Genomic DNA, 57,316 nt, shown 5'->3' with positions numbered 1-57,316 from the left:
AAAGCGGGCTATACTGCGTTAATCGCCTTCGCCGCCCGCCATGAACCAAGCACGCCTGTCACAATTTGCCGCCGCATCGCTCCTGAGCGCAGGTGGCGTGTGCACGTGCGTGGCATCGCGCCGAGCGGCGCACCTTTCCAGCCTCGACCTCGCCCGGCTTTCCCGGGCTCGGTGAGGAAACACGGCAGGCCAGCGCCTGCCCATCCTCCCGGGCCGCCTCCATTCACTGAAGCGCCGCATCGACCATGCTGCGCCGTCATCAATCTCGACCTTATCCGGTCATTTTGTGGAGTACACATGAAACCATCCATCGTCGTATCCTGGCTCGACCTCGAGCGTCTCGAACGCATCCTCGACCGCCTTCCCGCCGCGCAAGCCAATGCGCGCGACGCCCTGTTGAGTGAGCTCGAGCGTGCTGAAATGGTCGAACCATGGGACATGCCGCCCGACGTCGTCACCATGAATTCGCGCGTGCGCTTCCGCTTCGCGGGCTCGGACGAAGACGTGACCATGACCCTGAGCTACCCCAAGGACATGAAGGACAGCGGCGAGCAGCTCTCCGTGCTGACGCCGGTCGGCACCGCCTTGCTGGGCCTGCGCGTCGGCGCCAGCATCACCTGGCAACGCCCGGGCGGCGGCACCTTCGAAGCCACCGTGCTCGACATCGACTACCAGCCGGAACGGGCAGGTGAGCTGCACCGATAGCAGGGTGGGAGCGTGGTTCGATACATTTCCATGTGTACAATAACCGCGCTCAACAACTCCAACGAAGGGACATTCCGTGAAACGCTTCCTGACCGCCTGCTTCCTGTGCCTGGGCTTGATTGGCGCTGCCAACGCCGCCACCGATGCCGAACTGACGAAGCAGGTCAACGCCTTCGTCGACGGATGGCACGACGACGCGGCCAATACGCGGATGGCCTATTTCGACAAGATCGCCAAGGACGGTGTCTACATCGGCACCGACCGCAGCGAGCTGTGGACGCGCGACGAATTCAAGGCCTGGTCGAAGAAGTATTTCGACGCCAAATCGGCCTGGACTTTCAAGGCGACCCGCCGTAACGTCTACGCTTCCGCCGACAAGTCGCTGATCTGGTTCGACGAATTGCTCGACACCAAGAACATGGGCCATGCGATGGCCAGCGGCGTAATCCGCAAGACGGCGAAGGGGTTCGAGATCGTCCATTACCAGCTCTCGCTGGCGGTGCCGAACGAGGTGATCGACCAGGTCACCGGCATCATCGCCGAGCACGAAAAGAAGGCCAAGAAGTAAGCCAGTGAGCCAACCGTATATCGGCCGTTTCGCCCCATCGCCCTCCGGCCCGCTGCACGCTGGCTCGCTGGTGGCGGCGCTGGCCAGCTACCTCGACGCGCGCTGGCACCAGGGCGCCTGGCTGGTGCGCATCGAAGACATCGACGAAGGCCGCAGCGTGCCTGGCGCGGCCGAGGGCATCCTGGCGCTGCTCGATGCGCTGGGCATGCATGCCGACGGCGAGATCGTCTGGCAGAGCCGGCGCAAGGACCTGTACCAGGCGGCGGCGGACCGCATCCGGCAAGACACCTATCCCTGCGGCTGCAACCGGCGCGAGATCGCCGATTCGCGCCTGGGCTTCGCGCCCGACGGCGCGGCGATCTATGCCGGCACCTGCCGCCACGGCCTCGGGCCGGGCCGCACCATGCGCAGCCTGCGCGTGCGCGTGCCCGAGGCCGGCGCGGACGAAATCACCTTCATCGACCGTTTCGCGGGCCAGGTCACCCAGCACCTGGCGCACGACTCGGGCGACTTCCTGCTAAAACGCGCCGACGGCTTCTGGGCCTATCAACTGGCGGTGGTGGTGGACGATGCGGAACAAGGCGTGACCGACGTCGTGCGCGGCGCCGACCTGCTCGATTCCACGCCGCGCCAGATCTACCTGCAGCGCCTGCTGGGCGTGCCGACGCCGCGCTACCTGCACGTGCCGGTGGTGCGCAACGAAAACGGTGAGAAATTGTCTAAGCAGACTGGTGCGCTGGCGGTGACGGCGGGGGATGAAGCCGCCGCCGTCGCCGCGCTGGTGCAGGCGGCGCGATTCCTCGACCTGGACCTCGACTTCGCGCTGGCGCCCCCGCGCTCGCGCCAGGCCTTCTGGCAGGTGGCGATTCCCGCCTGGGGCCGCCTGCTGGCGCGCCGCGCCGCCGCGGCAATTACTTCGCCAGGCGCGGCCGGGGAGTAAAACGGCGCTGCGCCAGCAGCGCCAGCATACCGAGTCCCAGCCCCATCATCGCCCAGGTGGCCGGTTCCGGAATCGGGGCCGCCACCGCGAAGCCGCGGATTTCGCCGCCTGGATAAGCGGTGCTGTGGATGTTGACGTAGGCCTGGTTGCCGTTGAACGCATTGATGAGCGCGCCGCTGGCCAGCTGCGGCGTGCCGCCGTTGGCCGCCAGGAAGTCCGGATCGTAGACGGCCGGGTCGCCCAGGTCGAAGGCGGCCGAATACATGCCGGCAGTGACCTGCAAGGGGAAGTCCAGGAAGGGAATCGCCACCGGCGCGACGCCGCGGAAGGCATCCACCGTGCAGCAATGGATGTGGGCGCTGATGGTCGGGCTGGACAGGTCGCGGAACGGCACCTCGGCGCGCAGGGTGAGGTCGTCGATCTCGAAGGCCGCGACGCTCGACCCGGGCGAACCGTTGGGAATGTCTTCGGCGGGGCCGCTGGCAACCGCGCGGTAGTAGACCGGCGCGGCCTGGCTGGTGGCGGCGACCAGGGTCGACGCGGCCAGCGCGAATACGGTGAGGGCTCGTTTCATGGTAGACCTCCTGATCAGGAAAGAAACCAATCGCGCCGCCGGATTGGCGGCGGTGCCCAAAAAATTAGCACAGGAAGAGTAGCCCGCCCACACCGTACGGGTGGTCAAAGGCTGCTGAGAAATCTCGGCAGTTGAGACAAGAGCGGCGCGGCAAATCGCCGCCCGTTCACTGGGGATTGCGCATGATGCTGATCCGGCCGTCGGCTTCGAGGAAGGCGCATTTCATCTCGGGCCGCGGGCAATCGGCCTCGCGCAAAGCTTCCTCGATATCGCTTTGCGACAGGCGGCAGCCTTTCATCACGTTCTCGAAGAATACCCCATCGCGTCCGATCAGCACCGGGCTGCCTTCGATCAGCCGTTCGATCTTCTTGCTGCGCGAGGTGAGGAAGGCGAACAGCACGGTCAGGGCCACCAGCGTGGCTGCGATGATCAGGCCGCCGAACAGCGAATCGTCGCCGCCCGTCAGCGAGTTCGAGACTGCCTCGGACAGCAGCATCACGACCAGCAGGTCGAAGGGCGTGAATTGGCCGACCGTGCGCCGGCCGGACAGGCGCATCATCAGGAGCAGCGCGCAGTAGACGATCGCGCCGCGCGCGACTAGTTCCCACCAATCAAGATCGAGCTCGAACATATGGCCTCCGCAAGCATGAGTCTGTTCAGTCAATTGTAAGCACTTTGCTAACAATTTTCTGGTCAAGCGTGCGCGTCTCTCCGGCCAGCGGTTCTTGCTAAGGTATGATGTTCCTTTCAGTCAGCTCCGGCGCGCACTGTTTCGCCCATGGACTTCCGTCAGATTCATTATTTCATTTCCCTGTACGAGGAAGGCACGGTCACCCGCGCGGCGCACCGTCTTCACATCGTTCAGCCGGCGTTGAGCATGCAGATCGGCCGGCTCGAAGAGCATCTCGGCCAGAAGCTGTTCGAGCGCACCAAGCATGGCATGGTGCCCACCGACGCGGCGCGCCAGATGTACCGCCTGTTCCTGCCGATCATGCGCGACTTCTCGAATGCCGAGGCGCAGATGCTGAGCAGCGAAGGAGAGATCCGCGGGCACGTCAATATCGGCCTGATCGCCTCCATCACGCAAGGCGTGCTGGTCGAGACGCTCGGCGCGTTTTCACGCCAGTATCCCGGGGTCGACGTGTCGGTCAGCGACGGCTACACCAGCGTGCTGGCGGACCGGGTCGCGGAAGGACGCCTCGATGCCGCGATCGTCAACAAGCCGCGTCGTCCGCTGGCGCTCGACGTCGAACACATCATCGATGAAGAAATGGTGCTGATCGTCGGCCACAGATTCGAAGGCAGCCTCGCGCCCAGCATGACGCTGCGCCAGATGGCGGGGATCGGGCTCGACCTGGTGCTGCCCACCCGCGGCCACGGCCTGCGGGCGAATATCGACAGCTTTTTCGAGAGCGAGAACATCGAGCTGGCGCCCAAGTTCGAGATCGATTCGCTGGTCGCGACGATCAAGCTGGTGGAGCAAACCCGGATGGCGACCATCGTGCCGCGCGTGGCGGTGCACCGGCAACTGTATGACGGCAGCCTGCGCGCCCACGGCATCGTGTCGCCGCGCCTGGTGCGGCGCGTGGTGAGCGTGTCGAATCCACGGCGGCCGCTCAGTCCGGCCACGAAACTGTTCATTTCGATGCTGGCGGCGAACCTGCGCCTGCGCGCCCCGGGCGCCGCCACCGAGACGCCCGAAGCCGCGGACTAGCCGACGCCTTGCTCAGAAGTGGTGACGCAGGCCCATCATGACGCCGTTCTGCGCCATGCCGACGCCTACCGTGCCGCCCGCATCCAGGGGGACCGCCGAGGCGCCGTCGTTGTCCATGCGGCCTGCCGCGGCGTAGACGTGGCTGCGCTTGGACAAGGAATAGGTCAGCCGCGCCACCAGCATCGTCACGTCGGACGGCGAATCCTTGAGGTCGCGCCTGGCCCACTGGGCGTCGAGCGTGAACGGTCCCATGGGGTGGCTTGCGCCGACGTACCACAGGTTCGACTGCGCCTGGCCGGTCGCGGCCTCGGTGTCGCGGTGGATGACGCCGGCGCCGAGGCGGGTCGGTCCCAGCATCAGGTAACCGTTCAGGGTGGTGCGCACATCGGTATGCGCGCTGCTGGTCAAGCCGAAGGCGGCGCCGTCGTTGCCATGCAGTTTGTCGTACGAGCCGATCACGCCCCATCGCTTGGTTTCCCAGCCCACCAGGGCCGTGTACTGGCGGCAGGCCTTCGCGTCGCCCGCCACTTCACCGGCGCAGTTCGTGGCGGCCGGCCCGCCGGCGCTGGAGGCGTCGCGTCCGACACTCCAGGTGGCGCCCACCACGAGGCTGCCAAAGTTGCCCATGTAGCCGATCGCATTGTCCGAGCGCGCGTTCGGCAGGTAGCCGTCGATGCTGCTGATCGCGAACAGGTTCGGCCCCATCACGTCGGTCTTGATGGTCGCGATATACGTCATGTTCACCTGGCGCCCGACCGTCAGCGTGCCCCAGTCGCCTTTCAGGCCGACATGGGCGGCGCGGCCGAACAGGCGGTTGCCCTGGCCGAGCGCGCCGCTGTCCATGGCGATGCCGCTTTCCAGCACGAAGAACGCCTGCAGGCCGCCGCCCAGGTCTTCGGCGCCGCGAAACCCGATGCGCGACGGGAAGGAGCCGGTCAGCGACGGCACCTTGGTGATCGAGTCGCCCTCGGCGTCGGCATTGGTGGTGTGGACCACGCCGCTGTCGACGATGCCGTAGATCTGGACCGAGGATTGCGCGCTGGCGCTGGACGCGGCGCTGGACGTGGCAATGCCGCAGGCGAGCGCGAGCGCGCCTCTGGTGAGGTGGTTCATGGTGTCTCCAGTCGTTGTAGTTTTTTACGGGGCGCTGATCAGAGCAGGCCCGCGTCGCGGAAGATGTGCTTGGTCTCCAGGAAGTCCGCCAGTCCCTCGTAGCCATGCAGGCGGCCGATGCCGCTGCGCCGGTATCCTCCGGTTTCGGCTTCCGCGAACAGGCGGTTGTGGTCGTTGATCCAGACCGTGCCGTTGCGCAGCGCGCGGGCCAGGCGCATTCCGCGGTCGCCGTCGGCGGTCCAGACGCTGGCCGACAGGCCGAACACCGTGTCGTTGGCGCGCGCCACGGCTTGCCGTTCGTCCTCGAAGCGTTCCAGCACCACGAACGGGCCGAAGATCTCTTCCTGCGTGAAGAAGGCCGAGGCGTCGGCATGCGCCACCAGCGTCGGCGTCATGAAATGCCCGCCCGGCGGCGCGCCGTCGGGCCGGCCGCCGCGCAGTACGACCTCGTCGCACAGGTCGAGCGCGCGCGCCACGTCGGCCGACACGCGCAGGTAGGCGTCGGCGTCGATCAGCGGTCCCATGCCGGCGCCCGGGGTGGTTCCCGGCGCGACCACGATCGCCGCCAGCGCGCCCTTGAGCGCTTCCTTCATGGCGTCGTAGCAGGCCGCATGCACCAGCACGCGCCGGGCTGCGGTGCACTGCTGGCCCGAGATGATCGTCGCCGCCGTGGCCAAGCGCCGCGCGACCGCGGCGACGTCGGCATCGGGAAACACCAGGCAGCTCGACTTGCCGCCGAGTTCCAGCGACAGCTTTTTCATGGTCGGCGCGGCCGCGGCCATGATGCGCTGGCCGGTCAGGTTCGAGCCGGTGAAGCTCAGCACGTCCACGTCGGCCGACGTGGTCAGTTCCTGGGCGGCCTCGCTGCCCTGTTCCAGCACCAGGTTCAGCACGCCGCGCGGCAGGGTCTCGACGGCGGCCAGTTCGCGCAGGACGGCGGCGCTGATCTGCGCGCTCTGGTGCGCGGGCTTGACCACGACCGTGCAGCCGGCCGCCAGCGCCGGCGCCAGCGACCGGATCAGCAGCACGACCGGCGCGTTCCACGGGATGATCAGGCCCGCCACGCCGGCCGCTTCGCGCAGCGTCGCCGAATAGGCGCCCGGCTCGACTTCCATGAAATGGCCGGGAATGTGGCGCGCGAGGCCCGCGTAGTAACGGATCTCCGAGATCGCCGCCGCCATCTCGCCGTGCGCCTGGGGCAGCACCTTGCCGTTTTCCCAGGTGAGCAGGGAGGCCAGCCCGGTGCACCGCTCCAGGCGGTCGGCCCACTGCAGCAGCACCATCTGGCGCCGGCGCGCGTCGTGGGCCCAGTGCGACTCGTCGAAGGCCCGGCGCGCGCTGGCGATGGCGCGCCGGGCGTCTTCCCCGGCGCTGGCGGCGAAGCGGCCGATGGCGGCGCCGCTGGACGGATCGTGGCTGGCGCCGGTGGCGCCAGAAGCCGCCTCCTGCCACCCGCCATCGATATAGTTCTGTGCGTGCAGATCGCTCATGTCGGCGCTCTCCCTCAGGAGCCGTCGAAGACCGGGGGACGCTTGGCGTGGAACGCCTCGACGCCCTCGCGGAAATCGTTCGAGGAACGCAGGCGGCTGTAGCAGTGGCCTTCCAGCTCGATGGCGATCGACAGCGGCGAATCCTCGGTGTCGTTCAGCAGCTTCTTGGCGGTGCGCTGGGCGATCGGCGAGAATGCGCGCAGTTCGTCGACCAGGCGGTCGGTGGCCGCTTCCAGTTCGGCGTCCGGCACGCACTCGGTGGCCACGCCCCAGTCGTAGGCCTGCTGGCCGGGGATGCGGCGCGAGCGCATCACGATGTCCTTGGTGCGGGTGATGCCGACCATCTTCTGCAGGCGCGCCGAACCGCCCGAGCCGGGAATCTGGCCCAGCTTCTGTTCCGGCAGCGCATAGAAGGTGGTGTCGGTGACCAGGCGGAAGTCGCAGGCCAGCGAGATCTCGAAGCCGACGCCGAAGCAGAAGCCGCGGTTGGCGGCGATCACCGGCTTGCTGCAGCGGGTCGGGGCGGCGACGTTCCAGGCCAGCTTCGACACATGCTCGGGGCTGGCCTCCAGGAAGCCGCGGATGTCGCCGCCGCTCGAGAAGTGCTGGCCGTCGGCGCGCAGCACGATCACGCGCACGCGCTCGTCGGCGTCGAGCGACTCGAACACCAGGCGCAGCTGCTCGCGCTGGGTCATCGAGATGATGTTGAACGGGCCGTTCGACAGGACGATGTCGGCGCGCTGGCGCGCGGCGTCGATCTCGACCCGGAAGCCTTCGAGATTGGCCAGCAGGCTGTGGGCGGGGTGGTTCAGTTGGGTCATGCGGTTCTCCTGGTGTGATCGGTTTGTATGGTCAAGAATTGTCGGTTCGTTCGGCGCCTCCGGCGCCGGCCCTGCCCATGCCTTCCCAGCGCTTCACGAGGCCCTGGTGGGGCAGGTCGAACAGGTCGAGCAGGCGCCCGACGGTATGGTCGACCAGCTCGTCGAGCGAGGCTGGCCGGGTATAGAATGCCGGCACCGGCGGGAACACGATGCCGCCCATTTCGGTCACGGCCGTCATGTTGCGCAGGTGCGCGAGATTGAGCGGCGTCTCGCGCGCCACCAGCACCAGCTTGCGGCGCTCCTTCAGCACCACGTCGGCGGCGCGCGTGACCAGGTTGTCGGCCAGGCCGTGGGCGATGCCGGCCAGCGTCTTCATCGAGCACGGCGCCACCACCATGCCGGCCGAGCGGAACGAGCCGCTGGCGATGGTGGCGCCGATGTCCTTCACGTTGTGCACCACGTCGGCCAGCGCCTCGATATCGGCGCGGCGCAGGTCGAGCTCCTGCTGCGCGGTCATCACGCCGGATGCCGACATCACCAGGTGGGTCTCGGCGACGCCGGACGCGCGCAGATGCTGCAGCAGGCGCACGCCGTACACCGCGCCGCTGGCGCCGGTGATCGCGACGATCAGTCGCGGTCGATTCATGCGCGCACCGCCGCGTCGTTCCAGTCGATCGTGGCGCCGCGCACGATTTCGCGGTCGAGATCGATCTCGCGCTCGCCGGGAATGCTGACCTTGGTGAAGACGTGGCCGTGGTAGGCCACCGGCTTGGTCGCGTCCAGCCCCATCTTGGCGCTGATCCCCTGCAGGTGCGGCGGCGCGGCTTCGCCGTCCTGCATCTGGCCGACCGTGGTCGAGGGATCGAGCGCCGAACCCTGGGCGCCGGCGATGACGATCAGGTCGCGGTCGGCCTGGAAGCGCGTGGCCACCGCCCATTCGACCTGCTGCGGGTCGTGCACGTCGACGTCCTCGTCGACGATGGTGACCTGCTTGATGTCGTAATGGGCGCCGAAGGCGCCGAGGATCACGTTGCGCGGCTCGCCCTCGCGCTGCTTGCGGAACTTGACGAACAGGTGGTAGCGGCCGACGCCGCCGACCGACAGGTGCACGTCCAGCACGTTCGGGAAGCTGCGTTGCAGGTGCGCCAGCATGGTCGCCTCGCGCGGGATGGAGCCGAGCAGCAGGTGTTCCATCTCGGCCGGCACGATGGTGTGGAAGATCGGCTGGCGGCGATGGGTCACCGCGTCGACCGCGATCACTTCGCGGTTCTCGCGCGCGCTGTAGTATTTCGGGAATTCGCCGAACGGGCCTTCGGGCTCGCGCACATTCGGCAGCAGCTTGCCCTCGACGACGATCTCGGCGCCGGCCGGCACGCGGATCTCGCTGGTGCGGCACTTGACGACCGGCAGCGGCGCGCCATGCAGGGCGCCGGCGATCTCCAGTTCGTCGAAATCGATCGGCGTGATGGCCTGCGAGGCGAGCAGGGTGAGCGGATCGGCGCCGATGACCACCGCCACGTCCAGCGCCTGGCCCTGTTCCTCGGCCGCCTTGTAGAACGCCAGCAGGTGGCGCGGCAGCATCAGGATCGCCATGCGGTCGGGGCCGTGCACCTGGATGCGGTTGATCGAGACGTTCTGCACGCCGGTGACGGGATTGCGGGCGATCACCAGGCCGGCGGTGATGTAAGGGCCGTTGTCATGTTCGCTGTGGGTCGGGATCGGCAGCAGCGCATGCAGGTCGCCGGCCATCGCGCCACCGAACTCGTGCACCACCTGCTGGCACGGCGCATCGGCGGCGTCGACCTCGCGCCACGGCAGCGGATGGTCGACCGCGCGGCGGAACGCGCCGAGCAGGCCGGCCTGTTCGACACCCATGGCCTCGGCGATCCAGGCGCGGCGCGCCACGAACCCGGACACGACGGGGATGTCATGGCCGTCGGGACGCGGGAAGAAGGCAGCCTGCCTGCCGTCGAGGCGCTTGGCGATCGCCGCCAGCGTGTGCTTGAGCGGCACGCCTTCGCGGATCACGGCCAGGCGGCCGGTCGCTTCGAGGTGGGCCAGCCAATGGCGCAGGTCGCGCGCCTTGTGGTTCGGGAGCTCGGCGTTGTTCATTGTTTGGTGTCTCCATGTGCGTTGGCGCCCGGCGCCGCCATCGATTCGTATTCGCCGGCGACCAGCTTGCGGCGCAGGATCTTGCCGACCGGTGATTTCGGGATGTCGCGCACGAACACGTATTCGCGCGGGCGCTTGAAGTTGAGCAGGTCGGAATTGCGGCAGTACTCGTTCAATGCTTCGGCGCTGACTTCGCCATGCGCCTTGACGAAGGCCACCACCTTCTGGCCCCAGCGCTCGTCGCGCAGGCCCGCCACGGCGACTTCGTCGACCGATGGATGCAGCGACAGCACCGACTCGATGTCGACCGGCGAGATGTTCTCGCCGCCGCTGATGATCATGTCGTCCATGCGGCCGGTGACGAACAGGTCGCCGTCGGCGTCGAGGTAGCCGGTGTCGCCGGTGAAGTACCAGCCCGCACGGATCGACTTGGCGTCGGCGTCGGGCCGGTTCCAATAGCCGTCGAAGGATTCGTCGCCCTGGAGGTCGCAGATGATCTGGCCCTCTTCGCCGGGCGCCGCCAGGCGGTCCGGTCCCTCGGCGCTGAGCGGCACCACGCGCAGGCGCGTGTTGATGCCGGCGCGCCCGGCGCTGCCGGCCTTGCGGGTGGCGTCCTGGTCGATCGCGAAGGTGTACACCTCGGACGAGCCGTAGTGGTTGACGAACAGCTCGGGCCTGAAGGTCTCGGTCAGGCGCTTGAGCAGCCCGTCCGGCATCGGCGCGCCGGCGAAGCCCAGCTTGGTCACCGACGAGATGTCCGCGCCATGCTTCTCGCGCCAGGCCAGCATGTCGTGGTACAGCGTCGGCACCAGGTACAGGTTGCTGACGCGTTCCTGCTCGATCGAACGGAACGCGGCGGCGCAGTCGAATTTGGGAACGCACACGAAGCGGCCGTCGACCAGCGCCATCGCCAGCAGCGAACGCACGCCCATCGTGTGATAGAGCGGCATGACGCCGAGCGTGCACTCGCCGCGCCGGTACATGTTCTGCGCCACATGGCCGAGCGCGGCGGCGCGTTCGGCGCGGTGACGGCGCGGCACGCCCTTGGGCTTGCCGGTCGTGCCCGAGGTGTACAGCATCAGCGATATGTCGTCGCTGCCGGCCTGCAGGATCGGCGCGGCGGGCGCCTGGGCCAGCAGGTCGTCGAAGGCCAGCGTGCCGCCTTCGGCGCCGCCGACGGCGATGCGCGGCAGTGCGCTGGCCGACAGGCTGTCCGCCACCGCCGGCGCGCTGACGGGTTCGAACGCGACCGCCTTCGCGCCCGAATCGACGGCGCAGTACTCGACCTCGTCGGGCTTGGCGCGCCAGTTGAGCGGCGTGGCGATCACGCCCAGGAACTGGCAGGCCCAGTGCAGCGTCGCCATCTCGATGCGGTTCTGCAGCACCAGCAGCAGGTGGTCGCCGCGCCGCAGGCCGAGCGCCGACAGGCCGTGGGCGACGCGCTGTATCCGGTCATGCCATTCGGCGTAGGTGAGACGCTGCGCGCCGTCGACGACCGCCAGCGCGTGGGGGCTGCGTTCGACGCTTTGCAGGAATGTGCGTCCAAGATCGAGCACGATGTTCTCCTTGTCGTTGTTGTGATAGGGGTGTCGGCGTCAGGCGTCGACCAGGCGCGCCTGCTCGGCCGCGCCGATGGCGGCGTGGCCCGGCTCATCCGGCCGGGCGCCGGGCGCGCGCGGCTTGCCCAGCCGGTCGGCGGCGGTCTCCAGCACGGCGCGCACGATATTCGTGTAGCCGGTGCAGCGGCACAGGTGGCCCGACAGCATCGCGCGCACCTCGTCCTCGCTCGGATCGGGATTGCGGCGCAGGTAGTCGCTGCACGACATCATGATCCCGGCGGTGCAGAAGCCGCACTGCAGCGCATGATTGCGGCGGAACGCTTCCTGCAGGTCCGATAGCCCGTCTTCGCCCGCGGCCTTGCGCGCGCGGTCGAGGCCTTCCACCGTGTCGACGCTGCAGCCCTCGGCCTGCACCGCCAGCGTCATGCACGAACGACCGGCGACGCCGTCGACGGTGACCGTGCAGGCCCCGCAGACGCCGTGCTCGCAGCCGACGTGGGTGCCGGTGGCGCCCAGTTCCTGGCGCAGGAAGTCCGACAGCAGGGTGCGCGGCTCGCAGGTGCCGCTGCGCGGCTGGCCGTTGAGCACCAGCGCGATGCGCACGACGTCGTTCTTGCGGTAGGTCTTCATGTGGATGCTCTCCGGATCGCGGTGGCGCCGAGGTGGCGCACCAGTTGACGCCTGAACTTGGCCGAGGCGTGATGGTCGTCCTTCGCCTCCAGTTCCCAGGCGAAGTCGTTGATGGCGTGTTCGAGGTCGGCGCCGGCCAGCCGCGGCCAGGTCTTCACGCGCGGGCGGTCGGACACGCCGCCGACCGCCAGCCGGATGCCGTCGGGGCCGACCACCGCCGCCACCGCGCACACGGCGAAGTCGCCGTGGCGGCTAGAAAATTCCTCGAACGCGTAGCGTTCGCCGGCACGCGCGAGCGGGTAGCGCGCTTCCTCCACCAGTTCGTCGGCGGCGCGCGCCGTCATCAGCATGCCCTGGAAGAAATCGGCGGCGGCGACGACGCGCCGCCCGCGCCGGCTGCGCAGCGCCACCTCGCCCTGCAGGGCCAGCAGCGCCAGCGGCAGCTCGGCGCTCGGATCGGCATGCGCGATCGAGCCGCACACGGTGCCGCGGTTGCGGATCTGGAAGTGCGAGATGTGCGGGAATGCCTGCGCCAGCAGCGGCACCTCGGTGGCCAGTTGCGCGCGCCACTCGACCGCGCCCTGGGTGGTCGCGGCGCCGATCGCGAGATGGGTGGCGCCGGCGCGCACATAGTTCAGGTCGGGGACCCGCGAGATGTCGATCAGCATGCCCGGCTGGGCCAGGCGCAGGTTCAGCACCGCCATCAGTGACTGGCCGCCGGCCAGGATGCGGGCCTCGTCGCCGGCCTCGGCCAGCAGCGCCACCGCTTCGTCGGCGCTGTCGGGCCGTGCGTAGTCGAATGCTTGTGGTTTCATCGTGTTACTCCAAACAGGGCCAGCAGGCGCCGCCACAGGCCGCGCCCTTGATCGGCGCTCGCCTGCGGCAGTGCGCCCTGGCCGCCGGCTTCGCGGCCGAGCTGTTCGAACAGCTGGCCGAGGACGATCTTCGCCGCGCCTTCGAGCATGCGACTGCCCACCGCCGCGACCTTGCCGGACACTTCGGCCGAATAGTCGTAGCGCAGCAGGGTGCCGCCGTCGGCGGGTTCGAGCGTCACCAGGCCGCTGCCGCTGGCGCTGCCGACCGCCGACAGGCCGGAGCCGGCCAGGCGCAGGCTGCGCGGCGGGTCGAGTTCGGACAGCGCCACTTCGGCCGCGTAGCGCGCCTTGATCATGCCCACGCCGACGCTGACATCGGCGCGGTAGCGGTGTTCGCCGGCCGGTTCCAGCGCGTTGCAGCCGGGGATGACCTTGGCCAGCGCGACCGGGTCGAGCAAGACCCGGAACACGGCCTCCGGCGGCGCCGCCAGCACCACTTCGCCGCGCGCGGACAGCGCCTTGCCGCCCTTGCCGCCTGCGGCAGGCGCGGGCGCCGGCATCGCCTGGCGCACCGCCGCGGATGGCGGCGGTTCGTCGGCGCCGATCAGCGCCATGACTTTCGACGGCGTCAGCGGGAGCACGATATCGGCCACGCCGAGCGCGTCGGCGACGGCATTGCCGATGCAGGGCGGGGTGCTCATATTGTTGCCTTCGCCGAGGCCTTTCGCGCCCAGCGGCGTGAACGGCGACGGCGTCTCGAGGTGGATGATGTGCGGCTCGGGCACCTCGCAGGTGGTCGGCACCAGGTAGTCGGCGAAGGTGCCGGACTGGAAGCTGCCGTCTTCGCCGTAGCGGAATTCTTCCATCAGCGCCGCCCCCAGCCCTTGGGCGAAGGCGCCGCGAATCTGGCCGTCGGCCAGCGCCGGATTCAGGATCTTGCCGGCGTCGTGGGTGGTGACGTATTTGTCGATCGTGACGCGGCCGGTGTGGCGGTCGATCTCGACCCCGCACACGTCGAAGGCGAAGCCATACGCGGCCGAGGTGTTGACGCGGTCGTCGTCGTCGGGCGCGCCCAACTGCGGCGCGCTCCAGAACGCGGTTTCGCGCAGGCCCAGCCCGACGCCCTCGGGCAGCAGCGCCGGCGCCCAGTGCGGGCTGGCGGCCATGCGCGGGAAGGGCAGGGCGCGCGCCGGGTCGTCCTTGACGTGCACGGCGCCGCCGGCGAACACGATGTCGGCGGCGTCGGCGCCCAGCTGCGGCGCGGCGATGGCGGCCAGCTTGTCGCGGATGCGCATGGCCGCCAGGTGCACGGTGCCGGCCACCGCGCCGGCGAAGCGGCTCGAATAATTGCCGGCGGCGACCGACCAGGCATCCTTCTGGGTGTCGAATTCGACGTTCACCGCGACCTGGTCGGGATCCACGCCCAGCACGTCGGCCACCACCTGGGCGCACACCGTGCGGTGGCCCTGGCCGGCCGGCGCCGAGGCGATCGTCACGTTGACGCCGCCCAGCGGATCGATGGCCACGGTGGCCGAGGCGATCGCGCCGTTCTTCGGCCCCACCTTGGCGCGCGTTTCCTTCGGCAGCACGGTGGTGATGTAGCCCATGTTCGAGATCGACGGCTCGATGATGGCGGCGAAGCCGATGCCGTACAGCCTGCCCTCGGCGCGCGCCCGTTCGCGTTTCGCGTACAGCGCGGCCAAGCCGCCTTCGTCGGCGACCAGCTCCAGCGCCCGCTGGTAGTTGCCCGAGTCGATCAGGGCGCCGGCTGCGGCCTGGTAGGGGAAGGCGTCGGCCGGGATGAAGTTGCGGCGGTACAGGTCGACCGGGTCGATGCCCAGTTCGACCGAGATGCGCTGCATCAGGCGTTCCAGCGCGAAGTACACCTGCGGGCCGCCGAAGCCGCGCACCAGGCCGGCGGGCGTCTTGTTGGTCAGCACCACGCGGTTGCGCACCGCCAGGTTCGGGATCGCATAGGCGCCGGTCAGGCAACCGTGCATGCGGTAGAAGGTCGCCGGCTCCGGCGCGCGCAGGTAGCCGCCGACGTCGTCGAACTGGTCGTAGTCGAGCGCCGTGATGCGCCCGTCGGCCTCGACCGCGGCGCGGATGGTGGACTGGCGGCTGGTGGCCGAGGTCAGGCCGCCCAGGTGCTCGAGGCGGTCTTCGACCCATTTCACCGGCGCCCCGGCCTTGCGCGACGCCAGGCACATCAGCACCGCATACTGGAACACCGCGTGCTTGACGCCGAAGCTGCCGCCCGAATCGCGGAAGGTGCGATGGCGCAGCTTGTGGCCCGGCACCCGCAGCGCCAGCGCCATCACCGTGTGCAGCGAGAACGGACCCATGAAGTTCGAGGCGACGTCATAGCCTTCCTCGGGCGACAGGTAGTCGGCGACCACCACCGCGCACTCGATCGGGGTGCACGAGTTGCGGGGGTAGCGCACGCTCAGTTCGACCGTGTGCGCGGCGCGGGCGAACGCCGCTTCCGGGTCGCCATAGCGGAAACTGCGGTCGCTCGCGACATTGCTGCCGACGCCATCGTGCAGCACCGGCGCGTCCGGCGCGATGGCGGCGTCGATTGAGGTGACCGGATCGAGCCGGGTATAGTCGACCACCAGCAGGTCGGCCGCATCCTCGGCCAGGTAGCGGGTGTCGGCGACGACCACCGCGACCGGCTCGCCGGCATAGCGCACCCGTTCGCGCGCCAGCGCCCACATTTCCATCGACGCCTTGACGCCGACGACGAACGGTTTCGACCAGTCGGCCAGGTCGTCCCCGGTCAGCACCGCGCGCACGCCCGGCGCCTGCTCGGCCCGGGTGCTGTCGATGCCGTTGATGAGGGCGTGGGCGTGCGGCGCCCGGACGATCGCCGCGTGCAGCGTGCCGGGCTTGACGCCGACGTCGTCGCCGAACTGGCCGCGGCCGGTCAGCAGCGACACGTCTTCGATGCGTTGCAGCGAACGCCCGACGAAGGGCGCCGGCGCTTGCCGCTCGAGGGAACGAGGGCTCGTGGTGTGCATGCTGTCAGGCTCCAGGGGCGGCAGGTTCGTCGAGCTTGCCGATGGTTTCGGGAACGATCAGGGCGCCGATCAGGAAGATCACGCTGATACCCGCAAGGAACAGCGCCAGCGACATCGGCACGTCGGACGGCATGGGCGAGGCCAGCGACACGAAGGTCGGCAGCACGCCGCCGATGGCGAAGCCGATATTCCAAGACAGGCCGGTGCCGGTGGCGCGGATCTCGGTCGGGAAGCGTTCGTTCAGGAAGATCAGGATCGGCGCATAGCCCATGCTGCCGAGCATGCTGAACACGATGACGTAGACGGCCAGCGTGAAGGTGTCGGTCACGCCAGGCATCAGCAGCGCGATGGCGGGCAACATGATCAGGCGCAGCACGCCGACCCACACGAAGGTCTTCTTGCGGCCGATGAAGGTACTGATGTGGCCGGTAGCGATCGACGCGATGATGACGCCGACGCTGGCCAGCATCAGGATGAAGCCGGCGGTCTCGGAAGGCGTGCCGTTGACCACTTTCAGGAAAGTCGGCAGGAAGCCCGAGGTCAGGTAGTAGCCGGCGCCGCCGCCCAGGGTCAGCAGCAGGTTGACCAGCAGGACGTTACGGTACTTGCCGGTGAACAGGGTGCGGATCGGGTTGGCGGTCGGCGCGGCGGTGGCCTTGTTGCGCGCCTTTTCCGCCTGCAGCTTCTTGAACATCGGCGACTCTTCGAGCTTGCCGAAGATGGTGATGCCGAGCACCGCGCTGATGATGCCGGTGAAGAACATCCAGCGCCAGCCCCACTCGTCGAACTGCTCGCCCGGGAAGATCGAGGACAGGACCCAGAACGTGAACGACGCGAACAGGGCGCCCAGGCCGGCGCCGCCGCCGCCGATCAGGCCCGAAACCGCCCCGCGCCAGCGCGGCGACACCGATTCGGTGCCGATGGTGTGGGTCGATGCGACCACGCCGCCCACGAAGACGCCCTGGACCAGGCGCAGGATGATGAACAGCACCGGCGCCATGACGCCGATGCTGGCCACCGTCGGCAGCAGGCCGAAGGCGGCGGTGGACACGCCGACGCCGATCATCGAGGCGATCATGGCGGCCTTGCGGCCCTTGCGGTCGGCGTAGGAGCCGAACAGCGCCGAGCCGAGCGGGCGCATCAGCAGGGTGACGCCGAACGAGGCGTACACCGCCGCCAGCGACAGCATCGCGTGCTCGGAAGGAAAGAACAGGCGGCCGATGATCGGCGCCACGTACAGCAGGATGAACAGGTCGTACAGGTCGAGCGACCAGCCGACGCACGAGGCCACCACGGCCCTGAACGTGTTGCGGTCGTTCTCCTTTGCGGTCATTACAGTATCGGATGATGCCAGCGCCATGGTTGTCTCCTGTTGAATGGTTATGGTCCCGGCGCCTCGGGGCGCCGTGGTGGTGGTCTCGACTGCGTGCGTGCCGTCTGCTGCGGGCCTCAGTAAGCCTCCGCCAGGGCCGGTTCGCGCGGCGCGTCGCCGCTCCGGCCTCGTGCGCGAATGGCGTCGGCGATTTTCTCGGCCATCATGATCGTGGGGATATTGGTGTTCGCCGAAGGCAGGCTCGGCATCAGTGAAGCGTCGACCACGCGCAGGCCGGCCACGTCGTGCACGCGCCCTTCGGCGTCGGTCACCGCGGCCGGGTCGTCGACGGCGCCCATGCGGCAGGTGCCGCTGGCATGCCAGACGCCGAACACCGCCTTGCGGATGAAGGCATGCAGCGCCCCGTCGTCGGCCAGCAGCGCGCCCATGCGCTGGCCGCCGGTCACGAAACGCTCGATGATCCAGCGCCGCAGCGGCGCCGGAGTGTCGAGCGCCAGTCCCAGCGCCTTCGTCAGCAGCGCGTTGGCCGGCGTCACGCGGCTCAGCGCCTTGACGCGCGGCGAGAACGCGGCCGGGAAGAAGTCGCCGGCGTGGTGGTGCAGCTCGCTGCCCATGACAACCGCGGCCAGTTTGCGCACCCCGATCGCCATGCGCAGCAGGTCGCGTTCGTCGCTCAGCAGGTTGAGGTCGATCTCGGGCGGCGCGAGCGGATCGGGCGAGGCGATGCGCACCTGGCCGCGCGAGAACGGCCGGTTACACCACAGGAAGAACAGGCCGAGGCGGTTGCCGAGCGCATGCCAGGCGGCGCGGGTCGAGCTCGACATATACATGTCGGACGCGTCGCAGCCGGCCAGCCCGGAGGAGAAGCGCGCCGCCGTCATGCTGGCGCGGCGGCGCGCCAGCGGCATGCGGAATTCGGGCGCCAGGAAATGGCAGAAGGTGAGCGAAGGGTGGTCTTGCAGGTTGCGGCCGACGCCGGGTCGGTTGGCCACGACCGCGATGCCGAGCCGGCCGAGGGCGGCGGCGTCGCCGATGCCGGCGTGCAGCAGCAGGGCGGGCGACTGCAACGCTCCCGCGCACAGAATCACCTCGCGCGCGTCGATATGTAATGGATGCCCGGCGCCGTCGCGCGCCTGCACGCCACATGCCGTGCGGCCGGCCATGACGACGCGCTCGACCCTCAGGCCCGCATGGATGCGCAGGTTCGGCCGCGCCCGCGTCGCCGCGTCCAGGTAGCCGGCGGCGCTCGATACGCGGCGGTCGTCGATGTTCGAGAACGCCGCCGGAAACATCCCATCGCGAAAGTCGGCGTTCTGGTCGTCCATGTAGGCGAGGCCGTTGGCTTGCATGCCGCCGGCGAACGCGTGGCAGAAGCGCGGCCAGTCGGCGCGGGCGATGCGGCGGATCGGAATCGGACCGCGGTCGCCGTGCAGCGGCGAGGCGCCGAAATCGAGATCGCGTTCGAGCTTGCGGAAGTAAGGCAGCACCTCGTTCCAGCTCCAGCCCGCGGCGCCCTGGCTGGCCCAGCCGTCGTAGTCGCGCGGCAGGCCGCGGTTGGCCGCCTGGACATTGATGCTGGAGCCGCCGCCCATCACGCGGCCCTGCTCATAGGTCTTCAGCGGCGAGGTCGGGGTGGCGCGCGCCTTGAGGTCCGGCCAGATGAAGCGGTCGCCGCAGAACAGCGGCATCGGGTAGCTGTCGAGGATCTCGGCCGGCTCGGCGCCTGGTGGGGTGTCGCTGCCGGCCTCGATCAGCGCGACCCGCACGGCGGGGTCTTCGGACAGGCGGTTGGCCAGCACGCAACCGGCAGAGCCGCCGCCGACGATCAGGTAATCATAGTTTTCACTTGCCTTGCTCACACATGTCTCCTTGCCGTGCAACATCGCCGATGTTCGTCGTGTTGCTACTTGTATGCAAGAAGATTAACGTGGAATCTTTATCTATTCTAATAATGTTTAATGATCCGTAATATCAAACTTTATGATAGTTCCGTGTTCAAGTTCTCGGTCGTACCGGCGCCGAAAATGAATTGGCCGCCGGCAGCAATGACCTCTGCGCTGCGCTCGCGGTGGGGGGAATGCCCGCAGCCGGGCAAGACCAGCAGGCGCGTATCCGGAACGAGGCGCGCGATCGTGTAGACCTGATCGAGCGTGCCGTAGGGGTCGTCCTCGCCCTGGATCGCCATCAGCGGGGCCGTGATCGCCGCCACGTCCGCACGGATGTCCCAGTCGCGGAAGGCGGGGTCGAGCCAGATGTCGTTCCACCCGCGGAACGCCGCATCGACGTCGGCATGGTAGGGCGCCAGCCGCGCGCGCAGCGAACCGTCGCGGTAGGCGTCGCGCGCCGCCGCGATGGCTTGCAGCGCGCAATCCTCGACGTACAGATGGGGCGCGGCGACGATCAGCCCGCTCAGCTCGGCGCTGTGGCGCGCCGCGTACAGCAGGGCGATCGAGGCGCCGTCGCTGTGGCCGAAGAGCCAGGGTTTCACGATGCCCAGTTGGGCAAGCAGCGCGGGCAGGACTTCATGCGCCTGCTGGTGCAAATAGTCCGGCGTCAGGGCGGCGGTGCGGGCGCTCGAGCGGCCGTAGCCGAAGCGCGAGAACACGAGTCCGCGCAACCCGTGTGCGCGGCAAAATTCATCGGGAAAGTTCTTCCAGTGTGAGACGGATCCGAGACCTTCGTGCAGGAACACGACGGTCGGGGCCGGCGACGCGGGGGCGCCGACCCACTGCGCTTCCAGCTGGATGCGCTGATCGCGCCAGCGAAGGTCGACGAAGAACGGTTGATGGTCTGGCATGGGCTGTGTCATGGTGAACATGCTACCGCAAGCACGACATCGCCTGCGCCAGGCGCCGTTCAGTCGTCGAGGCGATAGCTGCGCAACTGAAACACCATCCTGCCGTCTTCGCGTTCGCAGACGCCGGCCATCGTTTCACCGGGGCGCAGCGTCATGCTCAGCCTGCTGCCATCGTTCTTGTCGGCACAGGCCTCGTGCATGGCGTCGGGGATCGCGGGGAGGATGAGTGCGGCCGGCGCTACGGGTGCGATCGGTGCGACTGGCGGCAGAGGCACGCTGCGCACGGCCTGCAGGCGTGCAAGCTCGGTCGATATCCGGGCGCGCCGCTCCGCGGCGGGAATGAACATCCAGTCGCCGCGCCGCCCATACTGGCGCGCGAGGGACGCCGACAACTCGTCCAGGCGGTCGAGTTCGATGGCTTGCGCATAGTCGCCGAAGTGCTGCATGACGTTTTGCCGCAGCAACAGAACACCCGCTGCTATCAAAGACGTGAGCAAATGTGCTCAGCGTCTTCTTCCTGCCCCGAACCGTCCTGCTGACCGCATTCGTACCTGACAGGCGTTACTTTCCCGCCTCCCACCGGCAACATGCCGGTGGCAGTATCTGACGTCGCCGCCAGATTCGCCACGGGTAGCGCCGATCGTGCCGCACAGGCACCGGTGGCGAGCCGCATCTCATTTGTATAGTGCAGTAGGCAAGTATGGCGTCCCATCTACGTCCCCATTTGCTGCGCTTGGTTTTCGCGCCATAGATGAGCACTCTGATAGTGATCCGCTTTGCCAGCTTACGTATCATCAGACCTCAAAACCGCGACTAGAGTTCCGCTCCCGCCACTGTCAGAATGTCCAGCAGGACGGCGCCGAACAAAGATATCCGATGCCAATGTTCATGTGTTGGCGTGGAAATTCGAGCCGACTAAAGTAGCCAATTCATGCTGTTCAAGTTCTATTTTCATAATTATTCTTCTATAAATTGATCGATCCATAATAGATTTTTCTTTCAGGATGACGGCCGATGCCGGTAGTCCGGCAAGGCCCGGTCCTACAAGCCGACTGCCGTATTTTGGTGTTCAGACCGATATTGGAGGCCTACCATGGGGTCCTTCGAGTCAGCTTACTGCTGGCATTTTCTTCATCATGTAAGGAGGCAATCATGGCAAACAAGTCGCAAAACAACAACCCGCAAGGTAACAACCAGTTCACCAAGCAAGGTAGCCAGCAGAGCGGCAACCAGGGTAATCAGGGCAACCAGGGCGGCAGCGGCAACCAGGGTTTCGCATCGATGGATCCACAGCGCCAGCGTGAAATCGCCAGCGAAGGCGGCCGCGCGGCGCACGCATCGGGCAATGCGCACGAGTTCAATTCGCAGGAAGCACGCGAGGCCGGTTCGATGAGCCACAAGAACGACGGCAACAAGCAGAGCGGCAATCAGGGTGGCGCCAACCAGGGCAGCAACCAGCAGAGCGGCCAACGCGGCGGCTCGTCCGAGCAGCATGCCCAGGCCGGCCGTCAAAGCCACAAGAACGACAACCGCTGACCGCCTTGAGGCGCCAGCTTGATCGATCCGCCGGCATTGCCGGCGGTTCTGTTTTACGTCTAGTAGACGTCGCGCCGGTAGCGGCCATCCGCTGCCATGGCGTCGACCGTGTCGAGTCCGAGCGCTGACACGAGCGCATCGTGCACGCCGCCGGCCATGCCTTGCAGGCTGCCGCAGACATAGACCGCCGCGCCATCCGCGACCCAGCGGCGCAGCTCTTCCTGGTGCGCATCCACCAGGTGCTGCACGTAGCGCGCCTTGCCCTCGTCGCGTGAAAACGCCAGGTCGAGCCGCGCCAGCATGCCGCCATCGCGCCATGCTTCCAGTTCCTCCCGGCACAGGAAATCGTGGGCCGCATTGCGTTCGCCGAACAGCAGCCAGTTGCGATGCATGCCGGTATCGATGCGCGCCTTGAGTAGCGCCCGCAGTCCCGCCAGGCCGCTGCCATTGCCGATCGCAATCAGGGGCCGCCCGGCATTCGTGCCCAGCCGGAAGCGCGCATGGGCGCGCACGCGCAGGCGGATCGTGTCGTCCTGGTCCGCGCACACGCACAGCCAGCCGGACGCCGCGCCGGGCGTGCCGTCGTCGCGCGTCTGCAGACGCACCAGCAGTTCGAGCTTCCCTTCGGCCGGCACCGAAGCGATCGAATATTCGCGCGGATGGCTTGGATCGAGCGGCGCGCTGACCTGGGCCAGGTCGCCGGCTTCCCAGGCGGGCAGCGCGCCGGCGCGCGGCGCCAGGGCGATGCGGTACAGTGGCGCGCCGGCGCTGCCGGGGTTCAGCTGGATGCGGCTGGCGATGCGCCATTCGCCATAGGCTGGCGCATCCCAGTCGGGCGCATCGCTGGTGCCGGCCAGATGGCTCAGGTGGTGCTGCCATGTGGCCAGCGCCTCGGGCGCGCCGCGGTCGACGTCGATCCGGTCGAACAGCGCGGTAGCGCCGCGCTCGCGCAGCCAGGCATCCAGTGCGCGGCCGAAGCCGCAGTAATGGGCATACGTCGCATCGCCCAGCGCCAGCACGCCGTAGTGCAGGCGCGACAGGTCAGGCGCTTCGCCCATCGTGTGGCCGGCGAAGCGCGCGGCCGTATCGGGTGCGTCACCTTCGCCATAGGTGCTGCAGATGAACAGCACGCGCGAAGCGGCGGCCAGCTGCGCGCCGTCCAGGGTCGACATGCAGACGGCGCGCGCGTCGAGGCCGCCCAGGGCCAGGGTGGCGGCGGTGCGCTCGGCCAGGAATTCGGCGCTGCCGGTCTGGCTGGCGTGGACCACGAGCCAGTCGGCCGCGCCGTCGGCAGGCCTGGTGCGCGCCAGGCGGCTGCGCCAGATGCCGAGGCACATCGCCAGATAGGCGCCGGACAGCGCGAGCGCGCCGCCCAGGCGCAGGGGGTCGATCGTCAACATCATTGCAGCAGGGCGCCCCAGTCGCTGGACGTGGTCTCGAGCAGGCCGCCAGGCGCGCGCACCAGGAAGCGCGCCGCGATGCCGCGCGCCTCGGCGAAGGCCAGGCCGTCTGCAGGGCCGAGCACGGTGAGCGCTGTGGACAGCGCATCGGCCGCCATGCAGGTGGGCGCCAGCACCGTCACCGAGGCGACGCCATTGGCGACCGGATAGCCGCTGCGCGGATCGAGGGTGTGCGCGGCGCGCCGGGCGCCGTGCTGAAAGTAGCGGCGGTAGTCGCCCGAGGTGGCGATCGCCAGGCCATGCAGGGCGACCACGGCCCCGGCGCCGGCGCCATCGGCATCCGGAACCCCTTCGATCTCCACCCACCACGGTTCGCCATTGGCCTTGGCGCCGGCGCCGCGCAGCTCGCCGCCGGCCTCGACCACGTAGTGGCGCACGCTGCGCTGCTCCAGGCAGCGCGCCATGCAGTCGACCGCATAGCCCTTGGCGACGGAAGAGAAATCGAGCAGGGCGCCGCCCGGCTGCAGCAGGCGGCGCGTGGCCCGGTCCAGCACAGGTTGACTGGCGCCGCGTTGCGCCAGCACGGCGCCGATCGCGGCCGCATCCGGCGCGTAGAAGCCGGCCTGGTCGTAGCGCCGGGTGGCGCCGAAACCCCACAGGTTCACCAGCTGCCCGCCGGCTGGGTCGTAGGCGCCGCCGCTGTCTTGATGCACCCGCAGCGCGTAGTCGGCGACGTCGAAGAATTGCGGCGGCAGATCGTGCCAGCTGCCGGCCGGCGCCGCGTTATAGCGCGACAGCAGGGAGTCGGGCTCCCAATGACTCATCTGCGCGACGATCTCGTCGAGTTCACGCTGCAGGGCGAGCGTCAAGGCAGCGCCGTCGGCGCCCGGCGGCAGCATCAGCCGCGCCGACCAGCCGGTGCCCATCGCCGTGCCTGACGTCGTGTACAGGGTGCTGCCGCCGGGCGGCAGCGCCATGTCGACTTCCAGCGGAACGAGAACCTCGCGCATCCGGCTTATTGCGGCAGGACTTCGAGCGTGGCCGCGTAGCTGTAGCGCTTGGCGCCCGGCTGCGGTTTTCCTTCGCCGAACGGGAAGCCGGCGCTGAGCCAGTACATATTCGCCGCCGGCACGGTGAACGAGGCTTCGCCCTTGGCGTCGGTGCTCAGGCGCTGCTCGCCCGAGGAGCCGCGGTATTTGACGGTGCCTTGCACGATGCTGAACGGCAGGTTGGCGACCGGCTTGCCGTCAAGGTGGAAGCGCACGCGGATCGGCTCGCCGACGCGCAGGTCGGACGGATTGGTCAGCGGGATCATTTCCAGGCCTTCGCCGGTCGGCTTCAGGGCGGTGTCGTTCAGTTTGTTGGCCGAGACGAAGGTTTCGTTGCGCGAGTGGACGGCAGTGGTCTGCACGTCGCTGGCGCCGGCGGGAATCGCCACCGCCGGGCTGCCGGCGGCGCCGCGGAAGCGCTTGGTCTCGCCGTTCAGTTTGTAGCTGCCCATCACGTTGTTGTTGACGATCGACAGGCGATAGGTGCCGTCCTTCGGCAGGCGCAGGTCGAGCGTGCTGCGGTACTTGCCGACCACGGCGCCTTCGGCCTTGGCCTGCACGCCGTCCGGATCGGTGATCACCAGGTTGTCCAGGCGCAGCGGGTGGTGGTTGAACTCGAACACCTCGTTCGAGATCGCGGCGTCGATCGTGACCCAGGCTTCCTTCGAATCGACCATGGCGGTATTCGGCAGGATCCAGGCGCGGTGGGCCTGGGCGCTCAGCGAGGCGCCGGCGAGCATCAGGCCGACGATGGCGGCTTTGTAGAATGTGTTCTGTTGCATGGGGTTCTCCTGATGATGGTTGTCGTTATTGGATCTGGAGCGACACGGCGCCCAGTTCGTCCTTGCCGGCCGCGTTCGCCGCCAGCTTGCCCTTGCCGGCCCAGGTGAACGGCACCTTGACCACTTCGCGTCCGCCCGCCTCGCGCGCCGCTTCCACCACCAGCTTGTATTCACCGGGCGGCAGCTTGTCGATGCCATACCTGGCGCCGGCGAACTTCATGGTGTGGGTGCCGGGCGCGCGGGTGGCGCCGCTGACGCCGTCGATCGGCAGGGCGGCGTCGCGCCCCGCCTTGCGCCACCAGGTGCGCAAGTCCTTGACCCATTTCTCGCCGCCCTTGTCCTTCATCTTGACGTCGTACAGCACGGCCAGGTTGGAGGCGATGCCCTGGTCGGCATTCTCGATCCAGATCGCCACATAGGGCTTGTGATATTCGGCCACGTTCAGCTGCGGCACGTCGAACTTGACGGACAGGTCGGCGCCCATGGCCCAGCTGGACGCGAGCGGGAGGGTGAGGGCGAGCGAATGGGACAGTTTCATTCTTGGTCTTCTCTCGGTAGGTGGATCAGTGGACGAACAGGAGGGCCAGCACGATCGGCAGCACGATGCCGAAACCGACCACCGGCCAGGTCGACGGCCGCTTGGCCGCGTGATACTTCAGGATCAGGAAACCGGTAATGCAGAACACCACGCAGGCCACGGCGAAGAGGTCGATGAACCAGCTCCAGACCACGCCCGTGTTGCGGCCCTTGTGCATGTCGTTGAGCCAGGAGATCCAGCCGCGGTCGGTCTTTTCGAACTCGGCGCTGCCGTCGACCGCGATGCGCAGCCAGGCGTCGCCGCCGGGACGGGGCAGGGCGACATACGCGTCTTCCTCGCTCCACTCGGCGCGCTTGCCGCGCACGTCGACCGGGAAGGCGCCATTGGTCCAGTCCGCGATCTCGCTCGGCAGCGGCACTTCGGCGTCGACGTGGTCTTCGGCAAAGGCCTGCAGCTGGACGCGCAGCGGCTCGGGCAGGGTGGCTTTCAGGCGCGTGACGACGGGCTTGGCCTCGATCAGCGTGGCGTTGTTCAGCGTCAGCCCGGTAAAACTGAACAGCAGCATGGCCATCAGGCAGATGGCCGAACTGATCCAATGCCATTGATGCAACTGCTTGAGCCACATAGCGCGGCGAGCGCCGGGCAGGGCGGTCCCAGCCGCGGCGCCGGCAGGCGCGGGCTCGGCCTTGATGGCCGGCTCGGCTTTATTCTTGAGAGGAGTTGCGGAAGAAGGCATCTTTAAATGATAACGATTATCATTTACATGGTCAACTCAGCAATGAGCGCAATGCGGGATTCGTTCCAAAAGTGCGACTCAGAAATACACATTTTGTAATAAATAATTTCTTGGAAGGGAGTCTGCCCTGGCCGAGATCATGCGTTACAATAATGTGCGCAAATTGGCAGGATTTTGCACACGTATTTTTTAGTACCGAACAGTCCTTCCCCCACAACTTGATGTCTTGAAGTGCAATCCGCTAACCGGTCAGGCCGTGTCGCGGAAGGTTTTAAACAACCCGCCCAAACCTCGCGAAGCGCGAAAAGAAAGGTGAGCAAGAATGATGCAACAATATAACGCCAACTCCTACCTGTTCGGCGGCAATGCCCCGTACGTGGAAGAGTTGTACGAGGCCTATCTGGATAATCCGACCTCGGTGCCCGAAAACTGGCGCGCCTACTTCGACCAGATGCAACACGTGCCGGCAGTCGACGGCTCGAACCGCCCCGATGTGGTGCATTCCTCGGTGGTGGCCTCGTTCGCGGAACGCGCCAAGCAGGGCCCGATCCGTACCGTCGTCGCTTCGGCCGACTCCGAACTGGGCCGCAAACGCGTCGCCGTCACCCAGATCACCGCCGCCTACCGCTACCTCGGTTCGCGCTGGGCCAACCTGGACCCGCTGCAGCGCCAGGAACGCCCACCCCTCCCAGAGCTCGACCCCGCCTTCTACGGCTTCACCGAAGCCGATCTCGACACCGTTTTCAATATCAGCAACACCTACTTCGGTCAGGAAACCGCGCCATTGCGCGACATCCTGAACATGTTGCGTGATACGTACACCCGTTCGATCGGCGCCGAGTTCATGTACATCAGCGATCCGACCGAAAAGCGCTGGCTGCAGGAGCGCCTGGAATCGATCCGCTCGACCCCGACCTTCAGCGCCGAGAAGAAAAAGCACATCCTCGAGCGCCTGACCGCGGCCGAAGGCCTGGAACGCTACCTGCACACCAAGTACGTCGGCGCCAAGCGCTTCTCGCTGGAAGGCGGCGAATCGTTCATCGCCTCGATCGACGAAGTGATCCAGCGCGCCGGTGAAAAAGGCATCCAGGAAATCGTGATCGGCATGGCCCACCGCGGCCGCCTGAACGTCCTGGTCAACACCCTGGGCAAGAGCCCGGCCGACCTGTTCGAAGAATTCGAAGGCAAGCACGCCGACGACCTGCCGGCAGGCGACGTGAAATACCACCAGGGCTTCTCGAGCGATATCTCGACCCCGGGCGGCCCGGTCCACCTGTCGCTGGCGTTCAACCCGTCCCACCTCGAGATCGTCAACCCGGTCGTCGAAGGCTCGGTCAAGGCGCGCATGATGCGTCGCGGCGACAAGAAGGGCAAGGAAGTGCTGCCGATCCTGGTGCACGGCGACGCCGCGTTCGCCGGCCAGGGCGTGGTCATGGAAACCCTGAACCTGGCGCAGACCCGCGGCTACGGCACCGGCGGCACCGTGCACATCGTCATCAACAACCAGATCGGCTTCACCACCTCGGATCCACGCGACGCGCGCTCGACCCTGTACTGCTCGGACGTCGTCAAGATGATCGAAGCGCCGGTGCTGCACGTCAATGCGGACGATCCTGAAGCTGTTGTGCTTGCAAGCCAGATCGCCCTCGACTACCGCGCCGAGTTCGGCAAGGACGTCGTGGTCGACATCATCTGCTACCGCAAACTGGGCCACAACGAGCAGGACACCCCGGCGCTGACCCAGCCGCTGATGTACAAGAAGATCGCCAAGCATCCGGGCACCCGCAAGCTGTACGCCGAGAAGCTGGCCGCGCAGGGCACCATCGAAGCCGACGGCGGCGACAAGCTGGTCGCCGCCTACCGCGACGCCATGGACGCCGGCAAGCACACGGTCGATCCGGTGCTGACCAACTTCAAGGGCAAGTACGCCGTCGACTGGGCGCCGTTCCTGAACAAGAAGTGGACCGACGCCGCCGACACCGCCGTGCCGGTCACCGAACTGAAGCGCCTGGCCGAACGCATCACCAAGGTCCCTGAAGGTTTCAAGCCACACTCGCTGGTCGAAAAAGTGCTGGCCGACCGCGCCGCCATGGGCCGCGGCGAAGTGAACCTCGACTGGGGCATGGGCGAGCACCTGGCCTTCGCCTCGCTGCTGTCGTCGGGCTATGCGATCCGCCTGTCGGGCCAGGACGCCGGCCGCGGCACCTTCGTGCACCGCCACGCCGTGCTGCACGACCAGAACCGCGAGCGCTGGGACCAGGGCATCTACCTGCCGCTGGCCAATATCTCCGACAACCAGGCCGACTTCACCGTGATCGACTCGGTGCTGTCCGAAGAAGCGGTGCTGGGCTTCGAATACGGCTTCTCGACCGCCGAACCGAACACCCTGACGATCTGGGAAGCCCAGTTCGGCGACTTCGTCAACGGCGCGCAAGTCGTCATCGACCAGTTCATCGCCTCGGGCGAAGTGAAGTGGGGCCGCGCCTCGGGCCTGGTCATGATGCTGCCGCACGGCTACGAAGGACAGGGTCCGGAGCACTCGTCGGCCCGTATCGAGCGCTTCCTGCAACTGTGCGCCGACAACAATATGCAAGTGGTGCAGCCGACCACGGCCGCCCAGATCTTCCACCTGCTGCGCCGCCAGATGGTGCGCCAGTTCCGCAAGCCGCTGGTGATCTTCACGCCGAAGTCGCTGCTGCGTAACAAGGATGCCGGCTCGCCGCTGACCGACCTGACCAAGGGCGGTTTCCAGACCGTCATCGGCGAATGCGACGACAAGATCGACGCAGGCAAGGTCAAGCGAGTGATCGTGTGCTCGGGCAAGGTCTATTACGACCTGGTCAATGCACGCAAGACGCGCAACAGCGCCGACACCGCGATCATCCGTATCGAGCAGATGTACCCGTTCCCGCACAAGTCGTTCGCCGCCGAACTGAAGAAGTTCCCGAACGCGACCGAAGTGGTGTGGGCGCAGGACGAGCCGCAGAACCAGGGTCCATGGTTCCAGATCCAGCACAACATCTTCGAAGGCATGGAAGATGGCCAGCGCCTGGCGTACGCCGGTCGCGCCGCGTCGGCATCGCCGGCCGTGGGTTATGCGGACAAGCACATCGCACAGCAAAAAGAACTGCTGGAGACCGCGTTCTCGAAACTCAAGGGTTTCATCCTGACTAAGTAATTAGTCACATCAGGTAAAAACCACGCCCCCCGCGTCCCGTGCGCGGGGGCACTTGCAAAGAATAATTACTGGAGTTTTAAAAAATGGCACAAATCGAAGTCAAGGTACCTGTTCTGTCGGAATCCGTTGCTGAAGCAACCCTGCTGTCGTGGCACAAGAAAGTCGGCGAATCCGTCTCGCGCGACGAAAACATGATCGACATCGAGACCGACAAGGTGGTCCTGGAACTGCCGGCGCCAAGCGCCGGCGTGATCGTGCAACTGCTGAAAGCCGACGGCGATACCGTCGTCGCCAACGAAGTCATCGCGATCATCGATACCGAAGCATCGGCGCAGACCAGCCCGATCTCCGTCAAGGCCGTTCCATCGGCAGCGCCGAACGCCCCGATCGCTGCGCCGGCCGCCGCGCCAGCCGCTGATCAGTCGAAAGCCGGCGTCGCCATGCCGGCCGCCGCCAAGATCCTGGCCGACAACAATATGAGCGCTTCGAACGTCGAAGGCTCGGGCCGCGATGGCCGCGTGACCAAGGGCGATGCCCTGGCCGCCGTCGCCGGCAAGCCAGCCGCCGCACCTGCCGCTGCACCGGCCGCCGCGCCGAAGGCAGCCCTGCAGCAAGTCGCTGCTCCTGCACCAGCCAACCTGGGCGACCGTCCGGAAGAGCGCGTGCCGATGAGCCGCCTGCGCGCCCGTATCGCCGAGCGCCTGCTGCAATCGCAGTCGACCAACGCCATCCTGACCACCTTCAACGAAGTGAACATGGCTCCGGTCATGGAACTGCGTAACAAGTACAAGGACAAGTTCGAGAAAGAACACGGCGTCAAGCTGGGCTTCATGTCCTTCTTCGTCAAGGCCGCCGTCGCCGCGCTGAAGAAGTACCCGATCCTGAACGCCTCGGTCGACGGCAACGACATCATCTACCACGGCTACTTCGACATCGGCATCGCCGTCGGTTCGCCACGTGGCCTGGTGGTGCCGATCCTGCGCAACGCCGACCAGATGTCGATCGCCGAAATCGAGAAGAAGATCGGTGAGTTCGGCCAGAAAGCCAAGGACGGCAAGCTGACCCTGGACGACCTGTCGGGCGGCACCTTCTCGATCTCGAACGGCGGCGTGTTCGGCTCGATGCTGTCGACCCCGATCATCAACCCACCGCAGTCGGCGATCCTGGGCGTGCACGCGACCAAGGACCGCGCCGTCGTCGAGAACGGCCAGATCGTCATCCGTCCGATGAACTACCTGGCAATGTCGTACGACCACCGTATCATCGACGGCCGCGAAGCCGTGCTGGGCCTGGTCGCGATGAAGGACGCGCTGGAAGATCCGGCCCGCCTGCTGCTGGACCTGTAATTCTCGTCACGTGCCGGCGCCGCCATGGCGGCGCCGGCTTGCTGTTTGCCGGAGAACGCGATGCTGTCAGACGAAATCAAGCGCTTGCACGAGCTGCACCAGGCCGGCGCGCTGTCGGATGCCGAATTCGAGCAGGCCAAGGCGCGCATCCTGTCGGGTGCGTCGACCGTGAGCCTCAATAAGGAACCGCCGGCCACCGAGCGGATCTCCTTCGACCAGCACCGCGACGACCTGCTGAGCGGCCTGCGCCGCTCGCGGCTCGACCGCTGGCTGGGCGGCGTGTGCGGCGGCCTGGCGCGTACCTACGGTCTCGAATCGTGGGTCTGGCGCCTGATCTTCGTGCTGTTCGTCCTGACGTTCGGCTTCGGCATCCTGATATACCTGCTGCTGTGGGTATTCATTCCGGAAGAATAAAAAGGAATCAAAGTAATGAGCGATAAACAATTTGACGTCGTCGTGATCGGCGGCGGTCCTGGCGGCTACATCGCCGCCATCCGCGCAGCCCAGCTGGGCTTCAAGACCGCCTGCATCGACGAGTGGAGCAACGCCGCCGGCAAGCCTGCCCCGGGCGGCACCTGCACCAACGTCGGCTGCATCCCGTCGAAGGCGCTGCTGCAATCGTCGGAACATTTCGAGCACGCCGGCCACGCCTTCGCCGACCACGGCATCAAGGTCTCGGGCCTCGAGCTCGACCTGGGCACCATGCTCAAGCGCAAGGACACCATCGTCAAGCAGAACAACGACGGCATCCTGTTCCTGTTCAAGAAGAACAAGGTCACCTTCTTCCACGGCCGCGGCGCCTTCGCCGGCAAGGCGGAAGGCGATGCTGGCTACACCATCAACGTCAGCGGCCCGACCACCGACACCATCAGCGCCAAGAACGTGGTCGTCGCGACCGGTTCGAACGCACGCCAGCTGCCGGGCGCGGAATTCGACGAGAAACTGATCCTGTCGAACACCGGCGCCCTGGCGATCGACGCCGTGCCGGGCAAGCTCGGCGTGATCGGCGCCGGCGTCATCGGCCTGGAAATGGGCAGCGTGTGGCGCCGTGTCGGCGCCGACGTCACGGTGCTGGAAGGCCTGCCGACCTTCCTGGGCGCGGTCGACGAGCAGATCGCCAAGGAAGCGCACAAGCTGTTCACCAAGCAGGGCCTGAAGATCAACCTGGGCTGCAAGATCGGCGCGATCACCAAGGGCGCCAACGACGTCACCGTGGAATACGCCGACAGCACCGGCGCGGAGCAGAAAGCGACCTTCGACCGCCTGATCATCTCGATCGGCCGTGTGCCGAACACCAACGGCCTCGGCATCGAGACCGTGGGCCTGCAGCTCGATGAGCGCGGCTTCGTGGTGGTCGACGACGAATGCCGCACCAGCCTGCCGGGCGTGTGGGCGGTGGGCGACGTCGTGCGCGGCCCGATGCTGGCGCACAAGGCCGAGGAAGAGGGCGTGGCGGTTGCCGAGCGCATCGCCGGCCAGCATGGCCACGTCAACTTCAACACGATTCCATGGGTGATCTACACCTCGCCGGAAATCGCGTGGGTCGGCAAGACCGAACAGCAGCTGAAGGCAGAAGGCGTGCAGTACAAGGCCGGCACCTTCCCGTTCATGGCCAACGGCCGTGCGCGCGCGCTGGGCGACACCTCGGGCATGGTCAAGTTCCTGGCCGATGCCACCACCGATGAAATCCTGGGCGTGCACATCGTCGGCCCGATGGCCTCCGAGCTGATCTCGGAAGCCGTGGTCGCGATGGAGTTCAAGGCGTCGTCGGAAGACATCGCCCGCATCTGCCACGCGCACCCGTCGCTGTCGGAAGCGACCAAGGAAGCCGCGCTGGCGGTCGACAAGCGTTCGCTGAACTTCTAAATCCTGGCCTTTAGCAAGGCTCAAGAGAAAATGTGGGGTGGACGGCCGTGCCGTCCACCCCACATCGTTTGATGGTTCGATCATGAATGTCCAAGAGTATTACCAGCACGCGCTGAACGAGCGCGGCTTCAAGTCAGACCCGGCGCAACAGATGGCGGTGGACCGCCTGCAACAGGCGTACGACGACTGGGTCCACTACAAGGCCCAGCGGTCGTCCGCTTTCAAGCGCCTGATCAACCGGCCCGACGTGCCCAGGGGCGTGTACATGTGGGGCGGGGTGGGGCGCGGCAAATCCTTCCTGATGGATTCGTTCTATCTGGTGGTGCCGGTGGTGCGCAAGACGCGCCTGCACTTCCACGAGTTCATGCGCGCCGTGCACGGCCAGCTGGATGAGCTGAAGGGCGTGGCCGATCCGCTCGACGAAGTGGCCAAGCGCATCGCCAGGAAATATCGCCTGATCTGCTTCGACGAATTCCACGTTTCGGACATCGCCGACGCGATGATCCTGTACAACCTGCTCAAGGCCCTGTTCGACAACGGCGTGAGCTTCGTGATGACTTCCAATTACGAGCCGTCGACCCTGTATCCGGACGGCCTGCACCGCGACCGCATGCTGCCCACCATCGCGCTGCTGCAAGAGAAACTCGACGTCCTGAACGTCGATGCCGGCAACGACTACCGCAAGCGCGCGCTGGAGCAGGTGGAGGCCTATTACATGCCGCTCGACGCGGCGTCGGACAAGGCGCTGCGCGACGCCTACGCCAGGGTGGCCGACACCGCCGACGAAGCGCCGGTGGTGACCATCGAAAAGCGCGAGATCCGCGCGCTGCGCCGCGCCGGCGGCGTGATCTGGTTCGACTTCGCCACCCTGTGCGGCGGTCCGCGCTCGCAGAACGACTACCTGGAACTGGCCAGCCAGTTCCATACCGTGATCCTGTCCGGCATCCCGGCGATGTCGGCGGCGCAGTCGTCCGAGGCGCGCCGTTTCACCTGGCTGATCGACGTGTTCTACGACCACAAGGTCAAGCTGATCATGTCGGCCGCGGTCGAACCGGAAGAGCTGTACACCACGGGCCAGCTGGCGAACGAATTCCACCGGACTGTATCGCGTATCATCGAGATGCAGTCGCGCGAGTACCTGCTGGCCGAACGGCGCGGCGCGGCCGATGCTATTGCATGATCGAAAGGAACACCATGAAAAGACAACCGATGCTGCGCGCTGCTGCAGTCGCCGCACTCGCCGTGCTGCTGGCGGCTTGCTCGAGCACCGAGCAGGCGCAGCAGGAGACACCGCCGGCGCCCACCACGTCGCCCGAACAGGCCGAACAGCGCCTGGCCGCGGTCGCGGCCGAGCGCGCCGCGATCGAGGCCCGTTTTGCCGAGCGCGAAGTGGTTTGCTACGACAAATTCTTCGTCAACCGCTGCCTGGACGAAGCCCGCGAAGTGCGGCGCGCGGCCCTGGTGACGCAGCGCGCGATCGAGATCGAGGCCTCGCACTACCTGCGCCGCCTCAAGGTCGAGGAGCGTGACAAGGCGATCGCCGAAGCCGATGCCGCCTATGCGGAACAAGAAGCCAGGCTGGCCGCCGATCCGGCGCCGGTGAAGGATTCGGCCGCCGCGGCGCTGCCGCCGCCACGCACCAAGCCGGGCGAATCGCGCGTGGTGCGCAACCAGCAGCGGGCCCAGGAAAGCGCGGCGAACGCCGAGAAGGAAGCCGCGGAGCGCGCGGCCAATGTCGCGGCCTATGAAGAGCGCCGTCGCAAGTCGGAAGAACGCCAGAAGGAAGTGGCGCGCCGCGTAGCCGAGCGCGAAGCCAAGGCGGCCCAGCGCGCGGCCGAGGAAGCCAAGCGGACGGGCGGCAATCAGCCGGCGCCAACGAACTAGCGCTGACCGGCGAACGACCCGTCCTGGGCCGGCTTGACCAGCTTCACGATGGCCATGGTGCAATTGCCGCCTTTGCCTTGCGAGCGCTCGGTGGCTTTGTTGATGAGCATTTCGGAGGCCTGGCGCGGCGTCGTCCTGGCGGTCACGGCCGCCAGCTCGGCGTCGGTGAAGAAATGCCACAGGCCGTCCGAGCACAGCAGGAAGCTGTCGCCCGCCGCCAGGCCGGTATGGCTGCCGGTCGTGACGAAGGGTTCCTTGCGGCTGTTTCCCAATACATTGAGCAAGAGCTTGGAGCGGCGGTGGTTGCGCGCCGCGTCCGGCGGCAGGCGGTCGCTGCCGACCAGGTGCTCGACGTAGGCGGCGTCGCCCGTGCGCCCCGCGCACTTGCCGTGCTCGAAGCGGTAGAGACGCGAATCGCCCACGTGGGCCCAGACCGCCTCGCCGTGCGGGCTGATCACCAGGCCGACGAAGCTGGCGTGGATCTCGGCCTGCGTGGCCACGGCATTCATCTTGATCACCGTATGGGTCTCGCTGATCATCTCGTGCAGCAGCTGGGCCAGGCGCTCGATGCCGGGACGGTCGCCGGGCTTGAATTGGTCGAAAACCTGGCGCGCCGTGTGCAGCACCTGGTCGGCCCCGGCCGGGCTGGCGACCCCGTCCGACAGCACCGCGAGCACGTAGCCGGGGGCGCGGGCGCCGGTGAACAGGGCGGCGCGGTCGTTCTGCTGGGGGCGGTTTCCGATGTGTTGCGCGGTGCCCGCTTCGATCTTGTAAGAAGTCATAAATCCGTGTTTTCCAGGACGCGAACGCCAATCTTTGTTGGCGGCAACCTCCGCCTCGATTAAACTATGCACTGATAAGCCACCAGCGCGCAAGTTAATCTTGTAGCAACAACATGGCAAGACCCGCAGCGCCCGCCCTGGCCGGCGCTTTTCGCCATTCTTTCCCGTAACTGCATCCAACATGACTGACGTACAGGACATCCAGCGCCGTATTATCGAACTCGATGTGGAGCACCGCGACCTCGACGCCGTCATCTCCCTGTTGACGGCGGACGGTCATGCCGACCAGTTACAGCTGCGCCGCCTCAAGAAGCGTAAACTGCAGCTCAAAGATCATATTACGCTGCTGAAGATGCAGCTGGTACCCGATATCCCCGCCTGATTCATTCCCAGGCCCAACGAAACCACGTATTTTGACCGACCAACTTTCTGCTTCTTCGGATGCGGTGGAGACCATTGCTCCCGCAATCCCGGAATCCCAGGCTCCCGCCGGCAAGTACGACGCCGACGTCGATCGCCTGTTCGGCGCCGGCGGCCCGCTCGCGCCGGCCGTCGGCACTTTCAAGCCGCGCCAGTCGCAGACCGAAATGGCCAAGGCCGTGGCCCAGGCCATCGCCGACCAGCAAGTGCTCATGGCCGAGGCCGGCACGGGCACCGGCAAGACCTTCGCCTACCTGGTGCCGGCGCTGCTGTGGGGCGGCAAGACCATCGTCTCGACCGGCACCAAGAACTTGCAAGATCAATTGTTCCTGCGCGATATCCCGACCGTGCGCGCCGCCTTGCGCGCGCCGGTCTCGGTCGCCCTGCTCAAGGGCCGCTCGAACTACGTCTGCCATTTCCACCTCGAGCGCACCCTGCAGAACGGGCGCCTGACCTCGCGCGACGACGTCGGCCACCTGCGCGAGATCTCGCGCTTCATCAAGATGACGAGCTCGGGCGACAAGGCCGAGCTGGCCAAGGTGCCCGAGACCGCCACCGTCTGGAACCTGGTCACCTCCACGCGCGACACCTGCATGGGCGCCGAATGCCAGTACTACCAGGATTGCTTCGTGATGAAGGCGCGCAGGGAAGCGCAGCAGGCCGATGTCGTGGTGGTCAACCACCACCTGTTCTTCGCCGACGTGGCGCTGAAGGATACCGGCGTGGCCGAGCTGCTGCCGTCGGCCAATACCATCATCTTCGACGAGGCGCACCAGCTGCCCGACGTCGCGACCCTGTTCTTCGGCCAGTCGGTCTCGACCTCGCAAGTGCTGGAACTGTGCCGCGACGTGCTGGCCGAAGGCCTGGCCCATGCGCGCGGCGGCCCGGACTGGGCCAAGGTGGTGACCGTGGTCGAGAAGGCCGCGCGCGACCTGCGCCTGTCCTTCGGCGACGGCAACTTGCGCCTGTCGCTGCCGCAGATCATGCCGACCTCCCAGTTCTTCCCGGCACTTGAAAAGCTCAAAGAAGAAATCGCCGGCATGATCACGGTGCTGGAGGAAAATTCCGCGCGCGCCGAAACCATCGAAGCCTGCCGCGTGCGTGCGCACGAGCTGGCCGCCGCCTTCGAGGCCTGGAAGCCGGACCACAAGGCGCCGGCCAACGAGCAGGCGGTGCTGTGGGCCGAGGCCTTCTCGTCTTCGCTGCAACTGCACAAGACGCCGCTGTCGATCGCGCCGATCTTCGCCAGCCAGAGAGAGGGCACGCCGCGCAGCTGGATCTTCACCTCGGCCACGCTGGCGGTGAAGAACGACTTCAAGCATTTCTCAGACCAGCTGGGACTGACCGGCGAGCCGGCCAAGACCTGGCCCAGCCCGTTCGACTACCAGAACCAGGGCATCCTGTACGTGCCGACCGGCCTGCCCGAGCCGCAGGCGGCCGTGTACACCGACGCGGTGGTCGATGCCGCCTTGCCGGTGATCGAGGCCGCCGGCGGCCGCACCTTCTTCCTGTGCACGACGATCCGCGCCGTCAACAAGGTGGCCGAGCGCCTGCGCGCCGAGTTCGCCGAACGCGGCTGGGATTTCCCGCTGTTCGTGCAGGGCGAGCGCGGCCGTACCGAACTGCTCGATTCCTTCCGCAATGCGGGCAATGCGGTGCTGGTCGGCAGCCAGAGCTTCTGGGAAGGCGTCGACGTGCGCGGCGATGCGCTGTCGCTGGTGATCATCGACAAGCTGCCGTTCGCGCCGCCCGACGATCCGGTGCTGGCCGCGCGCATCGAGGTGATGGAAAAGCAGGGCATGAACGGCTTCATGCACCACCAGCTGCCCGAGGCGATCATCACCCTGAAGCAGGGCGCCGGACGCCTGATCCGCGACGTCGACGACCGCGGCGTGCTGATGATCTGCGATCCGCGCATCATCACCAAGCCGTATGGCCGCCGCATCTGGCAGAGCCTGCCGTCGTTCAAGCGCACCCGGGTGCAGGAAGAGGTGATCCAGTTCTTCCGGCCGGTCGAAGAGGCGGACCAGAGCGCGGCATGAGCGCGGCCTGAGCGGCGTCAGGGCACGATGATCACCTTGCCGATGACCTTGCGCGCCGCCATGTCGTTCAAGGCCTGCGCGGTGTCGGCCAGCGCATAGCGCCGCGACACCAGCGGCCGCAGTTTCCCTTGCGCGATCCAGCCGGTGATGCGCTCCATCGCCGCCAGGTGCGCATCCTGTTCCTTGCGCGTGAAGTCGCCCCAGAACACGCCCACCACCGACGCCCCTTTCAGCAGCATCAGGTTCCACGGCAGGCGCGGGATCTCGCCGGCCGCGAAGCCCACCGCCAGGTGGCGCCCGCGCCAGGCGATCGAGCGCAGCGCCGGTTCGCTGTACTTGCCGCCGACCGGATCGTAGATGACGTCCGGGCCGCGGCCATCGGTGGCGGCGCGCAGCGCTTCGCGCAAGTCCGCGGTTTCATAATTGATCAGCACGTCGGCGCCGTGCACCTTGCACGCCGCCAGCTTCTCGTCGCTGGACGCGGCCGCGATCACGCGCGCGCCGAGGGCCTTGCCGATCTCGATCGCCGCCAGGCCCACGCCGCCGGCCGCGCCCAGCACCAGCATCGTTTCGCCCGGCTGCAAGGCAGCGCGGTCGGCGACCGCGTGGTACGAGGTGCCGTAGGTGAGCGTGATCGCGGCGGCGACGTCGAAGTCCATGTCGTCCGGCATCGGGAGGAAGGCGCTGCCCGGGGCCACGGCCTGCTCGGCGAAGGCGCCGGTGCGGGTGAAACCGATCACGCGCTGGCCGGGGACGAAGCCGCGGACGTCGGCCCCGACGGCGCGCACCACGCCCGCGAACTCGTTGCCCGGCGTGAAGGGAAGGGGAGGACGCACCTGGTATTTGCCCTGGACCGTCAGCACGTCGGGGAAGTTGACGCCGGCCGCCTTCACGTCCACCACGACGTCGCCCGGGCCGGCGACCGGTTCCGGCAAGTCTTCCAGCACCAGGCTGTCTGGTGGTCCCCAAGCGGTGCAGCGTACGGCTTTCATTGCTTCCTCACAGTTTTATTGGCGGGGTTATTGGCGGGGCGAATTATGCCTTAAGAAAGAGAGCGAATCTTCGTCCGCAAGGCCCGTGTCTGCTTGTCCGCCCGCAAAGCCGGCAGGGGTCCGCGCGCTAGAGTCTTGGGATGCGGGCGCCACGCGCGCCGGGACCAGAGGACAAGCATGGCAATTCGTTACGGTTGTTTCTTCAGTTATGCCCACGGCCGACACGCGCTGATGCAGCGCTTCAAGTCGGCCCTGGCCGACGCCCTGCGCTGCTATCTCGAACCCTACTTCGACAACGAAGACGAACTGTTTGTCGATACCGAGCAGTTGGGCGGCGGCGACGATCTCGACCGCAAGATCGCACGCGCCATGTGCGAGAGCGTCTGCATGATCCTCATCTACACGCCCAAGTACGAGGCCCACGCCTATACGCGGCGCGAGTACGAGGCCATGCGCCTGATCGAGGCCGAGCGCGGCAAGTGGTACACGCTGCCGAGCCGCCTGATCATCCCGGTCGTCATGACGCGCCACCCCGAATCCCTGCCGCCCCAGATCAGCGACGCGCGCTTCTATGTCGACTTCTCGCACTACACGATGGCCACGCCCGATCTGATGTCGAATCCAGACTTCTTGCCGGACATTGACAAGATGGTCAAGCGGATTGCAGCCCATTATGCATGTCAAAAAAAGCATACGCCGCTCGACCACGACTGCAACCAATTCGTGCTTCCCGCTGTCCCACCCGAATGGCGCGATGTTCCAGAACTGACGTTTCCAAAAGAATGAGGAGCCATATGGACCAACAAGGTATCTCGCTCCAGCCGCTGGCCACGCCAGGCGCGGTGACGAGCTTCTATGCCTACGAGGGCGGCGCGGCGCGCAATGCCGTGCTCGCGGCGCTGGCGCTGCAGCTGGCGGGTGGGGACGCCGAGGCGCCGGTGCTGGTGATCGACTGGGATCTCGAGGCGCCGGCACTGCATCGCCATTTCGCAGTGCCGGCCGATGAACCGTATGCCGACCTGCCTGTTTCCCTGCATGGCGCCGGGCCGGCGCCCGCGCACCCGGCGGCGCCTGCGGGCGCGCATGCCACCGACGCCGGCGACGCGGCCCGGCCCGGGCTGCTCGAATTCCTCGAGGCTTGCCGCGCCCGGCTGCGCAACACCGCCGGCCGCGGCGAGGAGCTGGCCGACCGCGTGATCGACGGCGTCGGCTGGCAGGCCTATCTCGAGCGCGCCGACGGCCGCCGTCCGCTCTACCTGCTGCGCGCCGGACGCTTCGACGGCAGCTATGCCGAACGCGCCGGCCGGCTCGACTACCCAGCCCTGTTCGACGCCTGCCCGGCGCTGTTCCGCCGCTTCGCGGCGCGCCTGGCGCAGCATTTCGGCCACGTGCTGGTCGCCACCGCCGCCGGGCGCTCGGCCGCCGTCAGCGTGTGCTCGACCCTGGTGCCCGACCGCCTGGTGGGCCTGTTCACGCCGGCGCCGGGCAGCATCGAAGGCATCGAAGGCATGCTGCGGCGCGCCATCGATTACCGCTGCACCCACGAAGAAGAACAGCGTCCGCTGCTGCTCTACCCGCTGGCCTGCACGGCCGACGGCGCGCGCAGCGACCCGCATGCGCGCTGGCGGCGCGGCGATGCGCGCCATGGCCCGGGTTACCAGCCGCGCATCGAGGCGCTGCTGCGCGCCAGCTATGGCTGGTCGCGCGTCAACCTCGACAGCTGGTTCGACGAGACCCAGCTGGCGCTGGCCGACGCCTTGTCCACCGCCGGCCCGGGCGGCGACCGCCGTGCGCTGGCGCGCCATGCCGCGCTGCTGGCCGAATGGCTGGCGCCGGGCCGCTTCCCCTGGCAGTCGCTGACCGAAGTGCGCCTGCGCGCGGCGGTCGCGCAGGCCCGCCGCCAGGCCGGCGGCGACGACATCGGCTCACCGTCGCTGGCCGATCACCTCGGCCGCTTGGGCGAGCTGTGCCGCCGTGAGCGGCGCCGCGACGAAGCCCGCGCCTGCCTCGAAGAAAGCCTGGCCGTGCGCGAACGCCTGCTTGGCGACGACCATGCGGCCACGCGCCAGGCCCGCGTCGCGCTGGCCGCGCTCCTGCTCGACAGCGGCGTCGTGCAAGAGGCGCGCCGCCACTACGACCTGCTGGTCCAGGCCTGCGCGCGCACGGCCGGTCCTGATGCGCCCGAGACGCTGGCGGCGCGCTCGCAGCTGGCGCGGGCGCTGGCCGCGCTGGGCGAGGGCGAGCGCGCGCTGGCGCTGCACGAGCAGGTGGTGTCCACCTGCGAACGCGCGCTCGGCGCCGAACACCTGGTCACGCTCGACTGCCTCGAAGACCTGGCGCATAGCCTGGTGCAGCAGCGCGAATTCGAACGCGCCCGCATCGTGGTCGAACGGGTGCTCGACGCCCGTCGCCGGCGCCAGGGCAGCGAGCATGCCGACACCCTGCGTTGCGGCCAGCGGCTGGCGCTGCTGCTGGGCGAGACGGGCGAACTGGGCAACGCGCGGCGCATGCTCGAATCGGTGTTGCGGGCCCATGAACGTCACGACGGCCTGGACGCCGCCGGCACACTGTCGGCGCGCGAGGCGCTGGCCGAGATCCTGGCGGCGCAGGGCGACCTGGCGGCGGTGCGCAGCATCCAGGAATCGTTGGCGCGCACGCGCGAGCGGCACCTGGGAGCCGGCCATCCCGAAACGCTCAATATGCAGCTGCGGCTGGCCTCCACCCTGGGCCAGCAGGGCGAGGCCGAAGCCGCGCGCCGCCTGCGCGAACAGGTGGCCGAGCTGCGCCAGCACTTGCGCGAGGTCGAAGGCGCGCCGCCGTCCGGCGGCGCCCTGGACGATGCCGTGCAGGTGCAGCTGACACACCAGATGCGGGACCAGATGCGGGCGCACAGCGGGGCATCCGGCTCCAGCCTGTCGCCGGGCGGCGTGGCGCCCGGCCTGTCATCGTCGCCGCCTGCGGCGGACGGCGTTGCAGCGCACGGACAGCATGAACTTGCGGCGCCGCGCGAGCATGCCGAAACCAGTCATGCGGCCGACAACCTGGGCCACAAGCTTACCGAGTTGCAGAACCTGATCGACAGCCGCAGTCCTGAAGAAGCCAGGGCGCTGGCCGACAGCCTGCGCACCTCGGTGCTCAGGCCCAGCGCCGCCCATCCGCTGCGCCGGCGCGGCGCCGCCATGATCAAGCAGGTCTATCTGCAAGAGGGCGACAAGGATGCGCTGTTGTCCTTCACCCAGGACGAAGTGTCGCTGCTCGAAGGGGCCTTGATCGAGGCGGCGCGCGACAATCCGATGGCGATGCGCTGACAGCGCGGGGCGGGCGCTGCGCCAGCCTCGACCCCCGGCATGGTCCGGGCAAGTGCTTGCGCCGGCGCCCGTATGCCGGCGCTCGTATGCCGGTGCCCGTATGCCGGCGCCCGTATGCCCGGATCGCCGGGCGCCGAGCCGCCGACCGGCCCCGCTTGCCCGCAGACCATCAGTCCGCCAGTCCGCCAGTCCGCCAGTCCACCAGTCCACCAGTCCACCAGTCCACCAGTCCACCAGTCCACCAGTCCAACGGGCCGCCGTCCCGCCGAGCCCTTGCCGCGCCAACTTGTCGACTTGCCAGCCCGGATTCACCGGCCCTGGCTCGACGGCATCGAACCGACATCCATTGCGCGGCGCCAGTCCACAGCAGCCTGGCCGGCTTCGCATCGCGCTGCGCCGACTTGCCATCGCTACCGCGCCACCCCCGAATTAACTGCGCGACAAGCAACTTGACAGGACGGCATTGCGTGGTTATCGCCGGGCTTGTCAGCCTGTCCAGTAAACTGTCGCATGGCCGCCGCACTGTTATCAGACGGTTCATCGGCCGTCCCGGATTGTGAAATCCAGGCGTGAATTTCTGCTGCCGGGCGTCGATACAGGCGTTGCTTCGGGTAAAATCTCCGCCATGCGAATCTTGATCAGTAACGATGACGGTTATCTGGCGCCTGGGCTGCAGGCGCTGGCGGACGCGCTCGCGCCGATCGCCGACATCGTCGTCGTCGCACCCGACAGCAATCGCTCGGGCGCCTCGAATTCGCTGACCCTGGACCGGCCGCTGTCGGTCTACAAATCGGCCAACGGCTTCTATTTCACGAATGGCACGCCGACTGACTGCGTGCACATCGCCCTGACCGGCATGTCCGATGCGCCGCCTGACCTGGTGGTTTCCGGCATCAATAATGGCCAGAATATGGGCGACGACACCCTGTACTCCGGCACCGTCGCCGCCGCCACCGAAGCCTTCCTGTTCGGTCTGCCGGCGATCGCCTTCTCGCAGGTGCACGGTGGCTGGGCCCACGTCGATTCGGCCGCCCGCGTCGCGCGCGACATCGTCGAGCGTTTCGCCGCCGGCGGTTTCGACATGCTGCCCAAGCCTTTCCTGCTGAACGTGAACATCCCGAACCTGCCGTACGAGGAGATTGGCCCGCTGACCCCGACCCGCCTCGGACGCCGCCACCAGGCCGAGCCCGTGATCCGCGCGCAGGATCCGCGCGGCCGCGAGATCTTCTGGATCGGCGCTCCCGGCGCCTGCCGCGACGCCGGCGAGGGCACCGACTTCCACGCGACCGCGCAGGGCCGCGTGTCGATCACGCCGCTGCAGATCGACCTGACCCACAAGACCCAGCTGGCCCTGCTGGCGGGAGGGTTGGCATGAAGGATGCGCGACCGAATTTTCCGCTGCCGCTGTCGTCGGTGACGAGCGGCGTGCGCAAGCCCGGCACGCCGGCGCCGGTGCAGACGCCGCAGACCGCCACCCGCAACGCCACCACCTATACCGGCGCCAGGACGCCGCCGTCCCCGAGCCCGGCGCCACGCACGCCAGGCTATGTGCAGGCGGCCAGCAGCGCGCCGGCCGCCCAGCGTTCCGACCTGGCGGCCACCGAGGCGGTGCGCCGCGCGATGGTGGGCCGCGTCGCGCGCCAGGGCGTGCGCGATCCGCAGGTCCTGATGGCGATGGAAACCGTGCCGCGCCACCTGTTCATCGAGCCGGCGATGTCCGGCCAGGCGTATGTCGACGCCTCGCTGCCGATCGGCCATAACCAGACGATTTCCCAGCCCTATATCGTCGCCCGCATGATCGAAGCAATGCGCGAAGCGATGCGTCCCGGCGCCACGCTGGGGAAAGTGCTCGAGATCGGCACCGGCTGCGGCTACCAGGCCGCGGTCCTGTCCTTCGTCGCGAAAGAGGTGTATTCGATCGAGCGCATCAAGCCCTTGCACGAGCTCGCAAAGACCAATCTGCGGCCGCTGCGGATATCGAACCTGCGTTTGCAGTATGGGGATGGTATGCTAGGCTTGCCGCAGGTCGCGCCTTTCGATGGCATCATCCTCGCCGCCGCCGGGCTCGAGGTGCCGCGGGCCCTGCTCGAGCAGCTGGCCATCGGCGCGCATCTCGTGGCGCCGGTCGGCGCCCAGGTGCAGCACCTGCACCGTATTACCCGCACCGGCAAATCCGAGTGGACCAGCGAAACGCTGGAAGCGTGCCACTTCGTGCCGCTGCGCCCAGGCACCATCTGAAACCCAATAGGGGCCGCCAGGCCCGCCGTACGCCGATAAGACAATAGAATGCCAATGACACAAGCACCGCGTTTAGCCCTCCTGACGATCCTCATCGGCCTCGTGGCCGGTTGTTCCACCACCACCCGCCAGGCGCCGGTCGTCGAGCGCCCCGTCACCGCCGCGCCAAGCCGGCCAGCGCCCGCGCGCGTGGAAGAAGCGCCGAAGCAGGACGAGCGCGGCATGTACACCGTGCGCAAGGGCGACACCCTGCTGCGCATCGCGCTCGACTTCGGCCAGAACTACCGCGACCTGGTGACCTGGAACAACCTGGCCAATCCAGACGACATCAAGGTCGGCCAGGTATTGCGCGTGACCCAGCCGGAAGGCGAGCGCAGCGCCAATGTGCAGACCCAGCCGGTGCCGATGCCGCCATCGGCCAGCGTGCCGCGCAAGACCGAACCGCGCGCCGACAAGACCCCTTACAGCGAAGGCAAGGTGGCCACCACCACGCCGCCGGCCACCACCGCGCCGGCCACGCCTGCCGCCCCGGCCGCCAGCGACGAAGCGCGCCTGAGCTGGATGTGGCCGTCGGAAGGCCGCGTCATCGCCACCTTCGACGATGGCCGCAACAAGGGCATCGACATCGCCGGCAAGATGGGCCAGCCGGTGGTTGCCGCCGGCTCGGGCAAGGTAATGTATGCTGGCAGCGGCATCCGCGGTTATGGTAATCTCGTCATCGTCAAGCACAGCAACAGCCTGTTGTCCGCCTATGCCCACAACCGCAAGATCGTGGTCAAGGAGGGCGACAACGTCAGCCGTGGCCAGGTGATCGCCGAGATGGGCGACTCCGACGCTGACGCGGTCAAGTTGCACTTCGAGATTCGTCAGCAGGGCAAGCCGGTCGACCCGACGAGGTTCTTGCCCGTTCGTTAGGAACGGTATGACGCAGCCGCCGCACCCGCTGGACCAGGAGGATACGGACGAATTTCCGGATGAGCCGGAAAGCGGGCGCGCGCATGCCGATGACGATCTCGACCATGCCGACCGCGTCGACGGCGCGGCCGGCGCGGCGGGCGAGGATGCGCTCGCGCGCCACGCCAGCATCGACACGGTCGACGAGCTGCGCAAGGTCTTGCAGGCCGAGCTCGCGACCGACACCACCCAGCACTACCTGAACCAGATCGGCGCCAGGCCGCTCCTCACGGCCGTCGAAGAAGTCCACTTCGCCACCCTGGCCAAGGCCGGCGACTTCGGCGCGCGCCAGAAGATGATCGAGCATAACCTGCGCCTGGTCGTCTCGATCGCCAAGCACTACATCAACCGCGGCGTGGTCCTGCTCGACCTGATCGAGGAGGGCAATATCGGCCTGATGCGCGCCATCGACAAGTTCGAGCCCGAACGCGGCTTTCGCTTTTCGACCTATGCCACCTGGTGGATCCGCCAGAGCATCGAGCGCGCCATCATGAACCAGGCCCGCACCGTGCGCCTGCCGGTGCACATGGTGCGCGAGCTCAACGGCGTGCTGCGCGCCAAATACCATCTCGAAGCCCAGAAGCACGACGGCAAGGAAGCCTCGAGCGAGGACATCGCCAGCCTGGTCGGCCGCCCGGTCGAGGAAGTGCAAGACATATTGACCCTGTCCGAGCACGCGACCTCGCTCGATGCGCCGCTCGACAACGATCCGCAATCGAGCCTGATGGACATGTTGCCCGACGACGGCGAAGGCAGCCCCGACGCCCACGCCGAGCAGCAGGAGGTGGCGCTGCTGGTGCGCGACTGGCTGACCCGGCTGCCGGACAAGCAGCGCCTGGTCGTCACCCGCCGTTTCGGTCTCGACAACGACGATCCGGCCACCCTGGAAACCCTGGCCGAAGAGATGGGCGTGACGCGCGAGCGGGTGCGCCAGATCCAGCAGGAAGCGCTGGTCAAGCTCAAGCGCGCGATGGCGGCGCGCGGCGTAGTGCGCGATTCATTGTTGTAACGGCAACCCTACCAGGTAGCGTCCACTTCGATTCCTTGCTATCATGCCCGCCGGGCCGTTTCGGCCATTTTTCTTTTATGCGCGGCCTTTGAAGCATGCGCCGCCGGCCGGGGCCGGCTCCTGCCTTCACTCCACTTTCTCATCACCATGCAAGAAATCTTCATCGACATCAAATCCCTCGACATGGACGGGCGCGGCGTTGGCCACCTCGAAAACGAGGACGGCTCGCCAGGCAAGGTGATCTTCGTCGAAGGCGCGCTGCCGGGCGAGCGCGTCAGCTTCGAGACGACGCGCAAGAAAAAGAACTGGGAAGCGGGCCGCATGGTCACCCTGCAGCGCGCCTCGTCGATGCGGGTCGAGCCGAAATGCCGGCATTTCGGCTACTGCGGCGGCTGCTCGATGCAGCACCTGGAGCCGAGCGCGCAGGTGGCGATGAAGGGCCGCGTGCTGGAAGACAACCTGTGGCACCTCGGTAAAGTGAAGGCCGAGATGATCATGCGCCCGATGTATGGCCCGACCTGGGATTACCGCTATCGCGCGCGCCTGTCGGTGCGCCACGTGGCGAAGAAGGGTGGGGTCCTGGTGGGCTTCCACGAGCGCGCCTCGTCCTATGTGGCCGACATCACCACCTGCGAGATCCTGCCGGACCACGTCGCGCGCCTGCTGGTGCCGCTGCGCGAGCTGGTCGGCGCCCTGTCGATCTACAACCAGATGCCGCAGATCGAGGTGGCGATCGGCGAAGAGACCACGGTGCTGGTGCTGCGCATCATGGCGCCGCTCACGCCGGCCGACGAGGTGCTGGTCAAGGCCTTCGCCGACAAATGGGAGATCCAGTGGTGGCTGCAGCCGAAGGGCCCGGACACCGCCTATCCGTTCTACCCATTGGGCAAGGAGCTGTATTACACGCTGCCCGAGTTCGGCATCCGCATGCCGTTCAAGCCGACCGACTTCACCCAGGTGAACCATCACATCAACCGCGTGCTGGTGTCGAAGGCGCTGCGCCTGCTCGACGTGCAGCAGGACGACCGCGTGGCCGACCTGTTCTGCGGCCTGGGCAACTTCACCCTGCCGCTGGCGACCCAGGCGCGCGAGGTGGTCGGCATCGAGGGCAGCACGGCGCTCACCACGCGCGCGCTGGACAATGCGAAGGCGAACGGCCTGGCGGAGAAGACCTCGTTCTCGACCCGCAACCTGTTCGAAGTCACCAAGGATGATCTGGTGGCGCTGGGAAAATTCGATCGCATGCTGATCGACCCGCCGCGCGACGGCGCCATGGCCCTGGCGCTGGCGCTGGCCGAACTGCGCGAAACCCACGAAGAGCTGATGCCGCAGCGCATCGTCTACGTCTCGTGCAGCCCGTCGACCTTGGCGCGCGACGCCGGCATCCTGGTGCACAAGGCCGGCTATGTGATGAAGAAGGCGGGCGTGGTGAACATGTTCCCGCACACCTCGCACGTCGAGTCGATCGGCGTGTTCGAGCTGGGAGACAAGCCGGCGCGGCCCGCCGATGGCGCACACTATGTGCCGGCCGACGTGCCCGCGACGCCGGACGCCGCCTGAGGTCCGCAAGCTGCCGCGTTTTGGTAAGCAGCTGTAACGGATGAGCGACACCGTACAGACCGCGCTATCCATCTCGGTTTTACTGTTGGGAAACAGAGGTGCGTATGGACACTACCAAACACGGCAATAACGACGAGCATTATGGCGGACGCTTCTGGCGCTTTTCCCAGGAGCTGCTGGTCGTCGCCGCATCGGATGGGACGATCGAGGCGGTCAATCCGGCATGGAGCAAGCTGCTGGGCTATGCCGACGACGAGATCCTCGGCCGGAAGTTCATCGAGTTCACCCATCCCGCCGACCTCGATGCGACGCTGGCCGCGTTCGCGGGCATCCTCGAGCGGCCGCTGGCGACGCCCTATGAATACCGCTTCCGCCACCGGGACGGTTCATGGCGCTGGTTCGGCTGGACCGGCGCCTTCGAAGAGGGCAAGGTGTATGCCGCCGGGCGCGACCTGACGCACGAGCACCGGCGCGAGAAGGCCTTGCAGGACGCCGAGGACTTTACCCGCCTGGCCCTGCATTCGGTGGGCGGCGTCGGCATCTGGACCGCCGACCTGCAGGCGCGCACCTATGTCTGCGACGCCGCGATCGCCGACCTGTATGGGGTCGATCCGGTGCGCGCCGCCGGCGGCTTGCCGGCCGAGGAAATCATGGCCAACATCCATCCGGACGATCGCCCGGCATTGATGACCGAGATCGCGGACAGCCTCACCTCGGGCAAGGACGCCAATTTCGAGTACCGCCTGCGGCATCCGAATGGCGTCGTGCGCTGGGTGCATTCGCGCTGGCGCACCTATCTCGACGAACATGGGCAGCCGCTGCGCCGCACCGGCGTCGGGATCGAGACGACGGCCCAGCGCCACCTGGAGGAGCAGCTGCGCCAGGCCCAGAAGATGGAGGCCGTGGGGCAGCTCACCGGCGGCCTGGCCCACGACTTCAATAACCTGCTGGCCGGGATCACCGGCGCGCTCGACCTGATGCAGATCCGGATGCGCCAGGGGCGCTTCGGCGACTTCGAGCGTTACGTCGCGGTGGCGCAGGGCGCCGCCCGGCGCGCCGCCGCGCTTACGCACCGCCTGCTGGCCTTCTCGCGGCGCCAGACGCTGGCCCCGACGCCGGTCGACGTCAATGCGCTGGTGTCCGGCATGGAAGAGCTGATCAGGCGCACCATCGGGCCCCAGGTCACGCTCGAGGTGGTTGGCGCGGTGGGACTGTGGCCGACGCTGGTCGATGCCGGCCAGCTCGAGAACGCCTTGCTGAACCTGTGCATCAACGCGCGCGACGCCATGCCCGACGGCGGCCGCATCACGATCGAGACCGCCAACAAATGGCTCGACTATTCGGCCTCGAGGGCGCACGACATCCCGGAAGGCCAGTACTTGTCTCTTTGCGTGACCGATACCGGCGCCGGCATGACGCCGGAGATCGTGGCCAGGGTGTTCGAACCCTTCTTCACCACCAAGCCGATGGGCGAGGGCACGGGCCTGGGCCTGTCGATGATCCACGGTTTCGCGCGCCAGTCGGGCGGCCAGGTGCGCATCTATTCCGAGGTGGGGGAGGGCACCACCGTCTGCCTCTACCTGCCGCGCTATTATGGCGAGCTCAAGCCGGAAGACATCGGCTTGCCGCCGGCGCCGCAAGCGCCGGCCGGCCAGGGCGAGACGGTGCTGGTGGTCGACGACGAGCCGTCGGTGCGCATGCTGGTGACCGAGGTGCTGGAAGACCTGGGTTACGTGGCGCTCGAAGCGGCCGACAGCGTGGCCGGACTCAAGCTGCTGCAGTCCGATACGCGCATCGACCTGCTGGTGACCGATGTCGGCCTGCCTGGCGGCATGAACGGTCGCCAGATGGCGGAAGCCGGCATCGAGCGCAGGCCGGAGCTGAAGGTGTTGTTCATCACCGGCTATGCCGAGAACAGCCTGATCGGCAACGGCCACCTGATGCCAGGCATGCAGGTGCTGACCAAGCCGTTCGCGGTGGACGCGCTGGCGGTGCGGATCAAGGAGCTGGTCGAGGCGCGCTGACGCGTCCGGCCGCCGAGACATCGGAAGGAATGAAATGAAGGAATTCACCCGGCGGCTCGCCGACTGGCTGGCCGCCGCGGTGGCGACCGCGGCCGTTGCCAGCGTCGTGCAGACGCAGATCAATCTCGGCGAACTCAGCGCGCTCGGCGCGTCGATCGGCCTGGCGGACCGGCTTCGGGTCACACTGGGCGACCTGGCCGGCTTTGGCGCGGTCATGACCGGCATCGCGCTGGTCGCGCTGTTGCCGGCGTTCGGCGCCGGGCACCTGCTGGCGCGGCGCGCACCGTCGCCATGGCGCGCCGCCATCTTCGCGCTGGCGGCGGTCGTCGCCCTGTGGGTGGCGTTCTGGCTGATGCTGCACGTGATTCCCATGCCGGCCATCGCCGCGACCCGCGGCGGCGCCGATCACGCCTTGATGGCCGCGACGGGTATCGTCGGCGGCCTGCTGTACGCCCGCATGAGCGCGCCGGCGCGCGGCCCGGGCGATCCGCGGCGCCATGCCGCGCTGGCGGCCATGCTGGCGCTGGTCCCGGCGCTGCTGTTCCTGGTGACGTCGCCCGGCGCCGCCGGGCGCCCCGATGCGGTCGATCCGGCCAGCTACCGCATCGAGACGGTCGCGCGGGGACTCGAGCGGCCATGGTCGCTGGCCTTCCTGCCGGACGGCCGCATGCTGGTCACCGAGATGGGCGGACGCCTGCTGGCGATCGGCGCCGACGGCGCATCGACGCCGATCGCGACGGATGGCCTGCCGCCTGTGTTCCAGCGCGGCGGCACCATCGGCCTGATGGACGTCGCCCCCGACCCCGCATTCGCGCGCAATGGCTTGCTGTACCTGACGATGGGCCATGGCGCGGAGGGCGCCAATGGCACGCGCCTGGTGCGGGCCAGGCTGCGGAATGACCGTCTGGAAGACGTCCGGATCCTGTTCAGTTCCACGCCCAAGCCGCGCGCCGGCAATAACGGCGGCCGCATCGCTTTCCTGCCCGACGGCACGCTGGCGCTGACGGTCGGCGACGGCAACTGGCGCCGCGAAGAGGCGCAGAACCCCGCCAACCACCTGGGCACCGTCGTAAGGCTCGACCGCGACGGCAGGGCGCCGGCCGACAATCCCTTCGTCAATCGCCCCGGCGCCGCGCCCGAGGTCTACAGCCTCGGTCACCGCAACCCGCAGGGCATCGCCGTCGACCCAGGCACGGGCGAATTGCTGCTCACCGAGCATGGCGCGCGCGGCGGCGACGAGATCAACCGCATCGTGGCCGGCAAGAACTACGGCTGGCCGCTGGTCACGGCCGGCATCGATTACCCGTTCGGCCGCGTCACGCCGTTCAGCCGCCTGGCCGGCTTCGAGGCGCCGCTGCTGGAATGGACGCCGTCGATCGCACCTAGCGGCCTGGCCGTCTACGATGGCGCATTGTTTCCAGAATGGCGTGGCGACCTGCTGGTGCCGGCGCTGCGAGGTCGCGCCCTGCACCGCGTCGTGCGCGATGGCGGCAGGATCGTCGGGCAGCAGACCTTGTTGGCAGAATTGAATCAGCGCCTGCGCGACGTCAAGGTCGGCCGGGATGGCGCGATCTACGTCCTGACGGATGGCCTGGACGCCCGCCTGCTGCGTTTGAGCCAGCCATAAAAAAACCGGCCGCGAAGGCCGGTTTTCTTTTGGAGACGCGATCGATCAGTCGTCGCCGCCCACGATGCCCAGCAGGCGCAGCAGGCTGGTGAAGATGTTGAACACGTTCAGGTAGATCGACAGGGTGGCGGTGACGTAGTTGGTTTCGCCGCCGTTGACGATGCGCTGCACGTCATACAGGATGAAGGCCGAGAAGATGCCGATCGCCAGGACCGAGATCACGATCGACAGCACCGACATCTGCAGGAAGATGTTGGCGACGACCGCCAGCAGCAGTACGACGACACCGGCCATCAGCCAGCTGCCCATGCCCGAGAAGTCGCGCTTGGTGGTGGTGGCGATGCTGGCCATCACGGCGAACACGGCCGCGGTGCCGCCGAAGGCGGTCATGATCAGGCTGGCGCCGTTCGAGTAATTGAGCGTGTGGGTCAGCAGCGGGGCCAGCATCATGCCCATGAAGAAGGTGAAGCCGAGCAGCAGGGCCACGCCCAGGCCGGAATCCTTGTTCTTTTCGATGGCCCACATGAAGCCGAAGGCAACCGCGAGGAAGATCACGAAGCCCATGATGCCGGTGAAGGCGATGCCGAAAGACATGCCGGCGACCGCGCCGAGCACGGTAGGAATCATCGACAGCGCCAGCAGCCAATACGTGTTGCGTAACACTTTGTTACGCGTGGCCTGACCACCTTTGCTCAGGTCGATGGTACTTTGCTGTTGGGTACTAGGGTACATATAGTGCCTCCGGTTAGATAAATGGTACGTGCGAGTGCTACGCAAGGTACGTCAGCTTGATCCTATCGCATCTTTCTTAACTGAAGATGAAGAAAGGCCCACATCGGACGGACTTTTCCGCCACTGTAACACCATGCTTGCCACGACCGCAATATCGGATATCTGGGGCAGGTATGGTAAAATTAAAGGTTGATTGAGTCCCAAAGTTCAAACGAATTTCTCAGTTCAAAACCTTTCTTTTATTGGAGTTTTCTCATGGCAATCGAACGCACCCTGTCCATCATCAAGCCGGACGCAGTTGCAAAAAACGTGATCGGCAAAATCTATAGCCGTTTCGAAGAAGCCGGCCTGAAGATCGTGGCTGCCCGCATGGTGCAACTGTCGCGCGCTGAAGCCGAAGGCTTCTACGCAGTGCACGCTGCGCGTCCGTTCTTCAAGGACCTGGTCGACTTCATGATCTCGGGTCCGGTGATGATCCAGGTGCTGGAAGGCGAAGGCGCGATCCTGAAAAACCGCGACCTGATGGGCGCTACCGATCCGAAGAAGGCCGACGCCGGCACCATCCGCGCCGACTTCGCCGACTCGATCGACGCCAACGCCGTTCACGGTTCGGACGCTGCCGAAACCGCCGCTGTGGAAATCGCTTACTACTTCCCGGCGCTGAACGTCTACTCGCGTTAATTAGTAAGGGGGAGCGCAGTCCGGGCGTTCCCCGGATCGATTCCCCCGGACTAATAGGAGCCTTTCCTGGCAGGTGGGGGGAAGCTGATAGCGATGCATGGCAAGTGTGGGCAAGGCGCGAGGAGGCCGCATGGCTAGCCATGCAACGACGAGCAACGCCGCCCACGCTTGCCAGGCGCGCTAGCAGCGACTACCACCTGCTAGGGAAGGCTCCAAATGAGTAACCTGCTCGCCTGCGCCCCCGGGGCGATGCGAGCAGGTTCAGGAATATAGGATTACGACATGACAACTCTCACCAATCTGCTGGACTTTGATCCCGCGCAACTCGTCGCCTACTGCGCCGACTTGGGTGAGAAACCGTTCCGCGCCAAGCAACTGCAGCGCTGGATACACCAGTTCGGCGCGTCGGATTTCGACAGCATGACCGACCTGGCCAAGTCGCTGCGCGAAAAGCTGAAGTCGCGCGCCGAAGTGCGTGCGCCGGCCATCGTGAGCGACAAGACGGCCAGCGACGGCACCCGCAAATGGCTGGTCGACGTCGGCAACGGCAACGCGGTCGAGACCGTGTTCATCCCGGAAGAAAACCGCGGCACGCTGTGCATTTCCACGCAAGCCGGCTGCGCCGTCAACTGCCGCTTCTGCTCGACCGGCAAGCAGGGCTTCAACCGCAACCTGACGGTCGCCGAGATCATCGGCCAGCTGTGGATGGCCGAGTTCGAACTGCGCCGTACCAAGGGCATCGAACCGGGCCCGAAAGGCGAGCGCCAGATCACCAACGTGGTGATGATGGGCATGGGCGAGCCGCTGCTCAATTACGAGCCGACCGTCACCGCGCTCAAGATGATGCTCGACGATAACGCCTACGGCCTGTCGCGCCGCCGCGTGACCCTGTCGACCTCGGGCGTGGTGCCGAATATCGACAAGCTGTCGCAAGACGTGCCGGTGGCCATGGCCGTGTCGCTGCACGCCTCGAACGATGCGCTGCGCGACATCCTGGTGCCGCTGAATAAAAAATATCCGCTGCGCGAGCTGATGGCCGCCTGCAAGCGCTATCTCGAATTCGCGCCGCGCGACTTCATCACCTTCGAGTACTGCATGCTCGACGGCTTCAACGACAGCGACGAGCACGCGCGCGAACTGATCGCGCTGGTGAACGATCCGGTGGTGGGCGTGAACTGCAAGTTCAACCTGATCCCGTTCAACCCGTTCCCCGAGTCGGGCCTGACCCGCTCCAAGAACCCGCGCATCAAGGCCTTCGCCGAAGTCCTGATGAACGCCGGCATCGTGACCACCGTGCGCAAGACGCGCGGCGACGACATCGACGCCGCCTGCGGCCAGCTGGCGGGCGAGGTCAAGGACCGCACCCGCGTGGCCGAGCGCATGGAAAAGATGGCCGAGTACCAGAAGAAATTCGGCGCCGATTTCGGCCGCATCGTGGAGATCCCGACCTGATGAAATTCGCCGCCGCCTGGCTCGCATTCGCATCGACCCTGTCCCTCGCTTTGCTGGCCGGTTGCGCCGGCACGGGGGCGGGCGGCGCGACGACCACGCGCGACGGCGAACTCAAGACCGCCTCGGACCAGACCGCGCTGGAAAAGCGCGCCTCGATCCGGGTGCAGCTGGCGGTCGGCTACTACCAGGAGGGCAAGCACGAGATCGCCCTCGACGAAGTCAAGCAGGCGCTGGCGGCCGATCCGAACTACGCCGACGCCTATGGCCTGCGGGCCCTGATCTATACCTCGATGGGTCAGTTCCCGCTGGCCGACGAAAACCATCGCCACGCGCTGCGCCTCGAACCGGGCAATCCCGAGTTCGCGAACAACTATGGCACCTTCCTGTGCCAGTCGGTGAACAAGCCGCTCGACGCGCTGCGCTATTTCGACGCCGCCCTCAAGAATCCCGCCTACCAGACGCCGCTCTCCGCGCTGGTCAATGCGGGTGCGTGCAGCATCAAGAACCGGAATGTCGACGCGGCCGAGCGCTACCTGCTCGAAGCCCTGCGTTTGAGCCCGGCGCTGCCGGCCGTGAATGCCGGCCTGGCGCGGGTGTACTACGAGCGGCGCGACATGCAGCGCGCCGGTTTTTTCGTGAATCGCCTGATCGAGACGGCCAGCATCGAGACACTGCCGGCCGACGCGCTCTGGCTCGCGCTGCGCGTGCAGCGCAAGCTGGGCGACCGGACCCATGAGGCGACGCTCGCGGCCCAGCTGCGCCGGCGTTTCCCGGGTTCGCCCGAATACGCGGCGTTCGAGCGCGGCGCGTTCGACGAGTAAGCACAAGAACAAGCTCAACTAGAAGCTCACACGGACAAGGACGAGGACAATGAACGAGCAAGCAGATCAGCCGGCTACGCCAGGCAACCAGCCCGGCATCCCTGGCAAGACCCTGCAATCCCAGCGCGAAGCGATGGGCTGGAGTGTGGAACAGGTGGCGGACCAGCTGAAGCTGGCCCCGCGCCAGGTGGTGGCCCTGGAAGCCGGCGATTACGCTTCACTGCCGAGCCCGGCCGTGACACGCGGCTTCGTGCGCGTCTATGCCAAGCTGCTCAAGATCGACGCCGCGCCGCTGGTGTCGATGATCGAACTGAACATGCCGCCGGAAGCCCAGGCCGGCGCGCCCATCAACACCGGCGCCGTGCGCCGCGAACAGCGTCCGGCCACGTTCTCCGAGACCCGCTTTCCGATCGCCGGCCGCCGCAACCGCCTGCCGCTGGGCTGGATCGCCGCCGCCGTGGTGGTGGCCGGCGCCGCCGTTGCGGCCTGGCAGTTCGACCTGATTCCGAACTTGCAGCGCGACGGCCAGGCGGGCGACGCCACGGTGCTCGAGAACCCGGCCGCCGGCGTCGTCGCGCCAGGCTCGGCGCCCGCGGCCGGCGCCCAGCAAGGCCTGATCAATCCATCGGTGCCGTTGATCTCGGTGCCGGCGCCGGCTGGCGAAACTGCGCCGCCAGCGGCAGCGCCCGGTTCGGCGCCGGGCGCCGCGCCGGCCACCCCGACCGCACCGGTGCCGGCCGTCCCGCCGCCGGCCAATGCGCCGGCCAATGCGCCGGCCAATGCACCGGCGGCGGGAACGTCGAGCGCGGCCGCGCCTGGCGTGACGCCGGCCCCGAACATCTCGACCGCTGCCGCACCGGTCACCGCCGTGGCCCCCGCCGCCGGCGCCAACACCCTGGTGCTGAACGTGCGCGAGGATTCCTGGATCGAAGTGCGTCCGAGCGCCGGCGGCCGTCCGCTGATCTCGCGCCTGGTCAAGGGCGGCAGCACCGAGTCGGTCGAGCTGAGCGGCCCGGCGACCCTGGTGGTCGGGGCCCCTGGCGGCGTGACCGCGACCCTGCGCGGCGCCAACGTCGCGCTGCCGCAGCAGTCGGGCCGCACCATCGCGCGCGTGGCGCTGAAATAAGCTGAAGCTGGAATACACCAAATGAATTCGTTGAACGAAGCCTGCACTCCTGAAGCCATACCGTCCGGCCCGCTGGCGCGCCGCGCCAGCCGCAAGGTGGCCGTCTCGCACGGCCAGCGCACGGTCTGGGTGGGCGGCGACGCCCCGGTGGTGGTGCAGTCGATGACCAATACCGATACCGCCGACGCGATCGGCACCGCGATCCAGGTCAAGGAGCTGGCGCGCGCCGGTTCCGAGATCGTGCGCATCACGGTCGACACCCCGGCGGCAGCCGCCGCCGTGCCGGCGATCCGCGAACAGCTCGACCGCATGGAAGTCGACGTGCCGCTGGTGGGCGACTTCCACTACAACGGCCACCTGCTGCTGCGCGACTATCCGGAATGCGCGCAGGCGCTGTCGAAATACCGCATCAATCCGGGCAATGTGGGGCAGGGCGCCAAGCGCGACACCCAGTTCGCCCAGATGATCGAGATCGCCGCCAGGTACGACAAGCCGGTCCGCATCGGCGTCAACTGGGGCAGTCTGGATCAAACGCTGCTGGCCCGCATCATGGACGAGAACGCCGCGCGCGCCAATCCGTGGAGCGCCCAGGCGGTGATGTACGAAGCGCTGATCACATCGGCGATCGAGAACGCCGTGCGCGCCGAAGAAGTCGGCCTGGCGCGCGACAAGATCATCCTGTCGTGCAAGGTGTCGGGCGTGCAAGACCTGATCGCGGTCTACCGCGAACTGGCGCGCCGCTGCGATTATCCGCTGCACCTGGGACTGACCGAGGCCGGCATGGGCAGCAAGGGCATCGTCGCCTCGACCGCGGCGCTGTCGGTGCTGCTGCAAGAGGGCATCGGCGACACCATCCGCATCTCGCTGACGCCGGAACCGGGCGGCGACCGCACCAGGGAGGTCGTGGTTGGCCAGGAAATCCTGCAGACCATGGGCCTGCGCAAGTTCACCCCGATGGTGATCGCCTGCCCGGGCTGCGGCCGCACGACCTCGACCGTGTTCCAGGAGCTGGCCGACAACATCCAGAGCTTCTTGCGCGAGC

The 57,316-nt window shown here is 67.3% G+C and carries 50 protein-coding genes (1 of these 50 cut by a window edge); 27 read left to right on the top strand and 23 right to left on the bottom strand.

What is annotated here, in order from left to right; translation table 11 throughout:
• The first annotated feature begins 297 nt into the window (after positions 1–297).
• From rnk to gluQRS, 3 genes are all read left to right on the top strand, one after another.
• Complete coding sequence (rnk, locus tag ABIB42_RS09055) at positions 298–705, top strand: nucleoside diphosphate kinase regulator (RefSeq protein ID WP_005666172.1); 408 nt, start codon at positions 298–300, stop codon at positions 703–705.
• 76 nt (positions 706–781) lie between these two features.
• A complete protein-coding gene (locus tag ABIB42_RS09050) occupies positions 782–1,273 on the top strand; it encodes a nuclear transport factor 2 family protein (protein WP_005666174.1) in 492 nt (163 codons plus the stop codon).
• 4 nt (positions 1,274–1,277) lie between these two features.
• On the top strand, positions 1,278–2,213 hold the full coding sequence (gene gluQRS, locus ABIB42_RS09045; protein WP_005666176.1) for a tRNA glutamyl-Q(34) synthetase GluQRS: 936 nt from the start codon (positions 1,278–1,280) through the stop codon (positions 2,211–2,213).
• Here the strand turns inward: gluQRS and ABIB42_RS09040 are convergent.
• The gene (locus tag ABIB42_RS09040; protein WP_005666177.1) at positions 2,185–2,787 is read right to left on the bottom strand and encodes a CHRD domain-containing protein; all 603 of its coding nucleotides are present in this window, start codon (positions 2,785–2,787) and stop codon (positions 2,185–2,187) included. The two genes, gluQRS and ABIB42_RS09040, sit on opposite strands and share 29 nt — an antisense overlap.
• A gap of 166 nt (positions 2,788–2,953) precedes the next feature.
• Positions 2,954–3,418 (bottom strand): DUF421 domain-containing protein, encoded by a 465-nt coding sequence (locus tag ABIB42_RS09035; protein WP_005666178.1) that lies wholly within the window; start codon positions 3,416–3,418, stop codon positions 2,954–2,956.
• 147 nt (positions 3,419–3,565) lie between these two features.
• Between ABIB42_RS09035 and ABIB42_RS09030 the strand changes: the two genes are divergently transcribed.
• Positions 3,566–4,501 carry a LysR family transcriptional regulator gene (locus ABIB42_RS09030; RefSeq protein WP_005666179.1) on the top strand — a complete coding sequence of 312 codons (936 nt, stop codon included), beginning with the start codon at positions 3,566–3,568 and terminating at the stop codon, positions 4,499–4,501.
• 12 nt (positions 4,502–4,513) lie between these two features.
• On the opposite strand, the gene ABIB42_RS09025 is transcribed toward ABIB42_RS09030, so the two are convergent.
• From ABIB42_RS09025 to ABIB42_RS08965, 13 genes are all read right to left on the bottom strand, one after another.
• Entirely contained in the window at positions 4,514–5,614 is a 1,101-nt protein-coding gene (locus ABIB42_RS09025) for a porin (RefSeq protein ID WP_429248238.1), read from the bottom strand.
• A 38-nt stretch (positions 5,615–5,652) separates the two neighbouring features.
• Entirely contained in the window at positions 5,653–7,104 is a 1,452-nt protein-coding gene (locus ABIB42_RS09020) for an aldehyde dehydrogenase family protein (RefSeq protein WP_005666181.1), read from the bottom strand.
• A 14-nt stretch (positions 7,105–7,118) separates the two neighbouring features.
• Positions 7,119–7,925, bottom strand: a complete 807-nt coding sequence (locus tag ABIB42_RS09015; protein ID WP_005666182.1) for an enoyl-CoA hydratase/isomerase family protein — start codon at positions 7,923–7,925, stop codon at positions 7,119–7,121.
• Positions 7,926–7,956: 31 nt separating this feature from the next.
• Positions 7,957–8,571, bottom strand: coding sequence for a UbiX family flavin prenyltransferase (locus tag ABIB42_RS09010; RefSeq protein ID WP_005666183.1), 615 nt, complete (start codon positions 8,569–8,571; stop codon positions 7,957–7,959).
• Positions 8,568–10,037, bottom strand: coding sequence for a UbiD family decarboxylase (locus tag ABIB42_RS09005; RefSeq protein WP_005666184.1), 1,470 nt, complete (start codon positions 10,035–10,037; stop codon positions 8,568–8,570). The genes ABIB42_RS09010 and ABIB42_RS09005 overlap by 4 nt, the downstream gene beginning before the upstream one ends.
• Positions 10,034–11,593 (bottom strand): AMP-binding protein, encoded by a 1,560-nt coding sequence (locus ABIB42_RS09000; protein ID WP_005666185.1) that lies wholly within the window; start codon positions 11,591–11,593, stop codon positions 10,034–10,036. Before ABIB42_RS09000 ends, ABIB42_RS09005 begins: the two co-directional genes overlap by 4 nt.
• 39 nt (positions 11,594–11,632) lie before the next feature.
• Positions 11,633–12,226, bottom strand: a complete 594-nt coding sequence (locus ABIB42_RS08995; RefSeq protein ID WP_005666186.1) for a (2Fe-2S)-binding protein — start codon at positions 12,224–12,226, stop codon at positions 11,633–11,635.
• Entirely contained in the window at positions 12,223–13,041 is an 819-nt protein-coding gene (locus tag ABIB42_RS08990; RefSeq protein ID WP_005666187.1) for an FAD binding domain-containing protein, read from the bottom strand. Before ABIB42_RS08990 ends, ABIB42_RS08995 begins: the two co-directional genes overlap by 4 nt.
• Positions 13,038–16,061, bottom strand: coding sequence for a xanthine dehydrogenase family protein molybdopterin-binding subunit (locus ABIB42_RS08985; RefSeq protein WP_312165217.1), 3,024 nt, complete (start codon positions 16,059–16,061; stop codon positions 13,038–13,040). Before ABIB42_RS08985 ends, ABIB42_RS08990 begins: the two co-directional genes overlap by 4 nt.
• 4 nt (positions 16,062–16,065) lie before the next feature.
• Positions 16,066–17,421, bottom strand: coding sequence for an MFS transporter (locus ABIB42_RS08980; RefSeq protein WP_005666189.1), 1,356 nt, complete (start codon positions 17,419–17,421; stop codon positions 16,066–16,068).
• 89 nt (positions 17,422–17,510) lie between these two features.
• Entirely contained in the window at positions 17,511–19,277 is a 1,767-nt protein-coding gene (locus ABIB42_RS08975) for a GMC family oxidoreductase (RefSeq protein WP_429248237.1), read from the bottom strand.
• A 95-nt stretch (positions 19,278–19,372) separates the two neighbouring features.
• Positions 19,373–20,191, bottom strand: a complete 819-nt coding sequence (locus ABIB42_RS08970) for an alpha/beta fold hydrolase (protein WP_040776374.1) — start codon at positions 20,189–20,191, stop codon at positions 19,373–19,375.
• A gap of 59 nt (positions 20,192–20,250) precedes the next feature.
• Entirely contained in the window at positions 20,251–20,655 is a 405-nt protein-coding gene (locus tag ABIB42_RS08965) for a hypothetical protein (protein ID WP_312165222.1), read from the bottom strand.
• Between the two features lie 688 nt (positions 20,656–21,343).
• Between ABIB42_RS08965 and ABIB42_RS08960 the strand changes: the two genes are divergently transcribed.
• A complete protein-coding gene (locus ABIB42_RS08960; protein WP_005666199.1) occupies positions 21,344–21,727 on the top strand; it encodes a KGG domain-containing protein in 384 nt (127 codons plus the stop codon).
• Positions 21,728–21,786: 59 nt separating this feature from the next.
• Here ABIB42_RS08960 and ABIB42_RS08955 read toward each other — a convergent pair whose 3' ends face one another.
• Genes ABIB42_RS08955 through ABIB42_RS08935 form a run of 5 tightly spaced genes read right to left on the bottom strand, consistent with a single transcriptional unit; the run spans position 21,787 to position 26,232 of the window.
• Positions 21,787–23,130, bottom strand: coding sequence for a sulfite reductase subunit alpha (locus ABIB42_RS08955; protein WP_429248236.1), 1,344 nt, complete (start codon positions 23,128–23,130; stop codon positions 21,787–21,789).
• Positions 23,127–24,137 (bottom strand): FAD:protein FMN transferase, encoded by a 1,011-nt coding sequence (locus ABIB42_RS08950; RefSeq protein ID WP_429248235.1) that lies wholly within the window; start codon positions 24,135–24,137, stop codon positions 23,127–23,129. Before ABIB42_RS08950 ends, ABIB42_RS08955 begins: the two co-directional genes overlap by 4 nt.
• 5 nt (positions 24,138–24,142) lie before the next feature.
• Positions 24,143–24,958, bottom strand: coding sequence for a DUF4198 domain-containing protein (locus ABIB42_RS08945; RefSeq protein WP_429248234.1), 816 nt, complete (start codon positions 24,956–24,958; stop codon positions 24,143–24,145).
• A gap of 25 nt (positions 24,959–24,983) precedes the next feature.
• Entirely contained in the window at positions 24,984–25,496 is a 513-nt protein-coding gene (locus ABIB42_RS08940; protein WP_429248233.1) for a DUF2271 domain-containing protein, read from the bottom strand.
• Between the two features lie 25 nt (positions 25,497–25,521).
• Positions 25,522–26,232 (bottom strand): PepSY-associated TM helix domain-containing protein, encoded by a 711-nt coding sequence (locus ABIB42_RS08935; protein WP_273035484.1) that lies wholly within the window; start codon positions 26,230–26,232, stop codon positions 25,522–25,524.
• Between the two features lie 322 nt (positions 26,233–26,554).
• Here ABIB42_RS08935 and ABIB42_RS08930 point away from each other — a divergent pair, with 322 nt between their 5' ends.
• From ABIB42_RS08930 to ABIB42_RS08905, 6 genes are all read left to right on the top strand, one after another.
• On the top strand, positions 26,555–29,410 hold the full coding sequence (locus ABIB42_RS08930; protein ID WP_184239736.1) for a 2-oxoglutarate dehydrogenase E1 component: 2,856 nt from the start codon (positions 26,555–26,557) through the stop codon (positions 29,408–29,410).
• An 83-nt stretch (positions 29,411–29,493) separates the two neighbouring features.
• A complete protein-coding gene (gene odhB, locus ABIB42_RS08925) occupies positions 29,494–30,756 on the top strand; it encodes a 2-oxoglutarate dehydrogenase complex dihydrolipoyllysine-residue succinyltransferase (protein WP_005666213.1) in 1,263 nt (420 codons plus the stop codon).
• Positions 30,757–30,816: 60 nt separating this feature from the next.
• Entirely contained in the window at positions 30,817–31,170 is a 354-nt protein-coding gene (locus ABIB42_RS08920; protein WP_005666215.1) for a PspC domain-containing protein, read from the top strand.
• A 15-nt stretch (positions 31,171–31,185) separates the two neighbouring features.
• Complete coding sequence (gene lpdA, locus ABIB42_RS08915) at positions 31,186–32,622, top strand: dihydrolipoyl dehydrogenase (RefSeq protein WP_429248232.1); 1,437 nt, start codon at positions 31,186–31,188, stop codon at positions 32,620–32,622.
• Between the two features lie 82 nt (positions 32,623–32,704).
• Positions 32,705–33,802 (top strand): cell division protein ZapE, encoded by a 1,098-nt coding sequence (gene zapE, locus ABIB42_RS08910; protein WP_071361910.1) that lies wholly within the window; start codon positions 32,705–32,707, stop codon positions 33,800–33,802.
• A 14-nt stretch (positions 33,803–33,816) separates the two neighbouring features.
• Entirely contained in the window at positions 33,817–34,506 is a 690-nt protein-coding gene (locus tag ABIB42_RS08905; protein WP_313632762.1) for a hypothetical protein, read from the top strand.
• On the opposite strand, the gene ABIB42_RS08900 is transcribed toward ABIB42_RS08905, so the two are convergent.
• A complete protein-coding gene (locus ABIB42_RS08900; RefSeq protein WP_313632760.1) occupies positions 34,503–35,288 on the bottom strand; it encodes a PP2C family protein-serine/threonine phosphatase in 786 nt (261 codons plus the stop codon). The two genes, ABIB42_RS08905 and ABIB42_RS08900, sit on opposite strands and share 4 nt — an antisense overlap.
• Before the next feature lie 181 nt (positions 35,289–35,469).
• On the opposite strand from ABIB42_RS08900, the gene ABIB42_RS08895 reads away from it, so the two are divergent.
• Positions 35,470–35,670: a YdcH family protein gene (locus ABIB42_RS08895; protein ID WP_005666222.1), complete on the top strand. Its 201-nt coding sequence runs from the start codon at positions 35,470–35,472 to the stop codon at positions 35,668–35,670.
• A 31-nt stretch (positions 35,671–35,701) separates the two neighbouring features.
• Positions 35,702–37,750 (top strand): ATP-dependent DNA helicase, encoded by a 2,049-nt coding sequence (locus tag ABIB42_RS08890; RefSeq protein WP_370662486.1) that lies wholly within the window; start codon positions 35,702–35,704, stop codon positions 37,748–37,750.
• 17 nt (positions 37,751–37,767) lie between these two features.
• On the opposite strand, the gene ABIB42_RS08885 is transcribed toward ABIB42_RS08890, so the two are convergent.
• Positions 37,768–38,742: an NADPH:quinone oxidoreductase family protein gene (locus ABIB42_RS08885; protein ID WP_313632758.1), complete on the bottom strand. Its 975-nt coding sequence runs from the start codon at positions 38,740–38,742 to the stop codon at positions 37,768–37,770.
• 177 nt (positions 38,743–38,919) lie between these two features.
• On the opposite strand from ABIB42_RS08885, the gene ABIB42_RS08880 reads away from it, so the two are divergent.
• From ABIB42_RS08880 to ABIB42_RS08840, 9 genes are all read left to right on the top strand, one after another.
• The gene (locus ABIB42_RS08880; protein ID WP_005666225.1) at positions 38,920–39,528 is read left to right on the top strand and encodes a toll/interleukin-1 receptor domain-containing protein; all 609 of its coding nucleotides are present in this window, start codon (positions 38,920–38,922) and stop codon (positions 39,526–39,528) included.
• Between the two features lie 8 nt (positions 39,529–39,536).
• Positions 39,537–42,050 (top strand): tetratricopeptide repeat protein, encoded by a 2,514-nt coding sequence (locus ABIB42_RS08875; protein ID WP_005666227.1) that lies wholly within the window; start codon positions 39,537–39,539, stop codon positions 42,048–42,050.
• Between the two features lie 625 nt (positions 42,051–42,675).
• A complete protein-coding gene (gene surE / locus ABIB42_RS08870) occupies positions 42,676–43,425 on the top strand; it encodes a 5'/3'-nucleotidase SurE (protein WP_005666228.1) in 750 nt (249 codons plus the stop codon).
• The gene (locus ABIB42_RS08865) at positions 43,422–44,288 is read left to right on the top strand and encodes a protein-L-isoaspartate(D-aspartate) O-methyltransferase (RefSeq protein WP_005666230.1); all 867 of its coding nucleotides are present in this window, start codon (positions 43,422–43,424) and stop codon (positions 44,286–44,288) included. The genes surE and ABIB42_RS08865 overlap by 4 nt, the downstream gene beginning before the upstream one ends.
• Positions 44,289–44,342: 54 nt before the next feature.
• Positions 44,343–45,203 (top strand): peptidoglycan DD-metalloendopeptidase family protein, encoded by an 861-nt coding sequence (locus ABIB42_RS08860; RefSeq protein ID WP_313632752.1) that lies wholly within the window; start codon positions 44,343–44,345, stop codon positions 45,201–45,203.
• A gap of 7 nt (positions 45,204–45,210) precedes the next feature.
• Positions 45,211–46,251: an RNA polymerase sigma factor RpoS gene (rpoS, locus tag ABIB42_RS08855; protein WP_313632750.1), complete on the top strand. Its 1,041-nt coding sequence runs from the start codon at positions 45,211–45,213 to the stop codon at positions 46,249–46,251.
• Positions 46,252–46,398: 147 nt separating this feature from the next.
• The gene (rlmD, locus tag ABIB42_RS08850; RefSeq protein ID WP_429248231.1) at positions 46,399–47,811 is read left to right on the top strand and encodes a 23S rRNA (uracil(1939)-C(5))-methyltransferase RlmD; all 1,413 of its coding nucleotides are present in this window, start codon (positions 46,399–46,401) and stop codon (positions 47,809–47,811) included.
• Positions 47,812–47,915: 104 nt separating this feature from the next.
• Complete coding sequence (locus ABIB42_RS08845) at positions 47,916–49,835, top strand: PAS domain-containing protein (protein ID WP_429248230.1); 1,920 nt, start codon at positions 47,916–47,918, stop codon at positions 49,833–49,835.
• Between the two features lie 34 nt (positions 49,836–49,869).
• Entirely contained in the window at positions 49,870–51,462 is a 1,593-nt protein-coding gene (locus tag ABIB42_RS08840; RefSeq protein WP_429248229.1) for a PQQ-dependent sugar dehydrogenase, read from the top strand.
• Positions 51,463–51,507: 45 nt separating this feature from the next.
• Here the strand turns inward: ABIB42_RS08840 and ABIB42_RS08835 are convergent, their stop codons facing one another.
• Complete coding sequence (locus ABIB42_RS08835; protein ID WP_005666239.1) at positions 51,508–52,194, bottom strand: Bax inhibitor-1/YccA family protein; 687 nt, start codon at positions 52,192–52,194, stop codon at positions 51,508–51,510.
• A gap of 255 nt (positions 52,195–52,449) precedes the next feature.
• Between ABIB42_RS08835 and ndk the strand changes: the two genes are divergently transcribed.
• From ndk to ispG, 5 genes are all read left to right on the top strand, one after another.
• Complete coding sequence (ndk, locus tag ABIB42_RS08830) at positions 52,450–52,875, top strand: nucleoside-diphosphate kinase (RefSeq protein WP_005666240.1); 426 nt, start codon at positions 52,450–52,452, stop codon at positions 52,873–52,875.
• A gap of 282 nt (positions 52,876–53,157) precedes the next feature.
• A complete protein-coding gene (gene rlmN / locus ABIB42_RS08825) occupies positions 53,158–54,327 on the top strand; it encodes a 23S rRNA (adenine(2503)-C(2))-methyltransferase RlmN (protein WP_005666242.1) in 1,170 nt (389 codons plus the stop codon).
• Complete coding sequence (gene pilW / locus ABIB42_RS08820) at positions 54,327–55,148, top strand: type IV pilus biogenesis/stability protein PilW (protein ID WP_005666244.1); 822 nt, start codon at positions 54,327–54,329, stop codon at positions 55,146–55,148. The genes rlmN and pilW overlap by 1 nt, the downstream gene beginning before the upstream one ends.
• 49 nt (positions 55,149–55,197) lie before the next feature.
• Positions 55,198–56,274, top strand: a complete 1,077-nt coding sequence (locus ABIB42_RS08815; RefSeq protein WP_005666245.1) for a RodZ domain-containing protein — start codon at positions 55,198–55,200, stop codon at positions 56,272–56,274.
• A 21-nt stretch (positions 56,275–56,295) separates the two neighbouring features.
• Positions 56,296–57,316, top strand: the 5' portion of a protein-coding gene (gene ispG, locus ABIB42_RS08810) for a flavodoxin-dependent (E)-4-hydroxy-3-methylbut-2-enyl-diphosphate synthase (protein WP_005666247.1). It continues 299 nt past the right edge of the window; the window shows 1,021 of its 1,320 coding nt (coding positions 1–1,021); its start codon is at positions 56,296–56,298; its stop codon lies off the right edge, out of view.

Origin of the sequence: Massilia sp. UYP32, from assembly GCF_050434365.1 — a bacterium.
GTDB classification, from domain to species: domain Bacteria; phylum Pseudomonadota; class Gammaproteobacteria; order Burkholderiales; family Burkholderiaceae_D; genus Telluria; species Telluria timonae.
Note: the sequence above shows the minus strand (reverse complement) of the source record. Positions and strands in the feature narration are given on the sequence as shown.

Bases quoted from the DNA above. Each gene is read 5' to 3' on its own strand.
- rnk (WP_005666172.1), top strand. From the start codon at position 298: ATGAAACCATCCATCGTCGTATCCTGGCTCGACCTCGAGCGTCTCGAA.
- ABIB42_RS09040 (WP_005666177.1), bottom strand. From the start codon at position 2,787: ATGAAACGAGCCCTCACCGTATTCGCGCTGGCCGCGTCGACCCTGGTC.
- ABIB42_RS09035 (WP_005666178.1), bottom strand. From the start codon at position 3,418: ATGTTCGAGCTCGATCTTGATTGGTGGGAACTAGTCGCGCGCGGCGCG.
- ABIB42_RS09030 (WP_005666179.1), top strand. From the start codon at position 3,566: ATGGACTTCCGTCAGATTCATTATTTCATTTCCCTGTACGAGGAAGGC.
- ABIB42_RS09025 (WP_429248238.1), bottom strand. From the start codon at position 5,614: ATGAACCACCTCACCAGAGGCGCGCTCGCGCTCGCCTGCGGCATTGCC.
- ABIB42_RS09020 (WP_005666181.1), bottom strand. From the start codon at position 7,104: ATGAGCGATCTGCACGCACAGAACTATATCGATGGCGGGTGGCAGGAG.
- ABIB42_RS09015 (WP_005666182.1), bottom strand. From the start codon at position 7,925: ATGACCCAACTGAACCACCCCGCCCACAGCCTGCTGGCCAATCTCGAA.
- ABIB42_RS09010 (WP_005666183.1), bottom strand. From the start codon at position 8,571: ATGAATCGACCGCGACTGATCGTCGCGATCACCGGCGCCAGCGGCGCG.
- ABIB42_RS09005 (WP_005666184.1), bottom strand. From the start codon at position 10,037: ATGAACAACGCCGAGCTCCCGAACCACAAGGCGCGCGACCTGCGCCAT.
- ABIB42_RS08995 (WP_005666186.1), bottom strand. From the start codon at position 12,226: ATGAAGACCTACCGCAAGAACGACGTCGTGCGCATCGCGCTGGTGCTC.
- ABIB42_RS08990 (WP_005666187.1), bottom strand. From the start codon at position 13,041: ATGAAACCACAAGCATTCGACTACGCACGGCCCGACAGCGCCGACGAA.
- ABIB42_RS08985 (WP_312165217.1), bottom strand. From the start codon at position 16,061: ATGCACACCACGAGCCCTCGTTCCCTCGAGCGGCAAGCGCCGGCGCCC.
- ABIB42_RS08980 (WP_005666189.1), bottom strand. From the start codon at position 17,421: ATGGCGCTGGCATCATCCGATACTGTAATGACCGCAAAGGAGAACGAC.
- ABIB42_RS08975 (WP_429248237.1), bottom strand. From the start codon at position 19,277: ATGTTGCACGGCAAGGAGACATGTGTGAGCAAGGCAAGTGAAAACTAT.
- ABIB42_RS08970 (WP_040776374.1), bottom strand. From the start codon at position 20,191: ATGCCAGACCATCAACCGTTCTTCGTCGACCTTCGCTGGCGCGATCAG.
- ABIB42_RS08960 (WP_005666199.1), top strand. From the start codon at position 21,344: ATGGCAAACAAGTCGCAAAACAACAACCCGCAAGGTAACAACCAGTTC.
- ABIB42_RS08955 (WP_429248236.1), bottom strand. From the start codon at position 23,130: ATGATGTTGACGATCGACCCCCTGCGCCTGGGCGGCGCGCTCGCGCTG.
- ABIB42_RS08950 (WP_429248235.1), bottom strand. From the start codon at position 24,137: ATGCGCGAGGTTCTCGTTCCGCTGGAAGTCGACATGGCGCTGCCGCCC.
- ABIB42_RS08945 (WP_429248234.1), bottom strand. From the start codon at position 24,958: ATGCAACAGAACACATTCTACAAAGCCGCCATCGTCGGCCTGATGCTC.
- ABIB42_RS08940 (WP_429248233.1), bottom strand. From the start codon at position 25,496: ATGAAACTGTCCCATTCGCTCGCCCTCACCCTCCCGCTCGCGTCCAGC.
- ABIB42_RS08935 (WP_273035484.1), bottom strand. From the start codon at position 26,232: ATGCCTTCTTCCGCAACTCCTCTCAAGAATAAAGCCGAGCCGGCCATC.
- ABIB42_RS08930 (WP_184239736.1), top strand. From the start codon at position 26,555: ATGATGCAACAATATAACGCCAACTCCTACCTGTTCGGCGGCAATGCC.
- odhB (WP_005666213.1), top strand. From the start codon at position 29,494: ATGGCACAAATCGAAGTCAAGGTACCTGTTCTGTCGGAATCCGTTGCT.
- ABIB42_RS08920 (WP_005666215.1), top strand. From the start codon at position 30,817: ATGCTGTCAGACGAAATCAAGCGCTTGCACGAGCTGCACCAGGCCGGC.
- lpdA (WP_429248232.1), top strand. From the start codon at position 31,186: ATGAGCGATAAACAATTTGACGTCGTCGTGATCGGCGGCGGTCCTGGC.
- zapE (WP_071361910.1), top strand. From the start codon at position 32,705: ATGAATGTCCAAGAGTATTACCAGCACGCGCTGAACGAGCGCGGCTTC.
- ABIB42_RS08905 (WP_313632762.1), top strand. From the start codon at position 33,817: ATGAAAAGACAACCGATGCTGCGCGCTGCTGCAGTCGCCGCACTCGCC.
- ABIB42_RS08900 (WP_313632760.1), bottom strand. From the start codon at position 35,288: ATGACTTCTTACAAGATCGAAGCGGGCACCGCGCAACACATCGGAAAC.
- ABIB42_RS08895 (WP_005666222.1), top strand. From the start codon at position 35,470: ATGACTGACGTACAGGACATCCAGCGCCGTATTATCGAACTCGATGTG.
- ABIB42_RS08885 (WP_313632758.1), bottom strand. From the start codon at position 38,742: ATGAAAGCCGTACGCTGCACCGCTTGGGGACCACCAGACAGCCTGGTG.
- ABIB42_RS08880 (WP_005666225.1), top strand. From the start codon at position 38,920: ATGGCAATTCGTTACGGTTGTTTCTTCAGTTATGCCCACGGCCGACAC.
- ABIB42_RS08875 (WP_005666227.1), top strand. From the start codon at position 39,537: ATGGACCAACAAGGTATCTCGCTCCAGCCGCTGGCCACGCCAGGCGCG.
- surE (WP_005666228.1), top strand. From the start codon at position 42,676: ATGCGAATCTTGATCAGTAACGATGACGGTTATCTGGCGCCTGGGCTG.
- ABIB42_RS08865 (WP_005666230.1), top strand. From the start codon at position 43,422: ATGAAGGATGCGCGACCGAATTTTCCGCTGCCGCTGTCGTCGGTGACG.
- ABIB42_RS08860 (WP_313632752.1), top strand. From the start codon at position 44,343: ATGACACAAGCACCGCGTTTAGCCCTCCTGACGATCCTCATCGGCCTC.
- rpoS (WP_313632750.1), top strand. From the start codon at position 45,211: ATGACGCAGCCGCCGCACCCGCTGGACCAGGAGGATACGGACGAATTT.
- rlmD (WP_429248231.1), top strand. From the start codon at position 46,399: ATGCAAGAAATCTTCATCGACATCAAATCCCTCGACATGGACGGGCGC.
- ABIB42_RS08845 (WP_429248230.1), top strand. From the start codon at position 47,916: ATGGACACTACCAAACACGGCAATAACGACGAGCATTATGGCGGACGC.
- ABIB42_RS08840 (WP_429248229.1), top strand. From the start codon at position 49,870: ATGAAGGAATTCACCCGGCGGCTCGCCGACTGGCTGGCCGCCGCGGTG.
- ABIB42_RS08835 (WP_005666239.1), bottom strand. From the start codon at position 52,194: ATGTACCCTAGTACCCAACAGCAAAGTACCATCGACCTGAGCAAAGGT.
- ndk (WP_005666240.1), top strand. From the start codon at position 52,450: ATGGCAATCGAACGCACCCTGTCCATCATCAAGCCGGACGCAGTTGCA.
- rlmN (WP_005666242.1), top strand. From the start codon at position 53,158: ATGACAACTCTCACCAATCTGCTGGACTTTGATCCCGCGCAACTCGTC.
- pilW (WP_005666244.1), top strand. From the start codon at position 54,327: ATGAAATTCGCCGCCGCCTGGCTCGCATTCGCATCGACCCTGTCCCTC.
- ABIB42_RS08815 (WP_005666245.1), top strand. From the start codon at position 55,198: ATGAACGAGCAAGCAGATCAGCCGGCTACGCCAGGCAACCAGCCCGGC.